The sequence below is a fragment of the Luethyella okanaganae genome (assembly GCF_042660285.1).
GTDB lineage: Bacteria > Actinomycetota > Actinomycetes > Actinomycetales > Microbacteriaceae > Luethyella > Luethyella okanaganae.
This window is the reverse complement of record NZ_JBHSTP010000001.1, coordinates 1,493,885-1,551,555: the sequence shown is the minus strand read 5'-3', so window position 1 is coordinate 1,551,555 and position 57,671 is coordinate 1,493,885. Positions and strand designations below refer to the sequence as shown.

Here is a 57,671-nt window from a genome sequence, read left to right as displayed (position 1 = left end):
GGGGTGCCCGCAGTGACGGTGAACAGGCTCTGCGGTTCCGCCGTCGAGGCGGTCATCCAGGGGAGCCGGGCCATCGAGACCGGCGACGCCGACATCGTCCTCGCGGGCGGCGTGGAGTCGATGTCCCGTGCGCCGTACGTCGTCCAGAAGGCCGAGCGGCCGTATCCGGCCGGCAACCAGACGATGTGGAACACCGCAATCGGGTGGCGCATGACCAACCTGCTGCTGCGCAAAGACTGGACGATCTCCAACGGCGAGAGCGCCGAGAAGCTCGCCTCGATCTATGGCCTTTCACGCGAGGCACAGGACGGGTTCGCGGCGCGCAGCCATAGACTCGCCGCCGCCGCCTGGGTAGCCGGTGTGTACGACGACGAGATCGTGCAGGTCGATGGTCACGCGCTCGAGCGGGACGAGGGCATCCGGGATGATTCGACTGCTGAGGTGCTGGGTGGATTGAAGCCCGCGTTCGCCGCCGACGGCACGGTCACCGCGGGCAACTCTTCGCCGATCAACGACGGCGCGTCGGCGGTGCTCCTCGGGGCGGAAGGCGCGCTGGATATCGAGCCCCTGGCTCGTATCACGGGTCGAGGTGTCTTCGGCAACGACCCGGATATGTTCGGAGTCGCACCCGTCGAGGCCGCGAACCGCGCCCTCGCCCGAGCTGGACGCACATGGGCGGACGTGGATCTGGTCGAGTTGAACGAAGCGTTCGCGTCGCAGAGTCTGGCGTGTCTGCAGCTGTGGCCCGACCTCGATCCCTCGATCGTCAACATCCACGGCGGCGCGATAGCGATCGGCCATCCGCTCGGCGCCTCCGGTGGGCGCATCGTCGGCCATGCCGCGCACGAACTGGCTCGGCGTGGCCGCGGTGTTGCCGTCGCGGCGATCTGCATCGGTGTCGGCCAGGGGCTCGCCGTCGTGCTCGAACGGTGACCTCGAGCAGCTCGACGCCGGAGTCGCACAGTGCTCGGGTGCGGGCCTGGTCGGGTCTCGACAAGCGGTGCTCCCGGCTTGTCGATCCGGATGCGGGGGAGCGGAGCGGTGATGGGTGCGCGATGCGAGCTTCTGGCAGGATGAGTCGATGAGCACCCCCGAGTCAGGTGAGTTCGTCCAGTCGTTTGCGCGTGGGCTCGCGGTGATCCGCGCATTCGACGCGCAGCAGCACGAACTGACCCTGAGCGACGTCGCCCGCCGAGCGGGCATCACTCGTGCAGCCGCCCGCCGCTTCCTGCTGACACTCGAATTCCTCGGCTACGTCCGCTCGGACGGTCGCGTGTTCTCCCTCACTCCGCGTGTTCTCGAGCTCGGCTTCTCCTACCTGTCCGCCCTGTCGCTCCCCGAGATCGCCCAGCCGCACCTCGAACGGCTCTCGCGCGAGGTCGGCGAGAGCGTGTCCGCAGCAGTGCTCGACGACGCAGACGTCGTCTATGTCGCCCGGGTTCCCACGCGGCGAATCATGAGCGTGCGCATCACGATCGGCACACGGTTTCCCGCGTACGCGACGAGCATGGGCCGCGTGCTGCTCGCGGAGTTGCCGGATGCCGTGCTCGAGGCCGTGCTCGCGGCATCCGCGACCGAGCAGCTCACGGAACGGACGCTGACCGACCGCGGGGAACTGCGTGCCGAGCTCGACCAGGTCCGTGCGCAGGGCTGGTCGCTCGTGGACGGCGAGCTCGAGCTGGGCGTGCGTTCCGTCGCGGTGCCGCTTCGTGCACGCGATGGTCGCGTCGTCGCCGCAGTCAACGTCTCGACGAGCGCGACGCGGGACTCCGTAGAGCACCTCATCGGCACCTATCTGCCGGCGTTGCGCGATACGGCGACCGCAATCGAAGCGGACCTCCGCCTCGTGTGATGCGGCATGTGCCCGTGGGCATCGTGCTCTCCAGAGATGCGTGCCTCCGGCGGCTTCGCGGCGCCCAGCACTAAGCGGGCACCCGCGAGAGTCGATCAGTGGTAGCGGCCGCTATAGGCGTTGATCGCCGGCTGGCCGCCGAGGTGGGCGTAGAGCACGTTCGAGTCCTTGGGGAACTCGCCGTCGGAGACGAGGTCGATGAGACCCGCCATCGACTTGCCTTCGTAGACGGGGTCGAGGATGATGCCCTCGAGGCTGCCGGTGAGCCGCATCGCCTCGTCGGTCGACTCGACGGGGATGCCGTAGTAGTCGCCCGCCCAACCATCGAGCACCGTGATCTCGTCGTCGCGCAGCTCACGGCCGAGCCCGATCAGCGACGCCGTGTTACGAGCGATGCGCGCGACCTGGTCGCGGGTCTCGTCGATCTTCGCCGAGGCGTCGATGCCGATCACGCGGCGCGGGCGCCCGCCGAAGTTGTGCTCGAGGTCGGCGAAGCCCGCGATCATGCCCGCGTGCGTCGATCCGGTCACCGAGCAGACCACGATCGTGTCGAAGAACACGCCGAGCTCGACCTCCTGCGCGGCGACCTCGTGCGCCCAGTTCGCGAAACCGAGGCCGCCGAGCGGGTGGTCTGAGGCCCCGGCCGGGATCGCGTAGGGTGTGCCGCCGGCCTCCTCGACATCGGCGATCGTCCGCTTCCACGAATCCTTGAACCCGATGCCGAATCCGGCAGGGGAGAGTCGCACCTCGGCGCCCATCAGCCGCGACAGGAGGATGTTGCCGACGCGGTCGTTCACCGCGTCGGGCCAGTCGACCCAGTGTTCCTGCACGAGCACGGCCTTCATGCCGAGGTGCGCTGCGACGGCCGCGACCTGGCGCGTGTGGTTTGACTGCACGCCGCCGATCGACACGAGCGTGTCGGCGCCCTGTGCAAGCGCGTCGGGCACCAGGTATTCGAGCTTGCGGGTCTTGTTGCCGCCGAAGGCGAGGCCGCTCGAGACGTCCTCGCGCTTCATCCAGATGCGGGCGCCGCCCAGGTGGGTGCTCAGTCGGTCGACGGGGTGCACCGGGCTGGGTCCGAATGTGAGCTGGTGGCGGGGAAAGTCGGCGAGTGCCATGGGTCTCCTCAGTCTGGGATGGTGACGGATGCCTCTAGCGCAAGGCTCTGCGCATCGGCGTTGGGCTCGTCGTCTTCGTCGAGGCGCAGCAGCCGACCGAGCGTCGACCAGTTCTCGCGCGCGGCGACGCCGGCCTCGTCGGGCCTGCCCTCCGCGCAGAGTCGGATGATGAGGTCATGGTCGGCGACCGACCCGCGACCGGCGAGCGAGCCGAACCGTGCGCGCTCGAGCCGGCGCAGCAGAGGCGTGACCTGCTCCAGCAGAACGGGAAGCAACGGGTTCGCGCATGCGCGAACGGCCACGTTGTGGAAGTCGTCGTCCGCTGCGATCGCCGCATCGACGTCGTCGGCCTGCAACGCCCTCGCGAACCGGCCGTTCGTCGCGCGCATCGCGTCGAGGTCGACCTCTGTGAGCTGCGGCACTGCGTCGCGTACGGCGAGTTCGTGCAATGCCGCAGCGATGCGCTGCGCCGCGACGGCGGATCGGGTGTCGAGCGGGGTGACGATCGTCTGCTTCGCACGGTGCGTCTGCGCGAGCCCGGCGATCTCGAGCCGGGCGATCGCTTCGCGGATAGGGGTGCGGCTCACGCCGAGCCACTGCTCGAGTTCGGGAGCGCGCAGGCGCTCGCCGGGTGTGAGCTCGCCGCTGACGATCGCGTCGCGCAGTTCGCTGTAGGCGTAGTCCCGTAGCGAACTCGGACGTTCGACGCGAGAGTGCTTCAGCGGCATGCAATATATTGCAGCGGATGCATCGGGCGATGTCAAGTCCAGGCGCAGGGAGAGGCTGCGGCATTCGTCCGTGTGGCTCGGGTGCGCCGGCCACGGTGCTCGACGGCGCGGTAGGAGGTGCGGCCGGCTCTAGCTCGAGGGTATGACGACGCAGGAGATGACCTCGTCGAGGGTCTCACGGGCGTCTTGGACGGTCAGCTGCGTTTCGGGTGTGAGGAGTTCGAGGCAGAGGCCATCGACGAGCGCGAGGAGAAGGACGACATGCTGGGATCGTCGCGTCCGGTCGGTGTGAAGGGTCGAGAGCCAGCGGTCTACTCGAGTGCGGGCACGTTGGTTGAAAGCCGTCAACAGTCGAGCTCCTGCATCTGTGCGGTCTCGGCCGAGGGCTGAGGTGTAGAGGGCGAGCCATCCTTCGAGTTCCGAGATGCGGCCATCCTCAGCGGGAAGGAACTGGCGCATGCACTCCGCTAGTCTCCGAGCCGGACTGGTGGTGCCGTCGTCGATGTTGAGGTCGTCCAGCTGTGCGTCGAAGATGCGGTCGAGGACCTCGCTGTAGAGGTCCTTCTGCGAAGGGAAGTAGTGCCGCAGGGTGCCGACACCCACGCCGGCCTTCTGTGCGACAGCGCGCACGCTAAGCGCTGCCGTTCCCGATTGGGCAGCGATTTGCGCGGCCGCTGCCACGATCTGCTCTCGCCGGTTGCTCATGCTCACCATCTCGATCATCGGTATAGCACGACGTACTAGTACAGTGTGCTACTATGGGACTCCCGTTTAGCACAGCGTACTAGTAGAGGGAGGCTCCGGTGGTAGGTGGTGAGACCGAGGCGGTCGTGGCGTATCTGATCGACATGGTCGTGCGCGCGCCGCATCTTTACATCTTCACGCTCCTGTACTGGATGCTGATCGCCGCGGTGCTGGTCACTCGCTACATCCTGAAACGGCATCGGGTCAGTGAAGTGTTGATGATGCTGGTGGTCGCACTCGGGTTCGTCGCCGTCGTGATGGCGTTCGTCGATGTCGCCGTGCGTGGACGGGAGCTGATCCAGATCTCACTGGTGCTGTACCTTGTGGTCCCCATCGGCATCGGCCGGTTTCTGATCAGGAAATGGGATCGGCGTCCGGTCGCCGTCTGGCGGGGCCTCCTCCTGCGGGAGACCAGCTACCTAACGGGGTTCGTGGTCTTCGTCATTCTGAGCGCGGTGGACGGGGACCTGTGGTGGTTCACCAGACCCGTGGTCGACCGCAGCAGCATCCTCACTGTGATCGAGGACACGAACTGGTTGCATCTCATGGCCACCGTCTTCGGTGCGATGGCCGTCGTCGAGGTGGCGGTCCTCGCCGTCAAAGCGCTCACCCGTCGCACCGCCGAATAGCAGTGCGGTCTCGTCACTCGCTCACTTCACGGTCGCATAGTGGTTCGCGGTCTCCGCGACGCGGTTGTTGTAGTCAGCGCTCGGGTTATAGGCGGCAATGGCGGTGATCCAGTTCTGGGCGACGGCGAGGTCGCCGCCGGCCTCGCAGAGGTAGGAGGCGGCGGTGAGAGCAGCGTCGTCGATCTGATTGACGTCGGTCTCGCCGTCTCCGTTGCCGTCTCGCGCGTGTGCCGCCCAGCTCGACGGAATGAACTGCATGGGGCCGACCGCCCGGTCCCAGCTCGTGTCACCGTCGAGCCGCCCGTCGTCGGTATCAGAGACCTCCGCGACGCCTCGGCCGTCGAGCGGGATCCCGATGATGACAGGGGCTGTGATCCCATCAGGGGCGATCCGGGCACCGTGCATGGTGCCGTGCTCGGTCTCGACACTGCCGATGGCGGCGAGGGTGTTCCAGCCGAGCCCGCAGGATGGGCGAGTCCTGGCGGTCTCGATTGCGGCTCCCGCGTAGGCGGCGAGGGCGCGCTCGGGGATGTTCGCGGCTTTGGCGATTCGGGTCACCCATGCTGGGTCTGCCAGTTCGGACACGGGGGTCTTGCTTTGGGTGCGGGCTGCGCTCGTGGTGGACGCGGCGACGGTCGGGATCGGCCGGGTGCTTGCGTTGAACGGCGCGCTGCTCGTCGCGAGGCCGGTCGGCGCTTGCATACCGGTCGGACTCAGGGCCGCGGCGACGAGGGCTCCGGCGCCGAGCGCGGCCAGCAGTATGGTCGCAACGGGCAGCGGCCAGCGGCGCTTGCTCGTCGACCTGACAGGGACCCGTTCGTCGACGACGTCGAGCGTTGGCAGGATCGCGGTGTCGAAGGCGTCGCGTATGGAGCGCCGGGTCGGGTTGGTCGGGCCGGTCATGGGCGGACCCCGCTGCTCACGGGTCGACGGTCCGGCCCGGTGACATCGTCGGCACCCTCAACCGTCGGGGAGGTGCCGGCGACCGTCGCGATGACGGCGAACCCGCCTCGTCGTGCGACGGAGCGTCTGGCCTTCGCTACGAGGCCTTGATGGGGTCCGAAGAACCATGCGATGAGGAACGTGGCGGTGAGGATGAGGACGATGGTGCCGCCTGTGGGCAGGTCGTAGGACCACGACAGGTAGAGGCCGGCGAGGGCCGAGAGCCCGCCGATAACGGGAGCGAGGAGCATCATGATCCCCAGTCGGTCGGTGAGCAGGCGGGCGGTCGCGGCAGGCGTGATGAGCAGGGCGAGCACGAGGATGTTCCCGATGGTCTGCACCGAGATGACGACGGCAAGGGTGACGAGGACATAGAGCACGAGGTCGAGCCAGAACACCCCGACTCCGAGGGCTCGTGCGCTCTCGCGGTCGAGCGAGATGGCGACGAACTCCTTGTGCAGCAGGAAGGTCGCCGTGAGCACGATCAGGCCGGTGACGCCGACGACGTAGAGGTCGGATTCGGGGATGCCGGTGATCGAACCGAACAGGAACTGCTGCAGGGAGCCCGCATAGCCAGGCGCCTGAGAGATGATGACGATGCCCAGAGCGAAGGCGGCGACGAAGAAGATGCCGATGATGGAGTCCTCTTTGAGCCGCCTGTTCTGTGAGAACACCGCGATGAGCGCCGCGGTGAGGATGCCGGCAATGGTGCCGCCGAGCACGAGATTGCCTCCGACGACGAACGCCACGGCCAGACCGGGGAACACCGCGTGGGCGACGGCCTCCCCGATGAACGCCATGCCCCGCAGCACCACGTAGCAGCCGATGACGCCGCAGACGATCGAGGACATCACGGCGACAGCGAGGGCTTTGGGCAGGAAGGCGAGGTCGGGGTTGAACAGATCGGTGAGGAAGTCGAGAGGAGACATGGGTCACGCGGCTTTCAGGATGCGCAGCAGGGCACTGTCGGGTCCGACGCCGAAGGTCGCCATCCACACGGACGGGTCAACGGCGAGCTGAGACGGGATGCCTGCGGCAATCACGGTGCGGTTCAGCAGCGCGATCCGATCACAGGTGTAGAGGGCGCTGGCAAGATCATGGGTCGTCATCAGCACCGCCCGGCCCTCGCGGGCCAGCTCGGTGAACAGCTCCGAGAGCAACTCTTGGGTGGGCATGTCTAAGCCGGTGAACGGTTCGTCCAGCAGCAGGACCGCCGGTTCCAGGGCCAACGCGCGGGCGACGAGTACCCGTTGGCGTTGCCCGCCGGACAGTTGCCCGACCGGACGGTCGGCGAGTTCGGTCATCCGCACCCGTTCCAGGGCGTCGGCCACCGCCTGCCAGTCGGCCTCGCCGGGACGCTTCAGCAGCCCGAGGCGGCCGGTGAGCCCGGTCATCACGACGTTGGCGACCGAGATCGGGAACTCCCAGGCGAATTCGTGGCGTTGCGGCACGTACCCGATCGGGGTGCTGCCGGGACGGGCGGTGCGCCCGTCCACGAGCACCAGGCCGGTCGCTGGGCGCAGCAGCCCGAGGATGGTGCGCAGCAAGGTCGTCTTCCCGGCCCCGTTCGGGCCGATCAACCCTACGAGCTCCCCCCGGTCCACAACCAGGCTCGTGCTCTCGAGCACGAGTCGGCCGCCGAGCTCGACCGAGACATCGTCCACCGTGAGCACGCCCGGCGCGATCGTGCCCGTCATGGCCGGTCCTCGGCCTCGGTGCCGGAGGCGGGAGTCGGTGTGCGAGCGGCGAGCACGCGCCGTTTGGCACGGTTGCCGCGCACGATGACGACGATGAACCCGGCGATCAGGCCAGAGGCGACCAGAACGATCAGGCCGATCAGGACCGGCACGAGCGGGCCACTGGCCGGCGCGGACGCTGCCGCACTGCCGGAGGGTGCCGGGTCGTCCCCGGTCGGCGGTGCAGGGCTGGAGGCGTTCGGGCTCGCTCCGCTCCAGGTAGCGGCGAGAGCATCCTTCGGGGAGGTGGCGGTGCCGACGGCGAAGCGGATGACCTGCGTGTCGGACGCGGTGGACCCGTCCACGAGGTCGGCGGAGGCTTTCAGCTGGAGGAGGTAGACGCCGGGCCTGGTGAAGACCCAGTTCGCGTGGGTGTGCGTGTTCACATCCACCCACGCCGGCTGCGCCTCGGTCACACGCGAGTCGTACAACACCTGGGGTTCGCCGAAGGAGCCGGACTGGAGGTAGACGGTGACGACGCCCGGACCCTGCACACCGGTCATGGACAGCGTCATCCCGCGGTCGATGGTTCCCAGTACCTCGGGGTCCTGGGTATTCCAGCCCAGCCACACCACTTCGGGGTTCTGCGTCTGCGGGACCACCCACACCGGTGAACCGGGATCGACGCCGAGGAAGGCATAGGCGGGATCGTCGGGCACGGTCAGCTTCGATTCGTCGAAGACGTGCAGCACGGTCTCGTCCGGGTAGCGCCAGACGCTGGTCGCGTTTGCGTCGGCGCGGGCGACGTCGTCGTGGATGAGGAACCGCCACGTCCCGTTGTCGTACTTGGGTCCCATGTCCACGTGTCCGGCGTCCAGGACGCGTTGACCGTGCACGATCGCCAGCTCGTCCAGGGTCTGATTGAGGTTCGGGTCGTCGCCGTCTACAGCCCACGCTGGCGTGGCGACCGTGGCGGCGGCAAGCACGATCGTGCCGGCAAGCGCGATCGTGCCGGCAAGCGCGATCGTGCCGGCAAGCTGAGTGCGGATTGCCCACCCGGTTCTGGAGCTTGTTCTTCGGCTGAGGCTATGCATTGGTGGGTGTTCTTTCTGTCGTTCGGTCGTGGTGGCGGTGCCGGTCAGGGGGTCAGGGGGTCAGGCAGTCGCTCAAGGAGTCGGCGTTGAACCGCATCATCTGCACGTAGTCGGTGACCTCGCCGTCGAAGGTGTCGCCGTAGATCGGGCACACGGCGACGTCCTGTTCGTGGGCGATCTCGGTGAGGGTGGAGGCACGGGTGGTGAGGTTCGGTTCTAGGAAGACTGCGGGCACACCGAGGGTGCGGATGGTCTCGGTGAGTTTCCTGCGGTCGGCCAGCGACGGTTCGGTGGCTGGGTTCGGGGTGACGAACCCGGCGATCTGCACGTGGTAGGCGTCCGCGAGGTAGCCGAAGGCGTCGTGGGTGGTGACGAGGTACCGCCTGGCCTCCGGGATGCCGGCGATCGTGTCGCGTACGTACGCATCGAGCTTGTCGAGCTCGGCCAGGTAAGCGTCCGCGTTGACCCGGTACTCCCGTGCCCCGGCAGGGTCGGCGCCGATGAGGGTGTCGCGGATCAGGTTCACGTAGGCCATGGCGTTGCGCACGTTCTGCCACAGGTGCGGGTCGATTTCGCCGTGCACATGCTTGCCCAGCACCGCCTGCGCGAGCTGGTACACCCGTTCACCCGCGCGGCCGAGGAAGGTGAACTGGCTGCCCGCGGGGATCTCGGCCAGTGCCTTGCTCGGTACCTCGATCACCACCTCATTCGCTTGGTACCGCTGCTGGGCGTGCTCGCCACCGCCGGCCGGATCGTACATCACGTCGAGCTCACCGGCTTCCAGGTTCGCCGTCAGATCGGCGTGGCCCTCGTTCAGCACCACGGCGTCCGGGATGCCCGCCTCTGCCGGGTTGACCCCGACAGCGAAGGTGAAGGTCGCCTCTTCCAGGTCGACCGGGCGGGAGGTAGCGTCCACCTGTACCCGGGCTTGGAGAGCGACCGTGTAGATGCCGGGCGCGGTGAACGCCCAAGACAGGTGCGTGTGTGCGTCAACCGGGAGGGTCATCGTGTCGTTCTTGTACCCGTCAGCTGGGTTGAAGCCGTCGGAGGAATCGAAATACACGTCCGTATCGCCGAACGTTCCGGTCAGATAGGCATACACCTTGCCCGGTCCCGTCACGTTGGTGGCGGAGAGCAGCACGTCTGAGGTACGGGATGCCCCGTACTGGGCGCCGTCGCCATGGGCGCGCAAGCCCAGCCAGACAGTGTCGAGGTTCACGTTCTCCACGAGCGGGATGATCTCGGCCGCGTACTTGACGGCTTCCTCGGCGAGGGACACGTTCACCGCGGAGCCGCGCAGGTTGGAGTCCAGGGTCTTGATGACGTTGTGTTCCTCCAGCAGGGCGTAGTTGCTGAACGCGATATCCGCGTAGACCACGTTGCGGGCATCCCGTAGGGACGGTTCGTAGCTGTGCGGGTCGCCGCCGTCCGGCACCAGGGAGGCGACCCGGACGCGGTCTCCTCCGACGTGTTCGACCAGGTCGCGCAGCAGTCCGGTGGTGGTCACCACCTGGAGCCGGTCGCTGTCGGCAGCCAGCGCCGGCTTGGTCGCGCACCCTGACAACAGGATCGCCCCGGTCAGGAGGAGGCCCATCGCCGGAAGCAGACGGTGGCGGCAACGACGGTTCACGGGTCGACTTCGTCGATGCGACGTACCAGGGCTGTGCCGGGAAATCCGCGCTCGGCGCGAAGGCCCACCTGCGAAAGCTCTGCGTTCAGCGTGGCCAGCGGCAATGCCTCCCAGTCCCCGGCGAAGCGCTCCGACCGTAGCACCTGGTCGCCGTCGAGCACTGTGTACTCGCTCACGTAGCGGTGAGTCTCGGATGACGGCAGGTAGCGGGCGATGTAGCGATAGTCGCCGATCCGCCGCTCTTGCACCAGCTCCGCTTCCGGCTCGGCCGGGTCGCGTCCTGGCTCGATCGTGATGATCCCGCACGCTCGCGGCCTCAGTATTTTGGCGAGGTGCCGGAAGGTGGCCTCGCGGTCGTCAGCGGAGAGGTGACCGAGCATGTGCGCGCACACGAACCCCGCGAACGGTGCCTTCATCGTCTCGAGCGCGTCGGGGAGTCTGCCGGCGATGATGCTCACCCGGCTGGCCAGTGCCGGATCGTCGGCGATGCGCGCGGTGAGGACCGCCCGCATTACGTGGGAGGGCTCGACGGCGACGATCCGCGCCGCCGTGCAGGCGGCGAGAATGCGGGAGCCGATCCCGGTTCCCGCGCCGAGGTCGAGAATCCGCTCCGAGACGCCGACTCTGGAAAAGGCATCGGCCAAGGCGGGGCGTATCCGGTTCCACGGCCCGTCCATGAACAGGTCGTGGAACTCGGCCAGCTCCTCGTAGTGATCCCTCACGATCGGACCTCTCGGTCTAGCCCGACCTCCCGCGGTCGGCGTCGCCACCACAACACCCCAGCACCGGCCGCACCTGCCAGCAGCAGCATGCCGAGGATCGACAGCAGCAGGGGTACAGGGTCGCCCTGTGAGAGCGCGGTGAATGGATCGGTGAAACCGGTGTCCCTGGTAGTCGACTGTCCGGGCAGCACCTTGCGGGCGGCGTCGGCCGCTTCGGCCGCAGCCTGTTCGGCTGCCTGAAGTGGGGCCGCTCGGTCGCCGTCCCGCAGCACGGCGTTGGAGACGGTGCCGCAGCCGGATCCCGATCGCGCGGCGGAGGCAGGATCGACGTTCCCGACCGCGATGGTCAGTGTCTCGGTGTCGCTGCTGCGCTGCCCGTTGGCCAGTGTGAGGGTTTGAGTCATCTCCAGTCGGTAGATGCCCTCAGCGCTGAATGCCCAGTTGGCATGCGCGTGCACGCCGAGCGGGATGCTGTAACTGGACCCGCCACCGTTCAGCATCATCGACTGCACCCCGCCGAACACACCCGATTGGTACACCTTCACGCTGCCTGGCCCGTTCACCGAATTCAGCGTCCAGGACACCTCACTGCGAGCGTTGCCGGCGTTCAGCGCCTCACTGTTCCAGCCCAGCCAGATCAGCTCCGGGTTCTGCGTCTGCGGCACCTGCCAAACGCTCGACCCGGCCGGCCCCACTGCTCCATACCCGGAGGGCAGGGTGATCCCGCTGGAGGGTTTCAGCCAGAGGATGACACCATCCGGCTCCCGGTAGACTTTCGTGCCGGAGGAGTCGTCCCCGACGAGGGACTCCAGCTTCCCGTCGACGATCCGTGACGCGTAGTCGACGTGCCCGGAGGAGAGTATGGTCGCCCCGGCCACGCACTGGGTCGCGGCCACGTTCCGCGGCGACGTCTGATCCGGCGGTGTCGGTGTGGGTCCTGGCGGGGTTCTCGGGGCGGCGACGACACTGAGGCCGTCCCATCCGATCAACCCACCGGCTTGCTCCTTCACTGCGATCTGATGGGCGCCGAGTGCCGCGTCAGCGGGCAGACGCACCTGGATGGCACCGGAGGAGCCCACCTGGCTCCAGCCGAGCCAGGTCGGCGACGAGTAGAACCAGGGAGACACCCACCGTCCCGCATAAGCCTTCCCGAGTTGCACGGTCACCAGTTGCCCGGCGGTGAACCCGTTCTCCCCGCCGAGCACCTGCACGGAACCGGCCGCCGCATCGGTGAGCTGATCCACCGGAGTAGGCGTGCTGTCGACAGTGGCCGGCTTCCCCGGCGCTTCCGTGAAGCACTGGCCGGGATCGACACTCTTGACTTCGACACGACCCACAGCAACCGCGAGTGTGAACGCGTCTGTGACCGCCTGCCCGGAACTCAATGTCGTGGCCCGCTCGAAGGCGAGGCAGTAGACGCCTTCAGCGGAGAACGCCCACGAACCATGCGCATGGGTGTGCTTGGGCACGGTGGTGGTGTCCGCAGCGGTGACGCCGTCGCGGGTGTTGAACAGTAGCTTCGGTTTCCCGGTGATGCCGCTCTGGAACAGGGCGAACTCTCCCGGCCCGGCAGCATCGGTGAGCGTCCACCGGAACGCGTCACGGGTTGCCGTGTCGGCGATCGACTCGGTCGACCAGCCCGGCCAGAGCAGCCGGTCGTCCTGTGTCTCGGGCAGGATCCAACTCGCGGACCCGGCAGCACCGAGGAACGCGAACTCCGGCAGGTCGGGCACGGTCGCCTTCGCGGACGGAGCCACTTGCAGCACGGTCTTGGCCGGATCACGCCAAACCGGCTCGTCCGAAACGGTCGTGTCCTTGATCCTGGTATCCAGGCTCTCCCCTGACAGGACCGAGGCAACATCGACGTGTCCCCGATTCAGGATGGTCGCCCCGGAATCGGTCAGAGCCCCGTTCGGGACGTCCCACACGACCGGGCCCGGGTCCACCGGGTCCGGTCCACCCGGGTCGGTTCCGCTGCCGCCTCGGGCACAGGGGGTCACCGTGTCCGTCGGGACGCCGACCGCGTAGGTCAGTGTCTTCGTCGTCGAGACGGTGTTGCCTGTGGTCATGGTCGCCGACCAGGTGATCGGGACGCAGTAGATTCCGGGTGCCTGGAATACGGGGGTGTTGTCTCCCAGGAACTGCGGCCAGAGCGCGTAACTGCGCGATTGGCCATCCCGGGTGCCGAAGGAGCTATCCCTGTAGGAGTTTGCCCTGTAATACTCGTAGCTGATCGCTCCGGGCCCGTCGACCTCGCCCACCCGCACGCTGAGATCACCCTGTGTCGTCCCTGCCGGTATGGACAGGCCGGACTGCAGGAATCTGCTACTCCTGTTGCGCCAGGCGTCTCCGTTGTCGGCGAATCCGCCGATCACCAAGGCTTCCGGGTCGTGCCTGCTTCTCGCGGCCGGCCGGCCGAGCCGCTCGGTGGCGACATCGAGTTGCCCGTCGCTGATGAACGGGGTGAAGGCGATGCGATCATCCGCACCCACCACATAGGGGTTGGCGTCGATCGTGTGCGGGTCGATCGGGGCGCGGGGGACGGCAGGACCGTCCGGGTTGGTGCGCGCGCAGGGTTGCACGGTGTGCAGATCGACGGAGTTGCCGATCGCGACGGTGAGCTGATCGCGGACCACCGCGTCGGCACCGGTGCTGGTGTCGCGGGCGCGGATCTCGAAGTTCAGGCAGTACACGCCCTCCTTCGTGAACGCCCAGTCTAGATGCTGGTGGCTGTTCGGCCCCTCGAAGGTGGCCGGCAGATTCGCGGAACTGACTCGGTAGGCCGGCATCGCGAAGGCGCCGCCCTCGGGACCGGAGTAGCCGACGAGCGTCCACGCAGTCTTGCGGTCTCTCCACGGTTGCAGTGGCAGACCCTCAACGGTCAGCCCCACCCACGGTGTGGAGTCAATGAATGCCGGGTCGGCAGAGAGCCCGTAATACGGGGTGCCGGGCGCGCCGATGAGACTGTAGTCCGGGCCATCCGGCCGGTTCTCCGGCACGGTGAAGGCGATATCCCGGCCACGGCCGACCCACACCGAGTCTCTGACCGAGGGAAACTCGGCCGGGTTGTGCACGCTGCCGGTGTGCAGTTGCAGGGTGCCGTCGACGAAGACCGGGCCGATGTCCAGGTGCCCCTTATGGAACCAGGTGACGGTTGGGTCGAGGTCTTTGTAGAGATCCTCTCTGGGATCGGTCGACCCGTCCCCGCCGGTGCCCTGTGCGCAAGGGGTGATGGCACTCGGATCGACGCCGACCGCGAACGTCAACGTCGAGTACCCGATCGTGGGAACTGTGCTGCCCGTAAAGGTCCCGCGGGATTCCACTGTCATGCAGTACCGGCCTGGTGCCGTGAACGCGAGCCCCAGTGCACTGTAGGGAGTGGCGAAGGGGGAATAGCCACCGTCGACCCCCGGTGCCCCGATCGAGTCGTTGCGTCCATCGGGACGGGAGTCCCATTGCGCGGCAACCGATCCAGATGCGATCCTGTCGTCGCTGTCAGTCTCGTAGCTGGCGGTGTATCCGCCATCGGGCGTCTCGCTGGCCACGAGCTTGAGCGTGTAGGCGCCGTCGACGAGTTCTTCGGCATTCGTGTCATCCGCCCAGGGCGCGAGCGCCAGCGGAAGTCTCGGGTCGGTGACCGGGGCGTATGTCATCGCGCCCGCCGTGCGCCACAGCCGGGTCCCCGGTGCGGCGACCTTGCTCCAGAGCTGACGGTGCACTTCGTCCATATTGCTCGCCGGCCAGGCCTCATCCCGGGTCGGAACCGAGAATACGGTGGCGGCGGGCGTGTAGCTGGTGGTGCGCCCGCCTGCCACCCGGTTCAGGTCCAGGGCAATGGAGCCGTCGTCGGTGGGCTTGGGAGAAAGGTGCACGAGGCCGGCGTCGATGACGCTGGTGCCCTCGTCCGTGGTCGGCGTCGGGGCCGGGTCATAGGGGGCGGTCGCGGCCGGTTGCGGGCAGGGCTCGACCGTGGCCACGTCGAGGCCGACGGCGAAGGTCAGGGCGGCTTGGTCGTGGGCGATCTGCCCGGTCTTGGCGTCGAGCATCTCGCTGTCGACGGTGACGCAGTACCTGCCCGGCGCCGTGAACGCGAACCCCAGCGGCTCGGCCTCGCCGGGCGCGTTTGCATCGGGCTGCAGCGTCACCCGGGCCGACGCGGCCCCGAGCTGTCCGGAATGCCAACGCCGATACGGTTGCCCGCCATCGGTGCGGAAGGTGGTGAAGGCGCCACCGTCGGGAACGAGAGCATCCGCGACACTCATGAACAACTCGCTGCCGCGATCGGCGGACACACCGTGCGCGTCGGTACGGAGGAGAAGCTTGTTCGCGGCGCCCGAATCGGCCTGCCCCTGGGTGCGCCACACCGGCCCGTGCGAGGGGATCAGCAGATCCCAGTTCCGGTACTCCGAACTTCCGGCATCAAGACCGGTGCCGGGCCATGGCTCCGACTCCGGCACCGAGAGCACCACCCCGGCCGGATCGAACGATGCTCCGTCCCCGCCGACCAGTCGTAGCAGCAGGTTATCTACCGCCCACTGATTCGACACGTTCACCGTGCCGGCCTCCAGTACTGTCACCTCCGGCGCCGAAACCGGCGCGGAAACCGGCGCGGCAGGCGGGGCCGGAGGGGGCGCCGGTTCGCCGGTCGCATTCGACGAGTCGCTTTCCGGGGTGGCCGCACTGGCATCGTCGGCTGGATCCTCACGAGGGCCCGCGGGTGCCGGTTCGGCTGCGACCTGGAAGCGGTAGCGGGTCTCCGCAGCCTCGGCCGTCACAGTGGGCTGGCCGGGCAGAGAGTAGGACACCGTGGCCCGGATCGAGAGCTCGTAGTCGCCCGGCACCGTGAAACTCCAGTCCAGGGCGATGTTCTCAGGTCCAGCTTCGAGCACCCGCGATGCCGGCTCTGATGGTCCCCAGAGCCGGGCCGGCTTCGCATCGGCAACGGCAGCGTGCACCGCCCCGCCGTCCGGGGTCACGGCCGACACGATCTCCAGCCGGGAACCGAGCACCGAGGCGTCTGAAGGCAAGCCACTGGTATCCACCGCGAGCATCGACCGGGCCGCGCCCCCTGACGCCACCGTGAACACTGGGTCCGTCGGGTCCGTCGTCCCACTCGATGCCGTCGTGAGGGTCGTCGTCTCGGGGGTCACGAGGATCCTGGGCAGGACGGCGCCGTCGAGCGCGGTCGTCGTCTCGGCGGAAGCGGGTGCAGCCGTCCCACCCACAAGGGCGAGAACGACCGCCACGGTGACAACGAGCCTCGCTGGTCTCGACACGGCGGATTGGAGCCTCATAGCATCCATGCTTTCCAGGGACAAGAACTCGTCCCGCTCGGGTGTGACGCATCATCCAGACTGATAATGATACGCATTATCAATAATGTATCGGAGTGACCCGGTTGTGACAAAGCCGGGCCTGTCCGCACGAGCCGGACCCCGCTGGGGGTTAGAACGTGAACAGTATGGTGTTTGTCTTACCGGTGGACCTGAGTCCGGGGCCGGTGACCTTCACCCCGATCTGCGCTTGCCTGGCGGACGATCGCCGCCGCCCCGGCGACAATCGAGCCTGCAATGGTGCGCCGACCAGTGGCGCGCTGTGTAGTGCTGATATTCGCGTGCAGTTTCTCACTTCTGTGGTCCGCTTCCCGGCAATCGCCCACGATGGGCGCAATAGCAAGCTGCGGTGCGCGTCTGAGGTCGACTCAACGACGAGATCCGCGGCAATCGGCGTACGACTGCCTACCTGGCTCGCTCTCTGCGCCCGCCTCGAAACCCTTAGTGAGCCGATGAGCGGGGGTGCCTAGCTGCGGACCATGCTCACGACATGCCTGTGCGCTCTTTCGATCGAAACCCGATCCCGGCAACGCGGGGTCCGCCTCCTGAAAGGCGGGCCCCGCTGCTGGAGCTAGAACGTGAACAGCACGGTGTTCGTCTTGCCCGAAGACCCAAGCCCCGCGCCGGTGACCTTGACGCCGATCTGCGCCTGCGACGCCGAACTCGTGAAAGACCAGGTGAAGTGCTCATGCACATCCGTGGTCGTTCCGGCCGGAAGGGTCAGGGTGTGGGTGTAGTCGCCGGTCGCGGTGTTGATGTAGACAACCGCGGGGTTCGTCGGATTAGTGACCTTGACGCTGGTCCCCGCCGGGACGCCCGTCAGCTGGATCGTGTAGGTCCGATTAACGCTCGGCGAGGCGAAGCCGGCGTCGATACGGATGCCGCCGCCGCCCACCGGGGTCGTCGATGTCGCGTCGTTGCCGTCGATGACCTTCCCCGAGCCGACCGCGAACCAGCCGGCCGGTGCGTCCACATCACGGTAGTCGCCGATGGCGTGATCGTAGTTGACGACCTCGAGCGGCAACTTGTCCACCGCGACCAGGTCCCATTCCCCGGTCTGCGCGCCGGTGACGATGGTCGCCGCGTTGGCGACCCCCGCGCCGGACAGCGCAAGTGCGATCGCCGCCGCCCCGGCGGCAATCGAGCCTGCAATGGTGCGCCGACCAGTGGCGCGCTGTGTAGTGGTGATACTCATGTGACTCCTCATTTCGACATTGTGTTTGAGCGCTCACCGACGATCACACGACAGCATCCAGTCGCTATGCATATCGGCGAGCTCGACTCGGCGACGCGAACCGCCGCCACGGGAGGGGTATTCGCCCACCCGATCCACTCTCTAAGCTCACCTCGAGGCCCTGCGTGGGTCGGTGAGCAGGCCCACTTTTATTGATAACCATTCTCAATAACACTGTACCGCTATATGCTATCGATCGCTACCCATGGTGCAAGACGACGCGTCATACGCTAGGCATCGTGATCGGAGAGCATGGGGGCACAGAGTGCGGGACAGCGTGGACGAGTCGCCGACGCTCGACCGTGTGTCATTCGAGCTCGAGTTCAGCGACGACTTCCCCGGTCCATCGCTCGATGCGACACGCTGGGTGAGATCACTATCTGCCGCACCGGACCAGACCCGAACGGTCGGCTGCGTGTTACGACTTCGACCATCACGGACCGCGGTTTCGGATCGATGTCGATCAGCCCAACTGGCGTGACGAGGACGGTGGCATGCGGGTGTCGCACGTCGGCGAAGACCGGGATGGCGGAGAGTATCCGAAGACGGCCTTCGTCCAAAGCGTGCACGGCTACCGACCTCGCCCATCCGGGCGAGCAGCCGCACGCTGATCGAGTCCGAATGCGACTCGAGGGCCGACCCACGCGCACCCCTCTGTCGATCGTGAGACGCTCTGCGCAACGGGCGGCGTTCGGCCACGAGCTCCATCGTCCCGTGCCCTGTGGCGTCCGAGATGAGTATCTTTGCGATCCGCTTGCGCTCGATCGCGTCGTCGGGCCTCATACTAAGGGGAGAGCATCAGCGCGATGGCGGGTGGCGTGAGAAGATTGCGATCTTCCACCTGGGGAGGAGGAACGTCCCATGTTCATGTTCGAGCACGAACTGAGGATCTTGTTGTCGGCGATTCGGGGCGGCGGATCGGCCCATGTTTCTGCTCAGGGCGGTCTCGGCAGCACGACGCTTCTCCGTGCTCTGCATGCCCAGCTGGAAAGCGAGGGATACACCGTGATGGCGGCGTTCTGCGCTCCGTATACCTCCACGATCAATCACTTCCCCTTCCACCAGGCGAACATGAGCCCTGGGGCTCAGAACGTCTCCACTCTGATCGATGCGGTCTCCGCGGAATTGGCGGGGAAACAGCTGCGGGCCATCGTCATCGATGCCATCGAGTACATCGATCAGGGCAGCCTGAGCGTGCTGCAGGCGGCAGCCCAGCGCACGGACACCCCGGTGGTGTTCAGCCGTTCGAGAAGCCTGGGGTCGTTGATTCGGGCCGGGGTACGCTATTCCCGTTACCCCGGGCAGCGGGTGGAACTGCGTCCGCTCGACTTCGTCGGAGTCGCGTCTCTCGTGCAAGACCGGCTCGGGCATCTTCCCGATTCTGAGGTCATCTCGCGGGTCTTCGCCAAGTCTGGTGGCATCACCGGACTGGCCCTGGCGATTGTCGACGGGGCGCGGACGAGCGGACTCATCGAACTCGTGGACGACCGCTGGGTGATGACCGGTCGCAACCTCTGGAACTCTTCGATCGATGCCTGGCTTGAGGCGAGGCTCTCCTTGCTGAGAGTCGACGAGCTCGATGCGCTCGAGCACCTCGCCCTCGCTCATGCGAACCCGCAGCACGGGATATGCACGAAACTCGATCAGGCCACCCTGAAAGATCTGGAGGGTCGAGGTTTCCTGTCCGTGATCACGCGGGCCGGCGATCGCACCCTAGCGCTGCATCCACCGGCACTCACCGACTACTTCCGCTCGTCGGAGGGTAGCGGTATCGCGAGACTCACCCTCGAGGACGATGCCGTCGACGGCCTGGAGACCGTGCTGTCGTCCGAGGACGACATCGCGCTCTCCGTCCGAACGTTCCGGGATCGTCTCGAGCGGGTCGTCCTCGACGGAGCACGCGCCTGGGAGGCGGAGCTCAGCGTCCAGACCGCCCTTCCGTACCTCCAGAGCTTGTTCCATGCGTCACGCACAGACCGGAGCATTCGTGCGATCTTCGAGCGCACACCTCTTTCGACGGCGGCGTCCGCCGAGGAGGCGTTCGACTTCCTCTTCCTCCGGCTGCTCTGGGCGGGCGGCCTGAACGCGGCCAATCCCCATGATCCTCTGCCCTTCGAAGGTCTCGTGGAGCTGTACCCTGCCTGGCGAGACACGGTAGACATCTTCAGCGAGGTGATGCTTCTCGGGCCAGAACCGGTCGCTCACCGATTCGACAGCGAATCGATCGTGACGATTCCCGGCGGCGCGCTCTGTGTCGCGACATTCGCGTACGCGAACCTGGTTGCTGGCGACTTTGCCATCGCGAAGCACTGGGTGGAGCGCATTCCCGAGTCTTCGATGCTCGTCGTGCAACGTTTTCGCGGATTCGTCGAATCGCTCGTGGAGATCGCAGCGGGCGACAGCCGCCGCGCGCTCGAATCGAGCAATGCGGCGCTCGCCACAGCGCAGGACCAGCTCGATCACTGCGGTGTCCTGCTGCATTCGTACGTCGTCGTGCTCTCCCTGCTCGGGCAAGCCCGATGGCACGAGGCTGCTGAGGTCGTGGACAGGGTTCTGGCGTTCGGTCCATCCAGCGGAATCAATCGCGGCCTGTATCGGACGTTCCTCTACATGGGTTCCTTCATCAATCTGCGATTCGACCAGCCACGTCTGGCTCACCTCTTCGACGTCGAGGCGCAGAGTCTCATCGTGCGTGACGAGACGCTTCCGGGAATGCAGGGGGACTTCGGGGTCATCATCCGCCAGCTCATCGACGGTGATCCGGCCGGCGGGATGCAGTCGTTGCGCACCCTCGTGACCCGACTGATTCAGCAAGGCAATCTCTTCGCAGCACTCATGACGCTGCGCATCGGTTTGTCCGTGTGGCCGGAGAAGAGCACCATCGCGCTCTTCGAAGAGGTCTCCGCCCGGGTGCATGGCCGAGCGCCTCGTCGCTTCCTGGAGCTGGTGAAGGCATCGTTCGACGACCCCAACAAGCTCATCGACCTGTCGAGCGCCTTCCCCGTCGACCAGAACACGCCGCTGGCGGCACTCGTGCTCGCGGCGCGCGCCCGGATGGAACGCGGCACGACCTCGGTGCTGTCCGAAGCGATCGATGTGGCAGTGCAGAACATCCAAAGGCTTCTCGTGTGGCGCGACGAAGACGCGCACAAACGTGTGACTCCCAAGGTGGGCAACTCCGTCCCGCTGTCGGAGCGGGAGACCGAAATCGCTCTTCTCGCACTCAATAACTCCAACGCGGTCATCGCCTCCCGGCTCAGCCTGAGTGTGCGAACGGTCGAGAATCACATCCACAATGCTTTGAAGAAGACAGGAGCCACCACGAGACAGGAGTTGTTCCGGGCACTGAACTCCTGAGTCTTGCGTTCGCGAGAGCCGATGGTCGTCGAATCGTGCGCGTCTTCGCCCGTGTGCCTCGGGTTCGGCATCGGGCGCGAGACCATTCCACCCGGGCACACTGGCACCGGCTCGCCTAATCTCGAAATCGGTGTACTCAGTTGCGTACACATCTTCACGGATAGAGGCACTCAACAGTCTTTCTGCGGGCTTTCCTGGGATAGGCCGATCCACGGCCAAACCTGAAGGAGTGAAATATGTCAAACACCACCATCGAGACCCAGCCCGATGAGGACCGTCGCAAGGGGCGCAAACGCGCTTTTATCGCGCTCGGATCGCTCCTCGCGGTCGGAACGCTCGCAACGAGCGCATTTTTCACCGACTTCGCCCTTCTCGATCTCAATGGCAGCGGGGGTTTCGGCGACCAGAGCAGCCTCTACAACATCCAGGTCTCCTCGGGGCAGGAGAAAAAGGTCGGCGATGTGAAGTCGTGGATCGAGGCGAACCCGGACTCAGCAGCCATCGCCAATATTCCCGGCGCCTCCAGCCTGCTGCCCGGCGGATCCGTCGTCGTGACGATCCCGGTGCAGAACACCTCCACGAAGTGGGGATCGACCCTCAGCGTAAAGTTCAAGAACACGACCGTGGTTGACGGTGTCACTGCCGCACAGAAGGCACGTAACGAGGCATACATGGGACTCATCACCCTCGATATCGCCGTGGTCGACGATGCGTCGAAAACCCCGGACGCCACCGCCTGGACGAAGAAGGCACTGACTGTTCCGATCACGACCGGTGAGACGAGCACTGTCGATCTGGGCAACCTCGCCGCCAACAATGGCGGCAAGGTGATCTATGTGAAGGTCAACCTCAACAATGGGACCACCCAAGACAAAACGGATGCAGCCAATGGCGGGACGGCTTCGCTTCAGGCGGTCGTCAGCGGCACCTCCGTCGCCCCCTGACCTTGCAGGAGACGTCTGAGCGTTCCGGCAAGCCGCCGCACCGCACCGGCCGCAAGCGGGTGCTCCTTTCGGCGGCACTGGTCATCGCCGTCGGAACGACCAGCACTGCGGCCTCGATCTGGATCGGCCACGACACGACGGTCATCTTCGCGGCACAGGGATCGGACGCGTTTTCGATATCGATCGCTGCATCCCCTGAAGCCGATTGGCGGCCTGCGGAATCGGACTGGCAGCCGCAGCCCGTCGGGTCGGATCGGCGGACCGGATCGGATCATGAGGTGATCCTGCCTCTGACCGAGGATGGCCAGTCATTCGATCTGCAGGCCGGTACCAGCAAGACCGTGTATGTCTTCGTGCGAAACTCCAGCCCGGAGCTGACAGGTGACCTCGACCTGATGGTACAGCCGCCCGCGCAGAGCACGGTGAGCGACGGTCTCTTCGACCAGCTCGCGTTCAACGCGGCTCTGGACTCGGGGCAGGTCGTGCTCGACGGGCACGGCCGGTCGACCGGCTCGCTCGGCACCCTGACGTCTGGGGAGGTCCGGCGTCTGACGCTGACCGTCACTCTTCCTCTTGGAACCCACAGCGAGTACCTTGATCGCACGACCGGCGTGACGCTGCGTTTCGACGCGGCGAACCGCTGACTCACGACATCCACTAGAACAAGCAAAGGAGGGGTGCATGTCCAGCCGAATCCCTTCGCACCGCCGTCGACGGCCGCTCTTCGCGGTCGTCGCGGTGGGTGCGATCGCACTGGCCGCACTTCCGGTGGCAGCAACCTGGGCGGCGTTCACCGACGGTGTCACCGCATCCAGCAGCCAAAGCGGTGCGGTCGACGTGGCACAGGACGCCGTCGGTGCGCAGCAGTACGCTGATCGCACCACGCCGCGGATCGTCGCAGGCGGAACCCCGGGCAGTGTCGCGCCGATCGCGTACCTCTCTACAGCACCGTCGAGTGACCCAGGCGTCGCTACAGCCGCGTTCGCGGTCGATGTCTATCTCACCTCGTCATCCAGGGATGTGGCGCTCAGCGCCACGTTCTACGACCCTTCCGGCTCGGCGGCAGCGTTCGGCTGGCTGGTGTTCGGTGTCTATGTCGGTGACAAGAGTGTGCTGCCCGGTGGGGTCCCGCTCAGTGCGGAGGGCATCGCGGCGCTCGGCGGCGGAACGGGGGTAGCGCTGCCGGTCCCGGCGGTTGACGAGGCCGTGACGGTCACCGTCAAGGCCTGGCTCGCGCCCGGCGCTCCGCCCGCCGCCTTCGGTGTCTCGGTCGAGCCGGGTGTAGCCGTGACCGCCGAGACCGTCGGCGGGCGCACGGTCACCGCAAAGGAGACCATCGGATGAACCGTTCCCACCTGTCTCGCTTGGCGGGTTTGGTTGCCGCCGTGATCGGTGCGTCGATCGCGATCACCGCGATCGTACCCGCGAGCGCGGTCACGTCGAACGAGTCGCGTGTGCAACTGCGCGTCCCGGCACCGGGTCATTCCGTGTCATGGGAGGTGACGAGCCCCGCAGACACCCACGCCCGGCGCATTGTCCTCTCGCTCGCCGATTCCTCCGGAGCGGCTCTCCAAGGTGCGGACTCCCTGCGCTTCATACTGCGGGATTCCCATGGCATCACGTTCTTCAACGGCGGAACGGTTGAGCAACTCCGCGCCGAGCGTTTCGATCTCGGCGAATTTTCCGCCGGCGAAGAACTGCGCGTCGAGGCACGAGCCGTCCTCCCCGAAACCGCCGGCAACGAATACCGCACGGCGCAGGCGAGTCTGGCTTTCCGCGTCGACGCGGAGCAGAATGAACAAGGCGGCATCCTCGCCTTCACGGGCCTCGACGTCTCCGGAATGCTCGCGCTCGCCCTGAGCTTCATCGTCGGCGCGATCCTGCTCCTGCTCGTAGGACGTCGACGGAACATCGAGAAAGAGGGTGAGCACAATGCGGCATCGTAAACCTCCCCGCCCTCGTCGGCGCTTCTCTCGCGCCGTCACCCTGACCGCGCTCGTCGCCATCTGCACGGGCGTCCTGGTTGCGACGGCCGTTACGAGCTGGGCCATGTTCACAGACAGCGCCAGGGTCGACACCACCTTTGCCGGCGCGTTCACCGTTGGCCTGCGCGACTCCACGAACACCGTGCGCCAGGCGAGTGACAAGACCGTGCGCTACACCTTCACAGACACGGGAGACCTGGTGCCCGGGAACACCGTCGTGCTCACACTCGCCCCGTTCAACGACTCGCGTGCGACAAAGGGGCAACTCGGGCTCACGCTCTCGGGAGCCGGGTCGCTCGCCCCCTACCTTCGCTACAGCGTGGCGATGGACGATCGTGGGACGGTCACGAAGCTTCTGGGGGATCCGGACGACCCGAGCAAGGGCATCTCATCGCCTGCTGGCGGCCTCAGCGCAGACCTCGGCGCGGTGGATGCCGCGGGGAAGGTGCTGAAGAATGGCGATGCCTGGCCGTCCTCTGCCGATGCCAGCCTCCGCACTCTGACGATCTCGGTCCACCTCGCCGACGACGCGGCGCTCCGTGGCCTGTCGTCCGGCACGGCGGCCGTCACCATCCACATCACCGGAAAGAGCGTCAGCCAATGACGAGACACAGCGACCACCGTGCCCTTCTCGCACTCGTCGGCGCCGTGGCCGCCTGCGCCATCGGGGCCGCAACCGTGCTCACCGCCGCAGGTTTCATGGACTCGACCTTCGCCGGGGCGAAACTCTCGACCGAGACCGCCTCGCTGACCATCGCGCCCGTGCCCTACGATCAGACGTTCGGTTCGGTCCTCTACCTGAACGAGGCAGGCGAGGTATACCTCGGCGGAAATCGGGCCGCGGGCGACGGCGCCGGCTCGATCGCCACTGCCGCAAGCGCTGCTCCGACGAAAGTGGCCTTCCCTTCGGATGTGCGCATCGTCAACGCGATCGGCAGCACCAACGATTTCGACCGCAACAGCCGCACCTTCACCTCGTACATGGCATTGGACAGTCACGGGAAGGTGTGGACCTGGGGCAAGCCGTGGAACACCACGGACTACCTTGGGCGCGGTAAGGTCAGCGACCAGCAGGCGGCGACGCCCGGCGTGGTCTCCCAAACTCAGGACGGCGGCGCTCTTCCAGCGATCGTCAGCATCCGGCGAATCGAGAATCAGTTCATCGCTCTCGACAATGACGGCACGATGTGGGCGTGGGGTCTGGGCAACGAGAACCTGCCCATCGTCGGCCCTGACAAGAAGAGCTACGCCTACCCGATCAAAGCGAACTCCACGACGGCGAAACACGGATACAACGTTCGGTGCGATTCCGGTCCAGACGCGTTGGGCACCGTGAAATGGCGCTCGATCTGGAGCGGTACCAATGTCGACGGCGCCGTCGCCCAGAACGGCTTGATCTACACCTGGGGCCTGGACAACGCCGATGCTCTCACCGGCGCAGGATCGAACGACACCTGCCCGACGATCAGCGAGGGCCTGAACCGGGCCTTGTTCCAGAAGTACCCGACCCTCTACCTGACCGCGTCGAGCGCGAGCTATGACGAGCAGGTGCTGACCACGGAGGAGGCGCGGCATCAGAGATACCTCGACATCGTCACGGCGATGAAGGATAAGACTCTAAAGGCTTGTGCTGGAGTGAGCACCGGCATCGTCATCGACGATTCGGGATGTCCGGTCCGCCAGCTCGTGTTCTCGGCGCGACAGGCCAGCATGCTCACGAGCGATCAAGAGCTATACACCGTTCACCTCCTGTCCGGGTGGTCCATCAATGAGCTCCTCCCGATGCTGGGCCGCCCCGCGGACACCGACGCTCGGAACATCGCGAACTATGCCTTCGCCCCGAGAAAGGTCGTCTTTGACAGCAGTGCGAAGGTGCGCAGCATAGGGGCGGGGATCGGCCATTTCACTGTGATACTGACGGATGGCAGTGTGTGGGGCTGGGGTATCAACACGCGGTGTCAAGCGCTGGGTGTGCATACCGGAGTGAAGTCCGGAGAATCGTGTTCTACGTGGCAAGACGACATCGTGAAGACGCCGACGCGCATCGACGGCCTGTCCGGTCTCGAAGCAGCCTCCCTCTCATCTGCCGCGTGCTCCACCTGGGTCACAAGCACGACAGGGGCCGTCTACGCCTGGGGCGGTGGGACCCTCAGCGGACGCGACTTCTGGCGCTGCGACGACAACGGCGCGCTCGGCTACAAGATCTACGACTACTCGACAACGGCGCCGAATTCGCCGTTCTCGAACCCGGTGGCCGACGTGTCCACAAAAACACGCAAGATCTTCTCAGGAGGAAAATAAGATGACCATCGGCCTTCCCGCTGAACCGGGCACACGCCGTGAGGCGGTCTCACGCCCACGTTTCTCTCTCCTCCGCATGCTTCGTTCCGGGATCCTGTGGCTCGCCGCCGCACTCGGCATCGCCAGTATCGTGTTGTTCGCGATCTGCATGATCTTCCAGCTGCGTCCGCAGATCGTCGTCTCAGGGTCCATGGAGCCGACCATTCCGGTCGGGTCGATGATCCTCGCCACGGAGGTCTCCGCGGCCGAGATCGCTCCCGGTGACGTCGTCACCGTGGATCGCCCGGGAGGCCGGGGACTGGTCAGTCACCGTGTCGTGTCGATCGAGTCTCAGAACGGCGGGTACAGCATCGTCCTCAAGGGGGATGCGAACGAGACCGCCGACCCAGAGCCCTATCTTGTCTCGACGGTCGGGAAGCTTGTGGTGTCTCTTCCGGTCGTCGGATATGTCGCAGCGGCGCTCAAGACTCCGATCGGGATCGGATCTGTCGTCGCTCTCCTCATACTCGTCTTCGTCCTCGGTTTCGTGGGGCGATCAGGAGCCGGGTCGTCGCGCAGGGGCCGCACCGCGAACTGACACGCGTGTCGCGACGGCCAGGTTCAACACCGATGACAGCTGTGGCCCCGCTCACCTGTGACGAGGTTTGCGCACCGGCCGATCGCCGCCATCGTCGTGCCGAGCCGAACGAGGTGCCCCGCCACGGTCGGGGCGGAGCTCGATGAGCCGGCCGCCGATGCGAGTGTTCTCCAGCCTGGCGAGCACCTCGCTCGAGAGATCCGCTGGCAGATCGACGAGCGAGAAGTCCGGGCGAATCTGAATGGCTCCGAAGTCTTCTCGACTCAGGCCGCCCTCGTTGGCGAGAGCTCCGACGATCTGTCGCGGCTCCACCTTTTGACGCTTGCCGACCGCGATGCGGTAGGTCGCGAGGGGTGCTCGGTTGGTGCGCGGACGTCGCTCGGGGCGCTCGCCCCTCTGGGCGCGGTCGCCGCGCTCTCCCCGATCGTCGCGCCCGTAGCGGTCTCCTCGGCTCGACCGGTCACCTCTATCGCTCCGGTCATCGCGCTCGAAACGCCTCTCCCGCGCTTCCTCGGGCGAGAGCAGCAGCGGGGTCTCTCCCTGTGCGACCACCGCAAGGGCCGCGGCCACATCGGCTTCCGGCACGTCATGGTGTTCGACGAAGTGCGCGATGATGTCGCGGAACTGGTTGATGCGATCGGTCTGGTCGAGAGCCGCCGTGATCGCATCGTCGAAGCGGGAGAGGCGCGTGGCATTCACATCCTCGGCGCTCGGGAGCTGCATCTGCGTCAGCGGTTGACGGGTGGCCTTCTCGATGGCTTTCAGGAGATGCCGTTCTCGAGGCGTGACGAAGCTGATCGCGTCGCCGGTGCGTCCGGCACGTCCGGTACGGCCGATTCGATGAACATACGATTCGGTGTCGATGGGAAGATCGTAGTTGAAGACGTGACTGATGCGCTCGACATCGAGACCTCTCGCCGCGACATCCGTCGCCACCAGGATATCGAGCTTGCCCGCCTTGAGCTGGTTGACGGTCCGTTCGCGCTGCACCTGGGCCACGTCGCCGTTGATCGCCATCGCAGAGTAGCCGCGCGCTCGCAGCTTCTCTGCGAGCGTCTCCGTCTCGTTCTTGGTGCGCACGAAGACGATCATTCCCTCGAAGTTCTCTACTTCGAGGATGCGGGTGAGAGCGTCGACCTTCTGCGGATACGAGACCGTCAGATAGCGCTGCGTGATGGTGGCCGATGTCGTGGTCTTGCTCGTGATCGTGATCTCTTCCGGATCATGCAGGTATTTCGCCGAGATCCGCCGGATCTGAGCGGGCATGGTGGCGGAGAACAGCGCGACCTGCTTGTCATCCGGGGTGTCGGCGAGAATCGTCTCGACATCCTCCGCGAAGCCCATTTTGAGCATCTCATCGGCCTCGTCGAGCACGAGGTATTTGAGCTCGGACAGATCGAGCGTGCCCTTGTCGAGATGATCCATGATGCGACCCGGCGTGCCGACGACGATGTGCACACCGCGCCGCAACGCGGAGAGCTGAACGCCGTAGCCTTGGCCGCCGTAGACGGGCAAGATGTGCACGCCGCGCAGGTGGGCGGCATATTTCTCGAACGCCTCGCAGACCTGCAACGCGAGTTCCCGTGTCGGCGCGAGAACGAGCGCCTGTGGGGCCTTCTGCGACAGGTCGAGGCGCGAGAGGATCGGCAACGCGAACGCGGCCGTCTTTCCGGTGCCGGTCTGGGCGAGACCGACAACATCGCGGCCGGCGAGAAGCGGAGGGATGGTCGCGGCCTGGATCGCCGACGGGGTCTCGTAGCCGACATCTTTGAGCACTCTGAGCACCGCGTCGTCGAGTCCGAGCTCGGAGAAGGTCAACGCAGTGCGGGCAGCGCCCGGCTCGCTCTCAGAAGACGTCATGCTACCAACGGTAGTACTTGTGGCGACCGCGCAGATGCGACGGGGAACGAATTCGGCAGGAGCGGTCTCCCTCTGCGGTTCCACGGCTACACGCTGTACCTGGGATTTAATTAGGATAGGCTTACCTACATTAACTTTGCTTTGTGTAACGTCTCCGCACGCCGTGGGGAGCATCGATGGAGGGAAACCCGTGCCAGATATTCTCACGGCCGCCACTGCCGATCAGTACGCGACGACGCTCAGCAGCGTCGTGACCCGACTCGCAGAGCGGATCGCCACCACGACCCAACCCTGTTCCGGCGCCTCGCGGGTCGAACTCCAGGCGCTCGTGGACTCCACCGATCTCGACGGGCCTGGCCTTGGAACCCATCTCGCCCTCCACGAGATCGACAAGATCTTCGTCGACCACGCGGTCTGGTTCCACCACCCGGCTTACCTTGCGCACCTGAACTGTCCCGTCGCGATTCCCGCTGTCGCCGCGGAAGCCGTGGTCGCCGCCGTCAACGCGTCACTCGACACCTACGACCAGTCGACTGTCGGAACGCTTATGGAGCGCCGCCTCATCGAGTGGACCGCCGGGCGCATCGGGTTCCAAGACGGCGACGGCGTCTTCACCTCGGGCGGCACGCTCTCGAACCTGCAGGCGCTCCTGCTCGCCAGGGAGGCCGCGACCTCGGCCGCGCACGACGAACTCGGGCTCTCTCGTTCCGAGGCGCTCGCCCGGCTCTCCGTCGTCGCCACCACGGCCAGCCACTTCAGCGTGCAGAAGTCCGCATTGCTGCTCGGGCTCTCCGTCGACGCAGTCGAGCTCGTGCCGACGGATGAGCGCGGGCGGATGCATCCGCCCGCGCTCGAGGCGACCCTGCGTGCGCTCGCCGCCGCGGGGCGCATCCCGATGTGCGTCGTCGCGACGGCGGGTACGACCGATCGCGGCTGTATCGACCCGCTCTCACGTATCGCCGAGGAGTGCGATCGCGCCGGTGTCTGGCTGCACGTCGACGCCGCCTATGGCTGCGGACTCCTCGTCTCTCCGACGCGGCGCGAACTGCTGGCCGGCATCGAACGGGCGCGCTCGGTGACCGTAGACTTTCACAAGAGCTTCTTCCAGCCCGTTTCGTCGAGTGCGCTCGTCGTGCGCGATCGGCGCGATCTCGCCGTCGTCGCCTGGCACGCCGACTACCTGAACCCGCTTGAGAACGAAGAGCCCAACCAGGTCGACAAGTCGTTGCAGACCACGCGTCGATTCGACGCGCTGAAACTCTGGGCGACGATCCGTGCGATGGGCGTGCGTGGTCTCGGCGAGCAGTTCGACCGGGTTCTCGACCTCGCTGCCGTGGTGCATGCCACCCTCGCGGAGGCCGACGACATAGAGCTCGTCGCCGAAACGGAGCTCAGCACCGTGCTGTTCCGCTATCGACCGGAGGGGATGGCCGACGAGGAGGCCGACCGGCTCGTGCCGCTCATCCGCCGTGTGCTGTTCGAGTCGGGGCGCGCCCAGGTCGCCAAGACCATGATCGACGGGCGGCCATGCCTGAAGCTCACGCTCCTGAACCCCGAGACGAAGGTGAGTGACGTGCTCGACGTTGTCGGGCTCGTGCGTGCAGCCGGCGACGGTCTGCGCGACGGCGAGCGCCTCACCGATCTCGAGGAGGTCACCCTGTGAGCGCGACATCCGGCCGTGTTCACGACCTCGTTGGGGTCGGCATCGGTCCATTCAACCTCGGTCTCGCCTGCCTCGCGGATCCGCTTGACCTCGATGCGGTGTTCCTCGACTCGGCCGACGCGTTCCGTTGGCACCAAGGCATGATGATCGAGGGGGCGACGATCCAGGTGCCGTTTCTCGCCGATCTCGTCACGATGGCCGATCCGACCTCGCCGTTCTCGTTCCTGAACTACCTGAAGGAGTGTGGTCGTCTCTACCCGTTCTACATCCGCGAGAGCTTCTATCCGCTCCGAGCCGAGTACGATGCCTACTGCCGATGGGCGAGTGAACGGCTCGATACGCTGCGGTGGGGACGGCGGGTCACGGGCATCGTCTACGAGGCGTACGACGACTGTTACCTCGTGCACGCCGTCGACGTAGACGACGGCAGTGTAGAGGTCTACCGTGCGCGCCACATCGTGCTCGGCACCGGGACGGAGCCGAGCGTCCCGCCACCTCTGGCAGGCTTGCCGGGACCGATCGTGCACAGCGCCGACTATCTGCACCGCCGCAGTGAGATCGTCGGAGCCGAGTCGATCGCCCTCATCGGCAGCGGGCAGTCCGCTGCGGAGATCTATCGCGACCTGCTCGAATCCGTCGACGAGCACGAGTATCGCCTCGACTGGATCACGCGGTCACCACGATTCTTCCCGATGGAGTACGCGAAGCTCACGCTCGAGATGACCTCGCCAGAGTACACAGACCACTTCCACGGCCTCCCGCTCGCACTGCGCGAGCGACTCGGCCGCGATCAGCGTGGGCTCTACAAGGGCATCAGCGGCGACCTCATCGATGAGATCTACGACACGCTGTATCGCAAGAGCGCGGCACGGCCGGTCTCTACCACCTTGTTGACCGACACCGAACTCGTCGCAGCCGAATGGCGGGCGGACGTCTCGGAGTTCGCTCTACGGCTCCGTCACGCCCAGCTCGGCGAGGAGTATGACTGGGGCGCCGAGGTCGTCGTCCTCGCAACCGGCTACACGCCGCGCGTGCCGGTATTCCTCGATCCCGTGCGGGATCGCGTCGACTGGGATCCACTCGGCCGCCTCGCCGTGGCCCGCGACTACTCCATCGACGGGGGACGGATGTTCGTGCAGAACGCCGAGGAGCACACGCACGGCCTGACCGCGCCCGATCTCGGGTTCGGAGCCTGGCGCAACTCGAGCATCCTCGCCTCGATCGTGGGGACGGAGGTGTATCCGATCGAACGGCGGATCGCATTTCAGCAGTTCGGGGTTCCGCAGGGCGCCCGTGAGGTGGTGAGGGCCCGATGAGCGTGCTCGCCACCGCCACCGTCTATCGTCTGGACACCGGTGCTGGGCGGTTCTCGATCGAACCCGTCGACCCCGATCACGATGCCGAGCTCGTGCAGGAGTGGCTCTCCGACGCCCGGTCGGCGTTCTGGCAGATGGGCGGGTTCTCGGTTGCGGACGTGCGCGACTACCTCCGAGGTGTGGCCGACGACCCCCATCAGGCCGCCTGGCTCGGCCGCCGCGACGGCGAACCGACATTCCTCGTCGAGACATACGACCCGGCACGGGTTCTTCTCGTCGACGTGCACGACGCAAGATCAGGCGATGTCGGCATGCACCTGCTCGTCGCACCGCCTCGCGGTGAGCGGGTGCATGGCCTGACCTCGGCGGTGATGGCGACCGTCGTTCGCTTTGTGTTCGACGGGCTGGGCGCCAAGCGAATCGTCGTCGAACCAGATGTGCGCAACGAGGCGGTCGCCCGGAAAAACGCCGAGGTCGGTTTCCGTGTGCTCCGCAAGATCGAACTGGGGGGCAAACAAGCGAGCCTCGCGGTGCTCGATCACAGAGCGTTCGACGGCTCGGCCGTCGGTGCCGTCATGGATATGGTCTCCCTGCATGGGAGTCCGGAGCCGGGGTCGCATCTTCGCCCGGAGCCGATGGCGATGGCGCAGCGGCATCTTGTCGCCAAGGCGATCGCCGAGTTCACCCACGAACGCCTGCTCGCGCCCGTCGTCGACGGCGACGGCTACCGTGTCGACACCGTCGGATCGAGCTACCGCTTCTCCGCGAGCCGACATGCCCTCGAGCATTGGGCCATCGACGAGACCTCGCTGACTCGAAACATCGACGACCGGGCTGCCGAGCCCGACGCGCAGGTGCTCATCATGGAACTGCAGGCCGAGCTGGGCATTCCCGACGCTCTGGTGGCCGTCTATCTGGAAGAGATCGCGTCGACTCTGGCGAGCGGCGCATTCAAGGCCGCCCGCGGGGGACCGTCGGCGACCGAGCTTGCGCGTTCTGACTTCCAGACGATCGAGGCCGGGATGACCGAGGGCCACCCGGGCTTCGTCGCCAACAATGGTCGCATCGGGTTCGGGCTCGACGAGTTTGCGGCCTACGCACCCGAGAGCGGCGCTTCCATTCGGCTGGTATGGCTCGGAGTGCGCCGAAGGCTCAGCCACCTGTCGCTCAGCACCGGGCTCTCCGAGAACGAGCTGTATACAGCCGAACTCGACCCGGAACTGCTCGGCGCGTTCGCTGATCGGTTGCGAGGGCTCGGCCTCGACCCCGAGGACTATCGGTACCTGCCGGTGCATCCCTGGCAGTGGCAGCACCGCATCGCCATCACCTTCGCCGTGGATGTCGCGCGGCACGACCTCGTGTACCTCGGCGAGGGTCCCGACGACTACCGGGCGCAGCAGTCCATTCGCACGTTCTTCAACCACACGCGTCCCGACCGTTCCTACGTGAAGACAGCGCTCGCAATCCAGAACATGGGGTTCCTCCGCGGGCTCTCGCCCTCGTACATGCGGGCGACGCCTGCCATCAACGACTGGGTCGCAAACCTCGTCGCCTCCGACGACACTCTCCGCGCGGCCCGATTCGAGGTGCTGCGCGAGCACGCGGCGATCGGGTACACGGGCGACGTCTACCACCGGGTGCCGTCATCGGCGCACCGCAAGATGGTGGCGGCGCTCTGGCGTGAGAGCCCCGTTCCGAGGCTTCAGGCCGGTGAGCGACTCGCCACGATGGCGGTGCTGCTCCATCGCGACGCCGACGGGGCTTCGGTTGCGACGGCGCTCGTGCGCTCGTCCGGGATTCCCGCGGAAGACTGGGTGCGCGCCTACCTCGAGGCCTACCTCCGTCCTGTCGTGCACTGCCTGCTCGCGCATGACCTCGCCTTCATGCCGCACGGCGAGAACGTGATCCTCGTGCTCGACGAGGACGTCCCTCGCAGGGTGTTCATGAAGGACATCGGAGAGGAGGTCGCGCTGCTCGCGGATCGTGCGTTGCCCGAGGCGGTGGCGCGCATCTGCCAGCCGGTCGACGATCGCGAGAAGGCCCTCGCGGTGTTCACCGACGTGTTCGACGGGGTGCTGCGTCACCTGGGTGCGATCCTCGACGGCGACGGAACCCTCCGCGAGGAGACGTTTTGGCGTCTCGTGGGGAACTGCGTCGAGCGGCATGCCGCCGAGCACCCTGACCTCGAATCGGCGGTGGACCTGCGGGCCGCGCGATTCGCGCATTCCTGCCTCAACCGTCTGCAGCTGCGTAACACCCTTCAGATGGTTGACCTCGCGAACCAATCGACGTCGCTCCTGTACGCCGGCACACTGGCAAACCCGATCTCGCGCGAAGCGTTCCCGCGGCTCGACGATGTCTGAGCCGGCTCGTGTGGATCTGTTCCGGGACTCGCTCGGCGTCCCGCATCTCCGTGCCGAAGACGAACTGCGGCTCGTCGAGGCACAGGGTCGTATCACGGCGATCGACAGAGGCTGGCAGATCGAGGTCGACCGCTGGCGCGCCGAGGGGCGGCTCGCAGAGCATCTCGGCCGCGTGGGCACCGAATGGGACCGATTCGCCCGGCGCATCCGGCTCGCCGACACGGCCAAGCGTGCATACGACGCGCTCGAACCGGCCGACCGGGGATGGGTGGACGCCTATGTGCACGGGGTGAACGACGGGCTCGAGCTCGGCCGGCGCGTCCCCGAGTTCCAGGCACTCGCATCGCTGGCCGGCTCGAATCCGGTGCCGACGCCGTGGCCGGGCTGGGCGCCGCTCGGAGTCTTCCTCGTCGCGCACGTGCTCTTCTCGACCTTTCCGCATCTGCTCTGGCGTGCGCACGTCGCGCGCGCTCTGGGAGACGAGCACGTCGACCGCTTTGCGCCGGAGTCGGCCGCCGCCGCCGCCGGGGCGGGCAGCAACGCCTGGGCACTGCATGGCAGTCGCACCACGAGCGGGTCTCCGCTGCTCGCCGGCGATCCACACCGACTCATCGAACTGCCCGGTGTCTATCAGCAGGTGCGGCTCGCCTGTGACGACTTCGATGTCGTGGGCCTCGCCCTTCCCGGTGTGCCGGGCATCCCGCATTTCGGCCATGCCGGCGACGCGGCCTGGGGCATCACCAACGCCCTCGCACACAGCGCAGAAGTCTTTCAGGAGCGGCTCCGTACGGGCGACGGGGGGATCGAGGCACTCGGCCCTGAGGGGTGGGAGCCGACGAGTACGTGGATCGAATCCATCCGGGTGAGGGGTGCGGCGGACGAGACGGTGCGCGTCGTCGAGACAGAACGCGGACCTGTCGTCGTCGACGGGCCGGGCGGATGCTTCAGCCTGCGGCTGCCTGCACGGGTCGAAGCCGACCTGGGCTTCGCGGCGCTCCGTCGGCTGCTCCGGGTACGCTCGGCCGCAGACGTCGCCTCGGCCTTCCTGGGCTGGGTCGACCCGGTCAACCGCGTGCTCGCCGCTGACCGCGCCGGCGAGGTGCTGCGGTTCACCGCGGGTCGCGTTGCCGACCGTGAGCGGGCGAAGCGTCGTATGCCGTTGCCCGCATGGTCCACGGCGGCAACCCGGTGGAGGGAGCTTCCCCCGCCTGAGGTGGTGCGCTCCATGGCCGTTGACGCGAACGAGCGCCCGGATCGCCCGGATCACGACCTCGGATTCGCCTACGCCCATCCGTCTCGCGCCGATCGGATCCGGATGCTCTTGTCGGAGCGGCCCGATATGGCTGCACCCGACATGCTGCGAATCCATGCCGACACATTCGATGCGCGAGCAGGAGGACTGCTCGCGCGGCTCGACGAGGCGATCGGCGACGGGTCGTACTGCTCAGACGCGGCTGCCGCCCTCGCGACCCGGCTTCGCCGCTGGGACCGTGGCATGGACGCGGGGAGCCGGGACGCAGCGATGTTCTCGGCCTGGCGTTCCGCGCTCGTTCGGCGCCTCGCGGCTCATCCGGCGTTGACCGCATTGTATGCCCCGCATGGCATGGGATCGATCTTCGACCCGTGGTTCTCGGTTCCGGGCCGGGTCGGGGACGTGCTCGAGTCTTTGCTGGATGCAGCCGACCTCGGGATCGACGGACCGGTCGAACTCGTCGGCGCACTCGAGGACGTCGCGGGGGCGGCATCCGATCCTGCCATCTCCTGGGGGGATATCCATCGCCTCCACACTCTCCACGCGCTCGACGACGTTCCCGGCGCCGACGCGCCGACCGTGACCGCCGTCCCACTCGGCGGTGATAGCGACTGCGTGCGCTGCACCGCTTCTGTTCCCGGCGTCGCCGATGTCGCGTTCCGCGGGTCGGTCGCTCGCTGGGTCTGGGACCTCGCGGATCGTCGCTCGAGCCGGTGGAATGTGCCATTCGGCGCATCCGGCGATCCCGGCTCCGCCCATTTCGACGACCAACTCGGCGCGTGGGCGAAGGCGCGGACCGTGCGCGTGGAGACGGACTGGGCGCAACTCGAGCGAAAGGAGTGGCCGTGCGCAGGCTGACGACCGGTGCACCCGGTGACGTGGTCCACCGGGTCCACGACAAGGTTCTCGGCGAACTCGTGTTGAGCGTGCTCGACGTGGACTCCGAGGCGGAGCTCGATACGGTCCACGACTGGGTGACGAAGCCGCGCGCCCGGTTCTGGGGACTCGGCGAGCTCTCGAAGGAAGAGCTCCGTGAGCTCTACCGCCACGTCGACTCCCTGCCGAGTCACCATGCGTTCCTGCTCCGTCGAGACGGGCACCCGATCGCGCTCGTGCAGAGCTACGAACCCGAGTACGATCCCGTGGGCGAGCTCTATGAGGTACACGACGGCGACGTCGGCGTGCACTTCTTTCTCGGTGATCGTGGCGCGCCGGTCGCTGGCCTCACTGCTCGGGTCGTGCGTCTCATCGGTGACTTCGTGTTCGCCCAGCCGGGCGCTCAACGCATCGTGGTCGAGCCCGACATCGACAACGACGAGGCGATCGCGTTGATGACCCGCATCGGGTTCACACTCGGTCCGATCATCGATCTCGGGCATAAGCGGGCCCGCCTCGCGTTCGTCGACCGCCCCGGTGGTGATGCTGCGGCGGGAGAGTGGTCGTAGGGATCTGCTCCGCGGAGCGAGAGCTCGCTGGGGTATGCATCGGCACAGTGTCGCTGCTCATGTCGAGGGGAATCGTCGGCGTGGAAAGCCACTGAGCGGGCAAATCATCCGCCTGGATTCGGATGATATCCCCAGCAAAAGACGGTGACCTACTCAGAAAGCCTTAGCATACTGGCACCTTCCGCCCGCGAGGTCCCCCGCCCGTGGGTATGTCGAACAAGAATCGCTTGAGCAAGCATGTCTGAGCGATTCACCCGGTGAAAGTCATGCATGACCCATTAAATCCCCCTGCCCCCATGTCCACAAGCACCACCCAAGCGGTCCGTAGCGATGCGGCCGGTACCGATACCGGCAACACCCGCGTTCAAAACACTCGACGTCGTCGAAATCGCAAGCGACTTTTCGTGGCGAGTGCCATCGCCGCCGCCGGAACCCTTGTCGGAACCGGTTTCGTCCTTCAATCGACGGCCGCCGCGAACGAGCGCGTCGCAGCGACCACGGCCCTCGCCCGAAGCACCGGCCCGCAGACCGAGCAGCTGGATGTCTACGACGGCATCGTCGGCGCCCACGCCGTCCGCGCGGCGAAGACCACCATCGACGGCGCCAACGTCGTCGTAACGGCGGCGCAGGGCAAGGCGGATGCCACGGCGCTCACGGCGTCCGTCTCCGCTCTCGGTCACTACACGCTGCTCGCGCCCGACCGTGTCTTCGAACTCGTCGACAAGACCCAGGTCCAGGCCCAGGTCGTGCAGGCCGCGACGGCCGAGACCGACAGAATCGCCGCCGAGCAGGCGGCCGCGGCTGCGGAGGCTGCTGCGGCAGCCGAGGCAGCGGCAGCCAAGGCAGCGGCAACCAAGGCAGCCCAGGCGGCAACCTCGCCGAAGCCTGGGTCGCCGTCTGGATCGCGTCCGTCCGCGCCATCCGACCCGAGCGGAGCCCAGGCGACCGCCCGCGACATCATGTCCTCGCAGTACGGCTGGGGAGAAGACCAGTTCGGTTGCCTCGTCGCTCTCTGGAACCGGGAGTCTGGCTGGAACGTGAACGCCAACAATGCGTCGAGCGGCGCCTACGGAATCCCGCAGGCCCTTCCGGGCAGCAAGATGGGCTCTGCCGGCTCGGACTGGCAGACCAATCCGGCGACCCAGATCCGCTGGGGGCTCGGCTACATCTCCGGCCGCTACGGCAGCCCCTGCGGCGCCTGGGGGGCGTCTGAGTCGCAGGGCTGGTACTGAACCAGCATCACCTCACGATCGACGGGGGTGGCCGGGGCATCGCGCTCCGCCGCCCCCGTCGTCTCTTCGAGGGGTGTCTCGCCCACAGAGCCGCCCTCTGCGCAGGGTGGCATCGGACACATGCGACGCCGTGTGCGGTTCGTCTCCGCCGTCGGCGAGAGTTGTCGTCATCGGATGTTCCTTTCCACGGTGCGTCACGACGCAGGGCCTCGCAGACGCCGTATGGGAGCTCGTCGCCGTTCGCGGAGGCCACGAGCTCTCATGATGGCGCGGAGCGGCATTCCGATGCCCTTCGCCGCAACGACCCGACCCGGCGCGGCGGCGGGGGCCGGGGTATTGGCAATCGGACGGTTCTGCCGTAGGACTGGGAGAGTAGGACTGGGAGAGCGGTATCCGTGAGGCCGTACGCGGTCGGCGACATCTTCGCCGCATCCTCCGGACGAATGAAAGGACGAGCACATGGGATTCATCGCCGTCGGCCAGGAGAACTCCACGGACATCGAACTCTATTACGAGGATCACGGCACCGGACAGCCTGTGGTGCTCATCCACGGCTATCCGCTCGACGGCCACTCCTGGGAGCGCCAGACGAAGGCCCTGCTCGAGGCCGGCTACCGTGTCGTCGTCTACGACCGGCGCGGTTTCGGCCGATCGAGCAAGACCACCGTCGGATACGATTACGACACCTTCGCCGCCGATCTCCATGCCGTGCTGACCACGCTCGAGCTCAGCGACGTCGTGCTCGTCGGCTTCTCGATGGGAACGGGCGAACTCGCCCGTTATGTCGGCCGCTACGGTCCGGAACGCGTGGCGAGACTCGCCTTCCTCGCCTCCCTCGAACCGTTTCTACTCAAGACCGACGACAATCCCTCAGGCGTTCCGCGGGAGGTCTTCGACGGCATCGCCGCCGCCGCGGCGGCCGATCGCTTCGCCTGGTTCACGGACTTCTTCCAGAACTTCTACAACCTCGCCGACACGCTCGGAACGCGCATCAGCGAGGAGGCGGTGCGTAACAGTTGGAACGTGGCGGCCGGCAGTGCCCCCGTCGCCGCATACGCCGTCGTGCCCACCTGGATCACCGACTTCCGCACGGATGTGGAGGCGGTTCGCGCCTCGGGTGTGCCGAGCCTGATCCTGCACGGTACATCCGACAATATCCTGCCCGTCGACGCGACCGCGCGCCCGTTCCATGCCCTGCTGCCGGACGCCGTCTACGTGGAGGTCGAGGGTGCGCCGCACGGTCTGCTCTGGACGCACGCTGAGGAGGTCAACGCAGCCCTGCTCGACTTCCTGGCCTGACCGCGCCCTTGACGGCTCCGCCATACGGGACTTCGACTAACACCGCGCCTCGAGATCGTGACGGCGGGATGGCGGTGCCACGCGGGAAGGCCGCACCTGGGCGCTCCGAGGCGTCGTCGACGGGATGGCGCCGTCACGCCTCGATCGCGGGCGAAGCGCGGGGCAAGCCGTGCGCCTCACGATGCAGGCGCTCCATGTTCTCGTCGAGTTCGCTCGCGGTGCGGGCGGCCTGGGTGAGCCCGTCGAGCAGTTCGGCCGGCACCTGCCGATCGTATTTGTAGTAGATCTTGTGCTCGAGACTGGCCCAGAAGTCCATGGCGATGGTGCGGATCTGTACCTCGACGGTCACCGGAACCGCGCCGGTCGAGAGGAAGACGGGCACCTCGACGATCGCATGCAGACTTTTGTATCCGTTCGGCTTCGGATTGCCGATGTAATCCTTCACCTGTACCACGCTGACGTCTTTCTGTGCGGCGAGCAGGTTGAAGATCCGGTAGGCGTCCGAGACGAAGCTGCAGGTGACACGCACACCGGCGATGTCGGTGATGGTCTCGGAGATCGCTTCGAAAGACGGCTCGACGCCCTTGCGCTCGACTTTCTCCATCACACTGTCGATGGTCTTGAGGCGGCTCGATACGTGTTCGATGGGGTTGTAGTCGTGGGCCTGACTGAACTCCTCGCGCAGAATCGACAGTTTGGTGATGACCTCGTCCATGCCGAACTTGTAGCGCATCATGAATCGCTCGGTCTCGTCGCGCAGCGCACGCATCTCCGCGAGCGTCTGCCCGTCAACGGCCTCGAGCGTGCGACGGGCTCGGGAGGTGAGCATCGATGCGGGAAGGCGAACCTCCCCGGTCGTAGTGTCCGTCATCTCGTCGCGCGCATCGGATGTCTCCACGGGGGTCACGTTAGCGAAGGCGACTCCACACTCCCTGAGACTTCCCCGATCCTAGCGGCGGGGGCGCCACCCGATGGCAGGGTGATATGCCGTGCGATTGTGTCGAGCAATCGGGCGTCGTGGTCGAGGCCGAGCTGACTCGGGACGGTCAGGAGAAGGGTGTCCGCGGCGCGCACGGCCGTGGGCGAGGCCGCCGTCGAGGTAGCCGACCTGGTCGGAGCTGTCGGCCGCGGCGATGGCCGCTCGGAAGAGCTCGGTGTGGGAGCGGGCGAGGTCGGCATCCGTCTCGCCGTCGGCGGGAAGTACCCGATCGCCCCGGAACCGCGTAGCGTCGGCTCGGGTGAGCGACGGCTCACACCACGCTGCCGTCGGCCGTCGGCGATCAGATCGGTCGCAGCAGCCTCCTCCGCCATGTAGAGCGGGTTCCCGTAGTTGAACCTCGCTTCTAAGGGTGCTGAACCCCGCCGTTCTCATCGACCACCTCCACGGCTATCGAATGGTGCAAGCTCGCACCGCTGCGATCAGGTCTTCCACCGCTGCCAGCACCTCCGGCTGCACGTCAAGGTGATAGATTCGCTGCGTTCCGTTGCGGGTGACGCTCACAATACCTGCATCGAGGAGTATGCGCAGGTGACGCGAGACCGTGGACTGCGGTAGGTTGACGGCCTGCTGGAGCTCACCCACCGTGGCTGCGCCCTCGCATTCGATGAGCGCCGCTGTAATCTGACCTCGGCTTGGTTCCCCGAGTGCGCGGAAGATCGGCACCGCCGCATCTAGTGCATCGACCACCATTTCTCGCCCCCAAGTTGTTTGCGCAACTCCTCGAGCTCGATTGTAGCGAGGCCATGACTACGGCCACTGGTGATCCAGTCCGTCAGCATCCGCACCGTCTGCATACGATGTCCGCCGAAGTGCGCACTCAGGTAGTCGGTGAGGTTCATCGGCGCGAGGCGGGGGAATCCCCAGAGTGCCGCTCGAACAGCAGCGGGAAGCACTCGACGTGGAGTGGGCAGATCGTAGTCGGCAGCGACCGCGCTCCTAGCTTCATCAGCGGCCCGTGCCAGGCGTCGCGAGAGCGGTGCGGCCCGTGCAAGGTCGTAACCGACCGAGTGGAGGCCGGCAACGATCGGCATTGTGGTGGCCGCTTGCAGTAGGGCGATTGCGACCGAAGCCTCAGGTAGGGCCCTATCGAAGGTCCCTCGAAGAATCGGGGATGCCGAACCGGCCACGGTGAACAGCGACCCGGTGCGCCAATACGAAACGGGTCCTGTGCCCCAGGCCAGAAACCCAGGCACTACTATTCCCCAGGGGCGTTCGCCCGCGAGTTTGGCGAGTACGGCGACTTCCGAGGGCACTTGAGAGACGGCCATCACCACGCCTGCATCTACTCGCGTAAGCAGATCCCGCATCCCCGGGGCATCCGGTGCAGCCGTGCTCACCACCGCGTCCCAGCCCATTGGCACCGATGGGAGAGACATAAGCTCCACTCGGCGCGAGGTAATCCCTCGACTACCCGCTCGCACCCGTCGCGACTGCACCGTGCGATACTCGCCCTCCGGCTCCCGTACCGCAAGCGCAAGCTGCACGTGCGGCTCGAACGAGGTGGCGAGCACGGTAGCTACGGGGCCCTGCCCCACAATGAGGATGCGCATGACGCTAATAATATCCGTACATACGGATAAACAGATGTATTGCTGCACCTGCGGTAGCGGTTCCAGTGTCATGAATCCGATGTGCCAACGCATGTCGATCACGCCGGTGCCCAGTTCGATCCTGCGCGTCCGTGCGGCGATCGCTGCGAGCAGCGGAAACGGAGAGGCGAGCTGCGGGGCGAAGCGGTGCGTGCGCACGAAAGCGCCGTCATCGCCGAGTTCCTCGGCGGCGACCGCAAGCTCTACCGTTTGCATGTGGGCCCGATGCGGTGCGGGCCCGTGATCAGGAAACGGGCTGCCAGTGACCGAATGAGCGAAATCCGATGCGTTTCTCGAATGCAACGGCGCTGGGCTCGACGTGGGCATTCCCGTCGGCGTCGTCCGGCACCCCAGCGCAGCTTGGGCGCCGATTCGATCGTGTGGGGCGAGACCGAACGGGGCGAAGGCGTGCGACAGGTCCAGGACGGCTCGTCTCTCTGGTTCGACCATCGCGCGGTCGAACTCGACGGCCTGACCGTGCATGGCTTATCGGCTCCCATCGGTGGGATGCTCGAGTTCGAGGATGCGGGTGCGTCGACCTATCCGAAACCGGACCCTCGATTTCGACGGGCTTGTGGACGTCTCCCGAGCGCGGAACTCCCGGGTTGTGCCAAGGGAGCGGGCGTATTCTGCCATTGTGAACATCCGAGAGATCCCTCTGACCACGATCGAGGGTGCGACCACAACGCTCGCCGAGTACGCCGACCGCGTCGTTCTCGTCGTCAATGTCGCCTCGAAGTGCGGGCTGACCCCGCAGTACGCCAAGCTCGAGGCGTTGCGGGAGCAGTACGGCCCCCGTGGGCTCGCCGTGCTCGGATTCCCATGCAACCAGTTCGCCGGGCAGGAGCCGGGCGACGCCGAGAAGATCCAGGAGTTCTGCTCGGTGAACTATGGTGTGACCTTCCCGCTGTTCGACAAGATCAAGGTGAACGGGCGCAAGAGGCATCCACTCTATGCAGAGCTCGCGAAGGTTCCGGATGCGGCGGGCAAGGCCGGCCGCATCCGATGGAACTTCGAGAAGTTCGTGATCGCCCCGGACGCGACCATCAGCCGCTTCCGCTCGACGACAGAACCGGACGCCCCTGAGATCCTGCGCGCGATCGAGTCGGCGCTGCCGGTGCGGTCGGACTGATCTCGCGTCGCGCCGACGAGGCGCCGCTCTAGACGTTCCGTGGAATAGCCCAGCAGTCGCCTCGGTTCCATGCATATGCATGAAAATGACTCGAGAGCGGAGAAGACCATGGCGCGGACGATAGAGCTCGGCATCGACACCTTCGGAGATGTGACCCAGGATGGCGATGGACGGCCTCTGCCGCAGGCGCGCGTGCTGCGCGACCTGGTGGAACAGGGCGTGCTTGCCGATAAGGTCGGGCTCGATTTCATGGGGATAGGCGAGCACCACCGCGAAGACTTCGCAGTATCCGCGCCGGAGGTCGTGCTCGCAGCGATAGCGGGCAAGACCGAGCGCATCCGTCTGGGTTCGGCTGTGACTGTCCTGAGCTCCGACGACCCGGTGCGGGTCTACCAGCGTTTCGCCACGCTCGACGGCATATCGAACGGCCGCGCGGAGGTCATCCTCGGGCGGGGCTCCTTCACTGAGTCGTTCCCACTGTTCGGGTACAGGCTCGACCAGTACGAGGAGCTCTTCGAAGAGAAGCTTGGCCTTTTCGCAGAGCTGCTCACACAGCGGCCCGTGACCTGGACGGGGCGCACTCGTGAGTCGCTGACCGCGCAATCGGTGTACCCGCTCGTCGAATCCGGCACTCTGCGCACCTGGATCGGTGTCGGCGGCAGTCCGGAATCCGTCGTGCGTGCGGCCGGCTACGGCCTGCCGCTCATGCTCGCGATCATCGGCGGCAGCCCCGCCAGGTTCGCCCCATTCGTCGAGCTGTACCACCGTGCCCTCGAGCAGTATGGCAAGGCCTGGCAACCGGTCGGCGTGCACTCGCCCGGCTATGTCGCCGAGACCGACGAGCAGGCGCGCGAGGGGCTCTGGCCGTATTATTCCGCGATGGTGACCAAGATCGGACGCGAGCGTGGCTGGCCGCCGATCACCCGTGAGCGCTACGAGCAGGAAGCCGGCCCGGACGGCGCCCTCTTCGTCGGCGCTCCGGAGACGGTGGCTCGGAAGATCGCAGCCGCCGTGAACGCTCTCGGGGCGGATCGTTTCGACCTCAAGTACAGCAACGGAGCGATGCCGCACGAGCAACTGTTGTCGAGCATCGAGCTCTACGGAACGGTTGTCGCGCCGCGTGTGCGCGAGCTTCTCGGCGGCTGAGGAGCAGAGGGCATCACGACCGCGGAGAGGAAGACACCATGTCGTACCGTCTCACGGGCACCTGCCTGTCGTTCGGCGGCGTTCGGCAGCGGCGGCATCGAATAAAGTCGAACGTACCCACTCGTGAAGGAAGTCAGTGAACCAGCAGTTCGATGCCCACCGTCAGCAATGGATCGGACGAGAGAAACGCGCCGAGAACATGATCCCCGTCATCGGTTCGCTCTATCGGGAGCACGGCGTCGTGACGTCGATCCATGGTCGGCGGCTCATCAACCAGTCGGCGATCGGAATCCTCAAGGCGCACAAGTTCGCCCGTCAGGTGAACGACGAGGAACTTCTCCTCGAGGACACCGCACGCGTCCTCGACGCGCTGCGTGTGATCAAGCCCGGCCCGGCCTCTCTCGATCTTGCGCGCCTCGTCACCCGTTTCCGTGAAGCAGGCGAAGGACGAGAGCTCGAGGACTTCCTACGGTCAGAGCTCTCCGCGGTGCTGAGGGCGGACGGAGCGCCGCACGGAGCCGGCACGGATGTCGTCCTCTACGGTTTCGGCCGCATCGGGCGGCTGCTCGCCCGCATCCTCATCGCTCACGCCGGGCACGGCGAGGGTCTGCGTCTGCGTGCGATCGTCGTGCGCAGGGGATCCGCGAACGACCTCGTCAAGCGTGCGAGTCTGCTACGTCGCGACTCCGTGCACGGCTCCTTCGACGGCACGATCACGGTCGATGAGAAGAGCGATACGATCCTCGCCAACGGCACCCTCATCCAGGTGATCTACTCGAACGACCCCTCGTCGATCGACTACACCGACTACGGGATCCGGAACGCGATCGTCGTCGACAACACAGGCCGCTGGCGCGATGAACACGGCCTCTCACAGCATCTCGCTTGCCCAGGGGTCTCGCGTGTGCTGTTGACCGCGCCGGGCAATGGCTCGCTCAAGAACATCGTCCATGGCATCAATCACGATGCGATCGAGCCCGACGACACCATCCTCTCGGCCGCATCGTGCACGACGAACGCCATCACGCCCGTGCTCAAGGCCATCAACGACGGCTACGGTATCGTCCGTGGCCACGTCGAGACCGTGCATTCCTTCACGAACGATCAGAACCTCATCGACAACTTCCACGCCGGCGACCGGCGGGGCCGCTCCGCCGCTCTCAACATGGTGATCACCGAGACCGGCGCAGCGAAGGCGGTGGCGAAGGCTCTTCCGGCGCTCGAAGGCAAACTCACCGGCAGTGCGATCCGGGTTCCGACACCCGACGTCTCGCTCGCGATCCTCAACCTCACCCTCGAGAAGAGCGTCGGCAAGGACGAGATCAATACCTACTTGCGCGAGCTCTCGCTCAACTCGAGTCTGCGCCAGCAGATCGACTTCGTCGACTCGCCGGAGGTGGTCTCGACCGATTTCGTCGGATCGCACCGCGCGGGCATCGTCGACGGGCTCGCGACGATCGCCGGAGGCGGGAACCTCGTGCTCTACGTCTGGTATGACAACGAGTTCGGCTATAGCTGCCAGGTCATTCGGGTACTCGAGGTGATGGCCGGAACCCACCCTGTCGTGGTTCCGAGCAGAGTCGAGGCCTAGGCTCCGCCTCTCGTAGGCCAGTTGCGCGAGACTGCGTGAATCGTCCGCATAGCGGCTCATACCGACGATTCACGCAGTCTCGCGGGGGAACCCGCGGGGAACTCGCGGGGGGAATGGGATGGGGAGAAGGGCTCAGCGTCCGCGCAGGCGTTCGATCTCGCGGCGATCGCGCTTCGTGGGGCGGCCGGTGCCGCGGTCGCGCAGGGGCAAGAGCAGAGCCTCGGTCCTGGGAGGTGGTGGTGGAGTCTTGTCGACGAGGCACTCAGCGGCGAGCTCGGCTCCGACTCGTTTGGAGACGATGCGGCTGACCACGACGATGCGTTCCATACCCGAGATCCGCACGCGTACCTCGTCTCCGACACGCACGGCCTGGGCGGCTTTGACCCGATCTCCGTTGAGGCGTATATGACCGGCGCGGCATGCCGCCGTCGCGAGAGAGCGCGTTTTGAACAGACGCACGGCCCACAGCCAGCTGTCGACGCGTGCGGTGCTTGCCGGATCCATGCTTCGACTCTAGATTCTCGCGCCCGGTCGTGCACCGTCGTCGAGACGGCGGGCGACGCCGACTAGCCTTGAACCCGGAGGCGTGAATGAACCTGGAACCGCTCTTTGTGAGACTGGACCGCATCGCTGGCGGCCGGGCGGCCGGGCGGACCATCCCCGAGGACATGCGATGGCATCCGAGCACACGGCGTGCATTCGTCTGGATCGCCTGGCTGCTCGCCGCCGAGATCGTGCTGGGCGTCGCCGCGGTCGTCGCAGCCATCGTGCTTGCGGCGAGCGGAACGGTCGTCCCCTTCGCCGCATGGATGCGTGCCCTCGTCGTGCTTGCGATGACGGCGACCCTGTTCTACTTCGCGTGGCGTGCGCAGCGGGGCTTCTATTGGGCCTATTCCCGTCTCCGCCTGTTCAGCAAGATCTTTCCCGTCGTGACGCTCGTGATGGCCGCGATTCCAGGACTCTACCCCCTCTGGATGGTGACAGAGCAGATCGTCTTCAGCCTCATCCTCATCGGAGTCTCGGACGTTCTCGACTCCGAGCACATGCGCGCCGCATTCCCGAAGCCGCCGAAAGGGCACGGACGACGCGACACAGCCGCGGTCGGAACATGAGCGGGGCCGGCGGTGACGCCTGGGTCCTCGGCCCTGACGGCGACAAGTATTGGGGACGTTTCGGAGCGGCTGGCCTGCTCGTGCACGACCGGGGGCGTGGCGTGCTCCTGCAGCATCGCGCTGTGTGGAGCCACCACGGCGATACCTGGGGTCTTCCCGGCGGGGCGCGTCATGCGGGGGAGAGCGCCACCGAGGGAGCGGTCCGCGAGGCTCATGAGGAGGCGGGGGTCCCCGTCGACCGGATAGCCGTGCGGTCGAGTTCGACGCTCGACCTCGGCTTCTGGTCGTACACGACCGTCGTAGCCGAGACGGTGCTCCCGTTCGAACCGGTGATCAGCGATCCCGAGAGCATCGAATTGCGCTGGGTGCCCGTCACGGAGGTCGAATCGTTGCCGCTGCATCCCGGCTTCGCGGCGAGCTGGCCCATCCTGCGACGACGTCTGGGCGGGGAGTTCGGCCTCGGGCTGGCCGCGCTCGGACGTCCCGACTACATCAATCTCGGCCACGGGGGCGATTTCGTGGACGGCGCGAGCGTCGTGGAACTGAGAGGACGTACTCATGGCATGCTCGACGCGGCGTGGGCCGGAGGCATCCGCTACATCGATGCGGCTCGTTCCTACGGCTTGGCGGAGCGGTTTCTCGGAGAGTGGATCGCCCTGCATCCCGAACGTCGAGCGCAGCTCACGATCGGCTCGAAGTGGGGCTATGAGTACGTCGCGGACTGGCGGCGCGACGCGACTGTTCACGAGATCAAGAACCACTCGCTCGCGGCCTTCTCTCGGCAGTGGCCGGAGACCCTGGAGGCACTCGGAACCGCTCCGGACATCTATCTCGTGCACAGCCTCACCGAGGAGAGCGGAGCACTCGACGATGCAGCCCTGCTCGAACGCCTCGCCGAGCTCGCTGCGAGCGGGGTTCGTGTCGGGCTGTCGACGAGCGGTCCCGGCCAGGCGCGCGTGCTCGAACAGGTTCTCGCGCTGGGCGATGCGGCGCCGTTCAGCGCGGTTCAGACGACCTGGAACCTGCTCGAGCAGTCCGCGGGGGAGGCGTTGAAGGCCGCACATGCCTCGGGATGGACGGTGGTGGTCAAAGAGGGCGTCGCAAACGGACGCCTGACCGAGCGGGGCCTCGCCGACGGGTCGCTGCCGGAGCTTGCCGAAGCCGCAGAGCGGTCGGGCCGGAGTCCTGACACGATCGCACTGTCGGCCGTGCGTCATCAGCTCTGGGCGGATGTCGTGCTGAGTGGAGCGACCACCGCCGCGCAGCTCGCGAGCAACCTGTCCACCGTGCCGACGCCGCAGGACGACCTCCTCGCGCGGATGCGGGAACGCTCCGAGAGCTACTGGGCTGAACGTTCCGCGCTCTCGTGGAACTAGCGTGCGCGACTCCGCACCGAGACTCCTGAAGTTCGGTGGACCCTGCGACGACGCCACGCGTGCGTCTCGCTAGACTCGGCTCTGTGACAGGGGAACGTGACGGAGACGGCGCGAGTTCGCGCATCTGGACGATTCCCAACCTGCTCAGTCTCCTGCGTCTCGCGCTCGTTCCCGTGTTCCTCATGCTCATCGTGCAGGGCGAGGATGCCTGGGCACTCGCTGTGCTCATCGTCTCGAGCCTCACCGATTTCCTCGACGGATATCTCGCCCGCGCTCTGAGGCAGGAGAGTCGACTCGGGCAACTGCTCGACCCCGCCGCCGATCGGCTCTACATCTTCGCCGCTCTCATCGGTCTGGCTTGGCGCGAGCTGGTGCCCTGGTGGATCGTAGCGGTCATCGTGGCGCGGGATGTCATGTTGCTCGTGCTCGGCGTCATCCTCGCCAACCATGGCTTCGGACCTCTTCCCGTTCATCAGCTGGGCAAGATCGCGACCTTCGCGCTCTTCCTCGGCCTCCCCATCATCATGCTCGGACTGGCCTTTCCCGCGATCGCGTGGATCAGCGAACCGATCGGATGGGCGATCGCTCTCTGGGGCGCCTTCCTCTACTGGTGGGCCGGCATCATCTATGCGATCGAGACCTTGCGCGTAATACGGATTCCGCGACTGGAACCGGGCACTCAATCCGATACGCTGGAACGATAGGGAGGTATGTGGTGGCTGATTCCGAGCAGAAGGACCCGACCGGTCAGAATCCTGCGCTTGGCGACGACCTCGGCAACACCGACACGACGCTGTCGTTCAGCCAGGAGCACGCGACGCAGTTGGCCGCCATCGACAGCGATGTGACGGTCGAGGAGCAGGACGCGATCACGGCCTTGCCTTCCGGTTCGGCACTGCTGGTCGTGCGTCGCGGGCCGAATTCCGGGGCCAGGTTCCTGCTCGACACCGATGTGACCACGGTCGGTCGGCATCCTGACGCTGAGATCTTCCTCGATGACGTGACTGTTTCACGCCGGCATGCCGAGTTCCTGCGGCACGGCACCGCTTTCGAGGTGAAGGATCTGGGTTCCCTCAATGGAACGTATTTCGACGGCGTGCGCATCGAGACGGCGCTGCTCAGCGATGGAGCCGAGGTGCAGGTCGGCAAGTTCCGTTTGACGTTCTATGCTTCGAGGGTCGACCTCGCCCCGCTGGCGAGCAGCTAGTGTCCGGCTCTGCAGCCCGGGCAAGGGTGCCGGGGTCGGCGCCACTTCTCAGCATCGGGCAGGTTCTCGCGCGTCTCACACCTGAATTCCCCGAACTCACGCCGTCGAAGCTCCGCTTCCTCGAGGAGCAGGGACTCGTCTCACCGGCGCGGACGGAGTCCGGGTATCGCAAGTTCTGTGCGGCCGATCTGGAGAGGCTGCACCTCATCCTGTCGATGCAGAGGGACCACTACCTTCCGCTCAAGATCATCCGCGGTTACCTCGACGAGTTGGATGCTGGACTCACGCCGGTTTTGCCTGGTGGGGTGACCCCTGGACCGTCGATGCTGTCGAGCGCGCGGCGATTCGGCCGCGATGAGCTCTTGCGTGAGGCCGGAGCGTCGGCCATGCTCCTCAACGACGCCATCTCGGCCTCCCTCATTCTGCCGGCCGAGGTCTACACCGAGGACACCGTGAACGTGCTGCGGGCCCTCGCCGAACTGCAGCGGTGCGGCATCGAGCCACGCCATCTGCGCGGCTTTCGTAATGCCGCTGAGCGGGAGCTCGGACTCATCGAGACGGCGCTCGTTCCGATCGCGCGTCGCAAAGACGCCTCGAGCCGGGCGAAGGCGGCGGAATTCGCCCTCGAGATCGCGGGTCAACTCGAGGTGGTGCGGGGAAGCCTGATCCGTTCGGCGCTGACGCGCCTCGCCCCGTAGTCGGAGATGAACCCTCCTGCCGTTGGCGCGACACGCCAGACCGTTCGACCCGATGTGATTGCCCGGCGGCCTGGGCCTCGGTACCGTGGAGTCAGCGACGTGCGAACGTCGCGCACAATCTTTGAGAGGCGATCGCATGAGTGAACTCATTCGAAGCGATGGGGACCGCTACGACCTCGGACTGCTCTTCACCGACGGTCTGCCCGAGATGGACGACTCGTCAGGGTACCGTGGCGCCGTAGCGGCCCGAGCCGCTGGAATCAGCTATCGCCAGCTCGACTACTGGGCTCGCACAGAGCTCGTCGAGCCTACCGTGCGTGGCGCGGCGGGGTCCGGCTCGCAGCGTCTCTACGGCTTCCGCGACATCCTCGTGCTCAAGCTCGTCAAGCGCCTTCTCGACACCGGTATCTCTCTTCAACAGATCCGTACAGCCGTGAACCAGCTTCGTGAGGCGGGTGTCAACGATCTCGCCCAGACCACGCTCATGAGTGACGGCGCGAGCGTCTATCTCTGCACGTCCGATGATGAGGTCATCGACCTCGTCAGCAGAGGCCAGGGGGTCTTCGGCATCGCCGTCGGCAAGGTGCTGCGCGAGGTCGAGTCCAGCCTCGTCGAACTCGACACACAGACGGTCGACCCGATGGACGAGCTCGCCGCTCGGCGCGCCACCCGTAAGATCTCCTGAGGCGTTCCCTCGCGGGTCCCCGATCCGTTGTGTTCGCGCCGGTCGAAGGTTCTCGCCAGGTCGGGCTCGCCCGAGGCGGCCTCCCCCTACTGCGCCTGCTGTTCGGCGTACTCGGCAAGGCGGGCGGTCCGCAGCACCCGGTCGAGTAGTTGGTCGAAGTAGCGCGCCATCTCCTGAGCGCTGTCGCCGGGCCAGATGTGCAGTGGCTGTGCGGCTCCCTGCGCCTGCTGCAGTGAGGTGCGTTCTGGGAGCTGCGGACTGAGCACGAGCGGACCGAACATGTCACGGAGTTCCTTGATGCGGAACTGGTGTTCGAGCGACTGAACACGGGCCCGATTGACGATGATGCCGAGTGGCTGGAGTCGCGGCGAGAGGCCGCGACGGATCTCCTCGATCGCCCGGAGAGCCCGGTCGGCCGCCGCTACGGAGAACAGGCCGGGCTCGGTGACGACGGTCACCCTGTCGCTCGCCGCCCATGCGGTGCGAGTAAGCGCGTTGAGCGATGGAGCGCAGTCGATGAGGACGAGTTCGTAATCTTTCTCAACATTCGCGAGCGCTTCTTCGAGCTTCCAGATGTCGCGGATGCTGGGGTGCGGTCCGTCGAAGTTGATCGCGGACGGGCTGCCGATCATGACATCGATGGTGCTGCCCGGCCTGCCCCTGGTCCACCCGCTCGGGGCGATCGCGGAACGCACGATCTTCTCCTTGGGAGAGGCGAGGACGTCGGCGACGTTGAGGTGTCCGGCAACTGTGATGTCCATGCCCGTCGAGACGTCTGACTGCGGATCGAGATCCACCACGAGAGTGCGGATGCCGCGCGCGAAAGACGCCGATGCAAGACCGAGAGTCACCGTGGTCTTGCCGACGCCTCCCTTCAGGGAGCTGACGGAGAGAACGTGCACAAGTAGATACGTTACCTTTACTAGTCTTAGAGAACCTAACCGTTAGCTGTACGCCGCTCGCGCTCGAAAGGTCTGCATGTTCAAGAAGATCCTTGTCGCCAATCGCGGTGAGATCGCTATTCGGGCGTTTCGCGCCGCCGTCGAGGTCGGGGCTAAGACGGTTGCGGTCTTCCCCCACGAGGATCGCAATTCCCTGCATCGCTTGAAAGCAGACGAGGCCTATCAGATCGGAGAGCCAGGGCATCCCGTCCGGGCCTATCTCGATGTCAAGGAGATCATCCGCGTCGCTCTCGACAGCGGCGCGGACGCCATCTATCCCGGCTACGGCTTCCTCTCTGAGAATCCTGAGCTCGCTGAGGCGGCCCGAGCAGCCGGCATCGCCTTTATCGGCCCGCCCAAGGAAGTGCTCGAGATGGCCGGCAATAAGGTCACCGCCAAGGAGCACGCGATCGCGGCGGGGGTTCCCGTGCTCAAGTCGACGCCGCCCTCGTGCGACGTCGACCTCCTCGTCTCCCAAGCCGATGAGATCGGATTCCCCATCTTCGCCAAGGCCGTCGCGGGCGGTGGCGGTCGTGGCATGCGCCGCGTCGCCAGCAAGGGCGAGCTCCGCGCCTCGCTCGAGGAGGCCATGCGCGAGGCCGACAGCGCTTTCGGCGATCCGACCATGTTCCTCGAGCAAGCCGTGCTGCGTCCGCGCCACATCGAGGTGCAGATCCTCGCCGATGCCGATGGCGGCACCGTCCACCTGTTCGAACGCGACTGCTCGGTGCAGCGTCGTCATCAGAAGGTCATCGAGATCGCCCCCGCTCCGAACCTGAGCGACGAGATCCGCGAACGCCTCTACGCCGACGCCGTCGCGTTCGCGCGGTCGATCGGCTATGTCAACGCGGGAACCGTCGAGTTCCTGCTCGACACGGCGGGGGAGCGCGCCGGCCAGCACTTCTTCATCGAGATGAACCCGCGCATCCAGGTCGAACACACCGTCACGGAGGAGGTGACGGATGTCGATCTCGTGCAGGCGCAGATCCGCATCGCAGCGGGGGAGAGCCTCGGCGACCTCGGGCTCAGCCAAGACAACATCAGACTGCGTGGTGCCGCCCTGCAGTGTCGCATCACCACCGAGGACCCGACGGCGGGTTTCCGGCCGGACACCGGCAAGATCACCACCTATCGCTCACCGGGCGGGGCGGGGATCCGTCTCGACGGCGGAACCATCAACCCGGGTGCGCAGATCAGCCCGCACTTCGACTCGATGCTCACCAAGCTCACGTGTCGTGGTCGCGACTATGCGACAGCCGTCGCGCGTTCGAAGCGAGCCCTTGCCGAGTTCCGCATCCGTGGCGTCTCCACCAACATCCCGTTCCTGCAGGCCGTGCTGGAAGATCCCGCTTTCGTAGCGGGTGACCTGAGCACCTCCTTCATCGATGAGCGACCCGAGTTGCTGCGCGGACGGGTCTCCAAGGACCGCGGAACCAAGATCCTCAACTGGCTGGCCGACGTCACCGTCAACCAGCCGAACGGTCAGCCGATCACCACGGTCAACCCCGTCGACAAACTCCCGGTGGTCAACCTCTCCCAGCCGGCGCCGTCCGGCTCTCGGCAGCGGCTTCTCGAGCTTGGCCCGACCGGATTCGCGGCGGCACTGCGCGCCCAGACCGCGCTCGCGGTGACGGACACGACCTTCCGCGACGCCCACCAGTCGCTGCTCGCGACGCGAGTGCGCACTCGTGACCTCGTCGCCGTCGCCCCCTACGTCGCCCGGTTGACGCCGGAACTACTCTCGGTCGAGGCGTGGGGAGGCGCGACCTACGACGTGGCCCTCCGCTTCCTCGGCGAGGACCCGTGGGAGCGTTTGGCGTCTCTGCGTGAGGCACTGCCCAACATCAACCTCCAGATGCTGCTCCGCGGGCGCAACACGGTCGGCTACACCCCGTACCCCTCCGAGGTGACGGATGCCTTCGTGCGCGAGGCCGCCGCCACGGGTGTCGACATCTTCCGCATCTTCGATGCCCTCAACGACGTCTCCCAGATGCGCCCGGCGATCGAATCGGTGCTCGCGACCGGTCACGCCATCGCCGAGGTCGCCGTCTGCTACACCGGCGACCTGCTCGATCCGGCCGAGGATCTCTATACCCTCGACTACTACCTGCGTCTCGCGGAACAGATCGTCGAATCCGGTGCACACGTGCTCGCCATCAAGGACATGGCGGGTCTGTTGCGCCCGAGCGCGGCGGAGAAGCTCGTCGGTGCGTTCCGTGAACGCTTCGACCTCCCGGTGCACGTGCACACGCACGACACACCCGGCGGTCAGCTCGCGACTCTGCTCGCCGCCGCCCGAGCCGGCGCCGATGCGGTCGACGTCGCCAGCGCCCCGATGGCCGGAACGACGAGCCAGCCGTCCGCATCCTCCCTCGTCGCCGCTCTCGCGCACACCGAACGCGACACCGGCATCTCGCTCTCCGCGATCTCGGACCTCGAACCGTACTGGGAGGCCGTGCGTCAGGTCTACCGCCCCTTCGAGTCCGGTCTCGCCGGTCCGACCGGACGCGTCTACACGCACGAGATCCCCGGCGGTCAGCTGTCGAACCTGCGTCAGCAGGCGATCGCCCTCGGTCTGGCGAACGACTTCGAGCTCGTCGAAGACATGTACGCCGCCGCGAACAAGATCCTCGGGCGTGTGCCCAAGGTGACCCCGTCGTCGAAAGTCGTCGGCGACCTGGCGCTGCACCTCGCGGCCGTTCACGCCGACCCGATCGACTTCGCCGCGAATCCCGAGAAGTACGACATACCCGATTCGGTGGTCGGATTCATGGCCGGCGAACTCGGCGAGCTGCCCGGCGGCTGGCCGGAGCCGTTTCGCACCAAGGTCCTCGCGGGCAAGACGGTGCGCATCGGCGTGACCGAGCTGACCGTGGAGGAGCGCGACGCGCTGGAGGCCGACAGCGCCAGTCGTCGCGCCACTCTCAACCGCTTGCTCTTCCCGGCACCGACGCGCCAGTTCGAGCAGATCCGGGAGCTCTTCGGAGACCTGTCGACCGTCGACACCGTCGACTACCTCTACGGGCTCAAACCCGGCAGCGAGCACGTCGTCGAGATCGGCAAGGGCGTGCGCTTGTACGCCGGGCTCGAGGCGATCGGCGAGGCGGACGACAAGGGCATGCGCACCGTCATGACGATCCTCAACGGTCAGCTTCGCCCCGTCTTCGTGCGGGATCGCAGCATCGCCGTCGAGTCGAAGGCCGCGGAGAAGGCGGACGCCTCGCAGCCCGGCCAGATCGCCGCGCCGTTCTCGGGTGTCGTGACCCTGCATCTCGAGGTCGGTGCCGAGGTGGGTGCCGGGCAATCCGTGGCGTCGATCGAGGCCATGAAGATGGAGGCGGCCATCACCTCGCCGGTCTCCGGTGTCGTAGAGCGTCTCGCCATCCCCAAGACACAGCAAGTCGACGCGGGCGATCTGCTCGTAGTGGTCCGCCCACGCTAAGCTTGGTCGCTGATTCCGAGGGGATGAACATGACCGTGCCAGACACGCACGACGACGACGGCTCGCAGCTTCTTGCACGCGACCCCGGCGCCGCAGACGAGTACCATGGCGAGCTTCCGCCGCGCACGAACGGCAGCCTCGCGTCGACGCTTCCTGAAAGCTTGAGCATCCAGGTCGACCTGCCACCGGCTCCCCGTCGGGAGATTCCCGCGGACGAGATCGCGGTCGCCATCGACGATATCGCCGTCAACCCGGGGCTCGTCGAGACCGCGGAGCCCTCGACGACGTCGATCGAGGTCATCACTCCGTCGGTGCGCCGCACGAGTGAGCACTCCCCGCTCACCGTGGCATCGGGTTCGCCCTATGACGCGCTTCTCGGGGCGGATGCCGCCGCGCAGCAATCCCGTCGGGAGCGCCTGCGCTCCGAGAACCTCGAGGTCGCGCACGCTCCCGTCTTCGAGGAGCACACCGATCGACTGCTCCGTTCGAATGCCCCCGAGGCGGCGGCGATGCTCACCGCCGACCGACTGCTCGAGGTCAATCGCAAGACCCGTCCGGCTCCGCACGGCGGTTGGAGCCGTTTCGTCTACACCGTGACCTTCCACGGCGTGAACCTGGGTGACTCCGCCAAGGTGCGTGCCGAGAAGGAGATGGATGCCCGCATCCAGAAGCAGTTCCAGGGTGGAACCCGCTTCGTTCCCGTGCTCACTCGCAAGGGCGGGGTCGGTAAGACGACCGTGACGGCGCTCCTGGGTATGGCCCTCGCCGACGCGCGCGAGGATCGCATCATCGCGGTAGACGCGAACCCCGACCGAGGGACGCTCTCGGAGCGCGTCAACAAGCAGACGCGAGCCACCGTGCGCGACGTCGTGACCAAAGCGCACTCGATCGGCGGCTTCACCGACTTCTCCGCGCTCGTCTCGCGCGACGAGACACGCCTCGACATTCTCGCCTCAGACACCGACCCGATGCTCTCGGAGGCGTTCGACGAAGACGACTACAACGTCGTGGCCGATTTGGCCGCACGCTTCTACTCGATCGTGCTCACGGATTGCGGAACGGGAATCGTGCACTCGGTCATGCGTGCGACCCTGCAGCGCGCCGATTCGATCGTGATCGTCTCCGGCGGCAGTGTCGACGAGGCGCGGCTCGCCTCTGAGACCCTCACGTGGCTCGAGGCGAACGGTTACGGCGATCTCGTGCGCAACGCCGTCGTGGCACTGAACACAGCGACCCAGGGCACCAACCTCGTGAAGCTCGAGGAGATCGAGTCGCACTTCCAGTCGCGCGTGCGTGAGATCGTGCGGATCCCGTACGACCCGCAGCTTGCCGCGGGATCGGTCGTGCACTACAAGGACCTCAAGCCGCTCACCCGGCACTCGGCACGCATACTCGCCGCACTCGTCGTCGAGGGACTCCCGGCCGAGCGCGGGGTGTAGCAGGGCATGACGGAACGCGTCATCCGGGTCTTCGGCGATCCCGTCCTCAAGACCGTCTCCGAGCCGATCGGAACGATCGACGAGCATGTGCGAGGTCTTGTTCAGGATCTGATCGACAGTGTCAAGCCGCCGGGCAGGGCCGGCGTCGCAGCGTCGCAGATCGGCGTGAATCTGCGGGCATTCAGCTACAACGTCGATGGCGAGATCGGCTACATCATCAATCCCGTGATCGTCGAGCTCTCCGGTGAGCCGGAACTCGTCGGCGAAGGCTGCCTGTCGGTACCTGGCCTCTGGTATCCGACGATGCGCCATCCCTTCGCACGTGTCACCGGCATCGATCTCGACGGCAAGCTCATCGAGCTCTCGGGCCATGGGCTCATGGCGCAGGCGCTTCAGCACGAGACCGACCATCTCGACGGCCTGCTCTACCTCGACCGGCTCGACAAGGAGAGTCGTCGCGCGGCGATGAAGGAGCTCCGCGAGTCGGACTGGTTCTAGCGGATCGCGACTCGACGGCTGTCGGCCGTCGATCGAGCTTCGGCTGTCGTTGGGTGGACTGCCTGTTGCGGGGCGATCTGCCCGCCACAGGGAGAGTCTGCCCGCAGCCGATTGGGCTCGCTCACCGTTGATCGAGCCTGTCGACTCACCGTAACGGGGCGGGCGGAGGGGATCCGCTACGCCGAGATGCTGTGTCCCTCGGTCGCCGCGGCGCCCGAGTACATCTCCTCGATGACATCGGCGAAATCCTGGAGGATGACGTTGCGTTTGATGCTGAGCTTGGGGGTGAGGTGACCGCTCGCCTCTGTAAGCTCCGTCGCGAGCACACGGAACTTGCGGATGGACTCGGCGCGCGAGACCATCTCGTTTGCCGCATCGACCGCGCGCTGCACCTCAGCGAGCACGTGCGGGTTGACGCAGGCCTCCTCGAGAGTCATGGCGGCATCCTCGCCGTTGTTGTTCAGCCACACCGGGAGCATCTCAGGGTCGAGGGTCACGAGAGCCGAGATGAACGGCCTC

49 protein-coding genes (2 of these 49 running past the window's edge) are annotated in these 57,671 nt (G+C 66.3%); 31 read left to right on the top strand and 18 right to left on the bottom strand.

From position 1 onward, the window contains the following. Together ACFQB0_RS07290 and ACFQB0_RS07285 are read left to right on the top strand one after the other, a co-directional pair. Positions 1-933: the 3' portion of a thiolase family protein gene (locus tag ACFQB0_RS07290; RefSeq protein WP_386729388.1), read on the top strand. It extends 234 nt beyond the left edge of the window; 933 of the gene's 1,167 nt are visible here — the last part of the coding sequence; its start codon lies beyond the left edge, outside the window; its stop codon occupies positions 931-933. A gap of 148 nt (positions 934-1,081) precedes the next feature. Next, on the top strand, positions 1,082-1,852 hold the full coding sequence (locus ACFQB0_RS07285) for an IclR family transcriptional regulator domain-containing protein (RefSeq protein WP_386729386.1): 771 nt from the start codon (positions 1,082-1,084) through the stop codon (positions 1,850-1,852). A gap of 95 nt (positions 1,853-1,947) precedes the next feature. Here the strand turns inward: ACFQB0_RS07285 and ACFQB0_RS07280 are convergent, their stop codons facing one another. The 3 genes from ACFQB0_RS07280 to ACFQB0_RS07270 all read right to left on the bottom strand — a co-directional run bounded on the left by ACFQB0_RS07280 (position 1,948) and on the right by ACFQB0_RS07270 (position 4,403). Continuing rightward, complete coding sequence (locus tag ACFQB0_RS07280; RefSeq protein ID WP_386729383.1) at positions 1,948-2,970, bottom strand: 1-aminocyclopropane-1-carboxylate deaminase; 1,023 nt, start codon at positions 2,968-2,970, stop codon at positions 1,948-1,950. Positions 2,971-2,978: 8 nt separating this feature from the next. Next, entirely contained in the window at positions 2,979-3,698 is a 720-nt protein-coding gene (locus tag ACFQB0_RS07275; RefSeq protein WP_386729380.1) for a GntR family transcriptional regulator, read from the bottom strand. Between the two features lie 129 nt (positions 3,699-3,827). Beyond that, positions 3,828-4,403 carry a TetR/AcrR family transcriptional regulator gene (locus tag ACFQB0_RS07270; RefSeq protein WP_386729379.1) on the bottom strand — a complete coding sequence of 192 codons (576 nt, stop codon included), beginning with the start codon at positions 4,401-4,403 and terminating at the stop codon, positions 3,828-3,830. A gap of 98 nt (positions 4,404-4,501) precedes the next feature. Between ACFQB0_RS07270 and ACFQB0_RS07265 the strand changes: the two genes are divergently transcribed. Further along, the gene (locus ACFQB0_RS07265) at positions 4,502-5,071 is read left to right on the top strand and encodes a hypothetical protein (protein ID WP_386729377.1); all 570 of its coding nucleotides are present in this window, start codon (positions 4,502-4,504) and stop codon (positions 5,069-5,071) included. A gap of 21 nt (positions 5,072-5,092) precedes the next feature. On the opposite strand, the gene ACFQB0_RS07260 is transcribed toward ACFQB0_RS07265, so the two are convergent. The 8 genes from ACFQB0_RS07260 to ACFQB0_RS07225 form a co-directional block, all read right to left on the bottom strand. Beyond that, positions 5,093-5,974, bottom strand: a complete 882-nt coding sequence (locus ACFQB0_RS07260; RefSeq protein ID WP_386729374.1) for a lytic transglycosylase domain-containing protein — start codon at positions 5,972-5,974, stop codon at positions 5,093-5,095. Beyond that, positions 5,971-6,942, bottom strand: coding sequence for an anchored repeat-type ABC transporter permease subunit (locus ACFQB0_RS07255; RefSeq protein WP_386729371.1), 972 nt, complete (start codon positions 6,940-6,942; stop codon positions 5,971-5,973). The genes ACFQB0_RS07260 and ACFQB0_RS07255 overlap by 4 nt, the downstream gene beginning before the upstream one ends. 3 nt (positions 6,943-6,945) lie before the next feature. Further along, complete coding sequence (locus ACFQB0_RS07250; protein ID WP_386729368.1) at positions 6,946-7,710, bottom strand: anchored repeat-type ABC transporter ATP-binding subunit; 765 nt, start codon at positions 7,708-7,710, stop codon at positions 6,946-6,948. After that, positions 7,707-8,783 (bottom strand): choice-of-anchor M domain-containing protein, encoded by a 1,077-nt coding sequence (locus ACFQB0_RS07245; protein WP_386729366.1) that lies wholly within the window; start codon positions 8,781-8,783, stop codon positions 7,707-7,709. The genes ACFQB0_RS07250 and ACFQB0_RS07245 overlap by 4 nt, the downstream gene beginning before the upstream one ends. Positions 8,784-8,835: 52 nt before the next feature. After that, positions 8,836-10,377, bottom strand: coding sequence for an anchored repeat ABC transporter, substrate-binding protein (locus ACFQB0_RS07240; protein WP_386729364.1), 1,542 nt, complete (start codon positions 10,375-10,377; stop codon positions 8,836-8,838). A 32-nt stretch (positions 10,378-10,409) separates the two neighbouring features. Continuing rightward, a complete protein-coding gene (locus ACFQB0_RS07235) occupies positions 10,410-11,135 on the bottom strand; it encodes a class I SAM-dependent methyltransferase (protein WP_386729361.1) in 726 nt (241 codons plus the stop codon). Continuing rightward, positions 11,132-16,429, bottom strand: coding sequence for a TIGR03773 family transporter-associated surface protein (locus tag ACFQB0_RS07230; RefSeq protein ID WP_386729359.1), 5,298 nt, complete (start codon positions 16,427-16,429; stop codon positions 11,132-11,134). The genes ACFQB0_RS07235 and ACFQB0_RS07230 overlap by 4 nt, the downstream gene beginning before the upstream one ends. A 610-nt stretch (positions 16,430-17,039) precedes the next feature. Further along, positions 17,040-17,663 carry a hypothetical protein gene (locus ACFQB0_RS07225; RefSeq protein ID WP_386729356.1) on the bottom strand — a complete coding sequence of 208 codons (624 nt, stop codon included), beginning with the start codon at positions 17,661-17,663 and terminating at the stop codon, positions 17,040-17,042. A gap of 900 nt (positions 17,664-18,563) precedes the next feature. Between ACFQB0_RS07225 and ACFQB0_RS07220 the strand changes: the two genes are divergently transcribed. The 8 genes from ACFQB0_RS07220 (at position 18,564) to ACFQB0_RS07185 (ending at position 26,866) form a co-directional block, all read left to right on the top strand. Next, positions 18,564-21,059 (top strand): LuxR C-terminal-related transcriptional regulator, encoded by a 2,496-nt coding sequence (locus tag ACFQB0_RS07220; protein WP_386729353.1) that lies wholly within the window; start codon positions 18,564-18,566, stop codon positions 21,057-21,059. A gap of 236 nt (positions 21,060-21,295) precedes the next feature. Beyond that, positions 21,296-22,003 carry a hypothetical protein gene (locus ACFQB0_RS07215; protein WP_386729351.1) on the top strand — a complete coding sequence of 236 codons (708 nt, stop codon included), beginning with the start codon at positions 21,296-21,298 and terminating at the stop codon, positions 22,001-22,003. A 2-nt stretch (positions 22,004-22,005) separates the two neighbouring features. Then, positions 22,006-22,647 carry a hypothetical protein gene (locus ACFQB0_RS07210; protein WP_386729348.1) on the top strand — a complete coding sequence of 214 codons (642 nt, stop codon included), beginning with the start codon at positions 22,006-22,008 and terminating at the stop codon, positions 22,645-22,647. Positions 22,648-22,684: 37 nt separating this feature from the next. Further along, positions 22,685-23,347: a hypothetical protein gene (locus tag ACFQB0_RS07205; protein WP_386729345.1), complete on the top strand. Its 663-nt coding sequence runs from the start codon at positions 22,685-22,687 to the stop codon at positions 23,345-23,347. After that, a complete protein-coding gene (locus tag ACFQB0_RS07200) occupies positions 23,344-23,949 on the top strand; it encodes a hypothetical protein (RefSeq protein ID WP_386729343.1) in 606 nt (201 codons plus the stop codon). Before ACFQB0_RS07205 ends, ACFQB0_RS07200 begins: the two co-directional genes overlap by 4 nt. Next, complete coding sequence (locus tag ACFQB0_RS07195) at positions 23,936-24,592, top strand: hypothetical protein (protein WP_386729340.1); 657 nt, start codon at positions 23,936-23,938, stop codon at positions 24,590-24,592. The genes ACFQB0_RS07200 and ACFQB0_RS07195 overlap by 14 nt, the downstream gene beginning before the upstream one ends. After that, on the top strand, positions 24,589-26,289 hold the full coding sequence (locus tag ACFQB0_RS07190) for a hypothetical protein (RefSeq protein ID WP_386729337.1): 1,701 nt from the start codon (positions 24,589-24,591) through the stop codon (positions 26,287-26,289). Before ACFQB0_RS07195 ends, ACFQB0_RS07190 begins: the two co-directional genes overlap by 4 nt. A gap of 1 nt (position 26,290) precedes the next feature. After that, entirely contained in the window at positions 26,291-26,866 is a 576-nt protein-coding gene (locus tag ACFQB0_RS07185; RefSeq protein WP_386729335.1) for a signal peptidase I, read from the top strand. Between the two features lie 51 nt (positions 26,867-26,917). Here the strand turns inward: ACFQB0_RS07185 and ACFQB0_RS07180 are convergent, their stop codons facing one another. Continuing rightward, entirely contained in the window at positions 26,918-28,726 is a 1,809-nt protein-coding gene (locus ACFQB0_RS07180; RefSeq protein WP_386729332.1) for a DEAD/DEAH box helicase, read from the bottom strand. A gap of 190 nt (positions 28,727-28,916) precedes the next feature. On the opposite strand from ACFQB0_RS07180, the gene ACFQB0_RS07175 reads away from it, so the two are divergent. The 7 genes from ACFQB0_RS07175 (at position 28,917) to ACFQB0_RS07145 (ending at position 39,296) form a co-directional block, all read left to right on the top strand. Then, positions 28,917-30,389: a pyridoxal phosphate-dependent decarboxylase family protein gene (locus tag ACFQB0_RS07175; RefSeq protein WP_386729330.1), complete on the top strand. Its 1,473-nt coding sequence runs from the start codon at positions 28,917-28,919 to the stop codon at positions 30,387-30,389. Next, entirely contained in the window at positions 30,386-31,705 is a 1,320-nt protein-coding gene (locus ACFQB0_RS07170) for a lysine N(6)-hydroxylase/L-ornithine N(5)-oxygenase family protein (RefSeq protein WP_386729329.1), read from the top strand. The genes ACFQB0_RS07175 and ACFQB0_RS07170 overlap by 4 nt, the downstream gene beginning before the upstream one ends. Continuing rightward, positions 31,702-34,068: a GNAT family N-acetyltransferase gene (locus ACFQB0_RS07165; protein ID WP_386729326.1), complete on the top strand. Its 2,367-nt coding sequence runs from the start codon at positions 31,702-31,704 to the stop codon at positions 34,066-34,068. The genes ACFQB0_RS07170 and ACFQB0_RS07165 overlap by 4 nt, the downstream gene beginning before the upstream one ends. Then, complete coding sequence (locus ACFQB0_RS07160; RefSeq protein WP_386729324.1) at positions 34,061-36,178, top strand: penicillin acylase family protein; 2,118 nt, start codon at positions 34,061-34,063, stop codon at positions 36,176-36,178. Before ACFQB0_RS07165 ends, ACFQB0_RS07160 begins: the two co-directional genes overlap by 8 nt. Beyond that, on the top strand, positions 36,166-36,765 hold the full coding sequence (locus ACFQB0_RS07155) for a GNAT family N-acetyltransferase (protein WP_386729323.1): 600 nt from the start codon (positions 36,166-36,168) through the stop codon (positions 36,763-36,765). Before ACFQB0_RS07160 ends, ACFQB0_RS07155 begins: the two co-directional genes overlap by 13 nt. Positions 36,766-37,169: 404 nt before the next feature. Continuing rightward, entirely contained in the window at positions 37,170-37,997 is an 828-nt protein-coding gene (locus ACFQB0_RS07150) for an aggregation-promoting factor C-terminal-like domain-containing protein (protein WP_386729322.1), read from the top strand. 459 nt (positions 37,998-38,456) lie between these two features. Beyond that, a complete protein-coding gene (locus tag ACFQB0_RS07145; protein ID WP_386729319.1) occupies positions 38,457-39,296 on the top strand; it encodes an alpha/beta fold hydrolase in 840 nt (279 codons plus the stop codon). 133 nt (positions 39,297-39,429) lie between these two features. Here ACFQB0_RS07145 and ACFQB0_RS07140 read toward each other — a convergent pair whose 3' ends face one another. After that, the gene (locus tag ACFQB0_RS07140; protein WP_386729704.1) at positions 39,430-40,125 is read right to left on the bottom strand and encodes a GTP pyrophosphokinase; all 696 of its coding nucleotides are present in this window, start codon (positions 40,123-40,125) and stop codon (positions 39,430-39,432) included. A 228-nt stretch (positions 40,126-40,353) separates the two neighbouring features. Between ACFQB0_RS07140 and ACFQB0_RS07135 the strand changes: the two genes are divergently transcribed. Further along, on the top strand, positions 40,354-40,611 hold the full coding sequence (locus ACFQB0_RS07135; protein WP_386729316.1) for a hypothetical protein: 258 nt from the start codon (positions 40,354-40,356) through the stop codon (positions 40,609-40,611). 72 nt (positions 40,612-40,683) lie between these two features. Here ACFQB0_RS07135 and ACFQB0_RS07130 read toward each other — a convergent pair whose 3' ends face one another. Together ACFQB0_RS07130 and ACFQB0_RS07125 are read right to left on the bottom strand one after the other, a co-directional pair. Further along, positions 40,684-40,986, bottom strand: a complete 303-nt coding sequence (locus ACFQB0_RS07130) for an ArsR/SmtB family transcription factor (protein WP_386729313.1) — start codon at positions 40,984-40,986, stop codon at positions 40,684-40,686. Beyond that, complete coding sequence (locus ACFQB0_RS07125) at positions 40,968-42,101, bottom strand: LLM class flavin-dependent oxidoreductase (protein ID WP_386729310.1); 1,134 nt, start codon at positions 42,099-42,101, stop codon at positions 40,968-40,970. The genes ACFQB0_RS07130 and ACFQB0_RS07125 overlap by 19 nt, the downstream gene beginning before the upstream one ends. Before the next feature lie 421 nt (positions 42,102-42,522). On the opposite strand from ACFQB0_RS07125, the gene ACFQB0_RS07120 reads away from it, so the two are divergent. From ACFQB0_RS07120 to ACFQB0_RS07110, 3 genes are all read left to right on the top strand, one after another. Continuing rightward, positions 42,523-43,017 carry a glutathione peroxidase gene (locus ACFQB0_RS07120; RefSeq protein ID WP_386729306.1) on the top strand — a complete coding sequence of 165 codons (495 nt, stop codon included), beginning with the start codon at positions 42,523-42,525 and terminating at the stop codon, positions 43,015-43,017. 108 nt (positions 43,018-43,125) lie between these two features. After that, positions 43,126-44,163, top strand: coding sequence for an LLM class flavin-dependent oxidoreductase (locus tag ACFQB0_RS07115; protein ID WP_386729303.1), 1,038 nt, complete (start codon positions 43,126-43,128; stop codon positions 44,161-44,163). Between the two features lie 136 nt (positions 44,164-44,299). Next, on the top strand, positions 44,300-45,754 hold the full coding sequence (locus ACFQB0_RS07110) for a glyceraldehyde-3-phosphate dehydrogenase (protein ID WP_386729299.1): 1,455 nt from the start codon (positions 44,300-44,302) through the stop codon (positions 45,752-45,754). 132 nt (positions 45,755-45,886) lie between these two features. Here ACFQB0_RS07110 and ACFQB0_RS07105 read toward each other — a convergent pair whose 3' ends face one another. Continuing rightward, on the bottom strand, positions 45,887-46,258 hold the full coding sequence (locus ACFQB0_RS07105) for an RNA-binding S4 domain-containing protein (protein ID WP_386729296.1): 372 nt from the start codon (positions 46,256-46,258) through the stop codon (positions 45,887-45,889). 86 nt (positions 46,259-46,344) lie between these two features. On the opposite strand from ACFQB0_RS07105, the gene ACFQB0_RS07100 reads away from it, so the two are divergent. From ACFQB0_RS07100 to ACFQB0_RS07075, 6 genes are all read left to right on the top strand, one after another. Continuing rightward, positions 46,345-46,866 carry a hypothetical protein gene (locus ACFQB0_RS07100; protein ID WP_386729293.1) on the top strand — a complete coding sequence of 174 codons (522 nt, stop codon included), beginning with the start codon at positions 46,345-46,347 and terminating at the stop codon, positions 46,864-46,866. Beyond that, the gene (locus ACFQB0_RS07095) at positions 46,863-48,242 is read left to right on the top strand and encodes an aldo/keto reductase (RefSeq protein WP_386729291.1); all 1,380 of its coding nucleotides are present in this window, start codon (positions 46,863-46,865) and stop codon (positions 48,240-48,242) included. Before ACFQB0_RS07100 ends, ACFQB0_RS07095 begins: the two co-directional genes overlap by 4 nt. Positions 48,243-48,325: 83 nt before the next feature. Continuing rightward, the gene (locus tag ACFQB0_RS07090; protein WP_386729288.1) at positions 48,326-48,946 is read left to right on the top strand and encodes a CDP-alcohol phosphatidyltransferase family protein; all 621 of its coding nucleotides are present in this window, start codon (positions 48,326-48,328) and stop codon (positions 48,944-48,946) included. Between the two features lie 11 nt (positions 48,947-48,957). Continuing rightward, positions 48,958-49,449, top strand: a complete 492-nt coding sequence (locus ACFQB0_RS07085; protein ID WP_386729286.1) for an FHA domain-containing protein — start codon at positions 48,958-48,960, stop codon at positions 49,447-49,449. Further along, positions 49,449-50,147, top strand: a complete 699-nt coding sequence (gene ftsR, locus ACFQB0_RS07080) for a transcriptional regulator FtsR (RefSeq protein WP_386729283.1) — start codon at positions 49,449-49,451, stop codon at positions 50,145-50,147. Before ACFQB0_RS07085 ends, ftsR begins: the two co-directional genes overlap by 1 nt. A gap of 136 nt (positions 50,148-50,283) precedes the next feature. Then, complete coding sequence (locus ACFQB0_RS07075) at positions 50,284-50,832, top strand: MerR family transcriptional regulator (RefSeq protein WP_386729281.1); 549 nt, start codon at positions 50,284-50,286, stop codon at positions 50,830-50,832. 86 nt (positions 50,833-50,918) lie between these two features. On the opposite strand, the gene ACFQB0_RS07070 is transcribed toward ACFQB0_RS07075, so the two are convergent. Beyond that, positions 50,919-51,734 carry a ParA family protein gene (locus tag ACFQB0_RS07070; protein WP_386729278.1) on the bottom strand — a complete coding sequence of 272 codons (816 nt, stop codon included), beginning with the start codon at positions 51,732-51,734 and terminating at the stop codon, positions 50,919-50,921. Between the two features lie 76 nt (positions 51,735-51,810). Here ACFQB0_RS07070 and ACFQB0_RS07065 point away from each other — a divergent pair, with 76 nt between their 5' ends. From ACFQB0_RS07065 to def, 3 genes are read left to right on the top strand one after another with little or no spacing between them, the layout of a single operon-like run. Beyond that, positions 51,811-55,215 (top strand): pyruvate carboxylase, encoded by a 3,405-nt coding sequence (locus ACFQB0_RS07065; protein ID WP_386729276.1) that lies wholly within the window; start codon positions 51,811-51,813, stop codon positions 55,213-55,215. A gap of 29 nt (positions 55,216-55,244) precedes the next feature. Further along, positions 55,245-56,654, top strand: coding sequence for a MinD/ParA family ATP-binding protein (locus ACFQB0_RS07060; protein WP_386729274.1), 1,410 nt, complete (start codon positions 55,245-55,247; stop codon positions 56,652-56,654). Positions 56,655-56,660: 6 nt separating this feature from the next. Then, positions 56,661-57,152, top strand: a complete 492-nt coding sequence (gene def, locus ACFQB0_RS07055) for a peptide deformylase (protein ID WP_386729272.1) — start codon at positions 56,661-56,663, stop codon at positions 57,150-57,152. A 176-nt stretch (positions 57,153-57,328) separates the two neighbouring features. Here the strand turns inward: def and ACFQB0_RS07050 are convergent, their stop codons facing one another. Continuing rightward, on the bottom strand, positions 57,329-57,671 hold the 3' end of the coding sequence (locus ACFQB0_RS07050) for an AMP-dependent synthetase/ligase (protein WP_386729269.1). The gene runs 1,487 nt beyond the window's last position; the window shows 343 of its 1,830 coding nt (coding positions 1,488-1,830); its start codon lies beyond the right edge, outside the window; it ends in the stop codon at positions 57,329-57,331.

Coding starts and splice junctions, on each gene's coding strand:
- ACFQB0_RS07285 (WP_386729386.1), top strand. CDS start 1,082: ATGAGCACCCCCGAGTCAGGTGAGTTCGTCCAGTCGTTTGCGCGTGGG.
- ACFQB0_RS07280 (WP_386729383.1), bottom strand. CDS start 2,970: ATGGCACTCGCCGACTTTCCCCGCCACCAGCTCACATTCGGACCCAGC.
- ACFQB0_RS07275 (WP_386729380.1), bottom strand. CDS start 3,698: ATGCCGCTGAAGCACTCTCGCGTCGAACGTCCGAGTTCGCTACGGGAC.
- ACFQB0_RS07270 (WP_386729379.1), bottom strand. CDS start 4,403: ATGAGCAACCGGCGAGAGCAGATCGTGGCAGCGGCCGCGCAAATCGCT.
- ACFQB0_RS07260 (WP_386729374.1), bottom strand. CDS start 5,974: ATGACCGGCCCGACCAACCCGACCCGGCGCTCCATACGCGACGCCTTC.
- ACFQB0_RS07255 (WP_386729371.1), bottom strand. CDS start 6,942: ATGTCTCCTCTCGACTTCCTCACCGATCTGTTCAACCCCGACCTCGCC.
- ACFQB0_RS07250 (WP_386729368.1), bottom strand. CDS start 7,710: ATGACGGGCACGATCGCGCCGGGCGTGCTCACGGTGGACGATGTCTCG.
- ACFQB0_RS07245 (WP_386729366.1), bottom strand. CDS start 8,783: ATGCATAGCCTCAGCCGAAGAACAAGCTCCAGAACCGGGTGGGCAATC.
- ACFQB0_RS07240 (WP_386729364.1), bottom strand. CDS start 10,377: ATGGGCCTCCTCCTGACCGGGGCGATCCTGTTGTCAGGGTGCGCGACC.
- ACFQB0_RS07230 (WP_386729359.1), bottom strand. CDS start 16,429: ATGAGGCTCCAATCCGCCGTGTCGAGACCAGCGAGGCTCGTTGTCACC.
- ACFQB0_RS07225 (WP_386729356.1), bottom strand. CDS start 17,663: ATGAGTATCACCACTACACAGCGCGCCACTGGTCGGCGCACCATTGCA.
- ACFQB0_RS07220 (WP_386729353.1), top strand. CDS start 18,564: ATGTTCATGTTCGAGCACGAACTGAGGATCTTGTTGTCGGCGATTCGG.
- ACFQB0_RS07215 (WP_386729351.1), top strand. CDS start 21,296: ATGTCAAACACCACCATCGAGACCCAGCCCGATGAGGACCGTCGCAAG.
- ACFQB0_RS07205 (WP_386729345.1), top strand. CDS start 22,685: ATGTCCAGCCGAATCCCTTCGCACCGCCGTCGACGGCCGCTCTTCGCG.
- ACFQB0_RS07200 (WP_386729343.1), top strand. CDS start 23,344: ATGAACCGTTCCCACCTGTCTCGCTTGGCGGGTTTGGTTGCCGCCGTG.
- ACFQB0_RS07195 (WP_386729340.1), top strand. CDS start 23,936: ATGCGGCATCGTAAACCTCCCCGCCCTCGTCGGCGCTTCTCTCGCGCC.
- ACFQB0_RS07190 (WP_386729337.1), top strand. CDS start 24,589: ATGACGAGACACAGCGACCACCGTGCCCTTCTCGCACTCGTCGGCGCC.
- ACFQB0_RS07185 (WP_386729335.1), top strand. CDS start 26,291: ATGACCATCGGCCTTCCCGCTGAACCGGGCACACGCCGTGAGGCGGTC.
- ACFQB0_RS07180 (WP_386729332.1), bottom strand. CDS start 28,726: ATGACGTCTTCTGAGAGCGAGCCGGGCGCTGCCCGCACTGCGTTGACC.
- ACFQB0_RS07165 (WP_386729326.1), top strand. CDS start 31,702: ATGAGCGTGCTCGCCACCGCCACCGTCTATCGTCTGGACACCGGTGCT.
- ACFQB0_RS07160 (WP_386729324.1), top strand. CDS start 34,061: ATGTCTGAGCCGGCTCGTGTGGATCTGTTCCGGGACTCGCTCGGCGTC.
- ACFQB0_RS07145 (WP_386729319.1), top strand. CDS start 38,457: ATGGGATTCATCGCCGTCGGCCAGGAGAACTCCACGGACATCGAACTC.
- ACFQB0_RS07140 (WP_386729704.1), bottom strand. CDS start 40,125: ATGCTCACCTCCCGAGCCCGTCGCACGCTCGAGGCCGTTGACGGGCAG.
- ACFQB0_RS07130 (WP_386729313.1), bottom strand. CDS start 40,986: ATGGTGGTCGATGCACTAGATGCGGCGGTGCCGATCTTCCGCGCACTC.
- ACFQB0_RS07125 (WP_386729310.1), bottom strand. CDS start 42,101: ATGCAAACGGTAGAGCTTGCGGTCGCCGCCGAGGAACTCGGCGATGAC.
- ACFQB0_RS07115 (WP_386729303.1), top strand. CDS start 43,126: ATGGCGCGGACGATAGAGCTCGGCATCGACACCTTCGGAGATGTGACC.
- ACFQB0_RS07105 (WP_386729296.1), bottom strand. CDS start 46,258: ATGGATCCGGCAAGCACCGCACGCGTCGACAGCTGGCTGTGGGCCGTG.
- ACFQB0_RS07100 (WP_386729293.1), top strand. CDS start 46,345: ATGAACCTGGAACCGCTCTTTGTGAGACTGGACCGCATCGCTGGCGGC.
- ACFQB0_RS07095 (WP_386729291.1), top strand. CDS start 46,863: ATGAGCGGGGCCGGCGGTGACGCCTGGGTCCTCGGCCCTGACGGCGAC.
- ACFQB0_RS07075 (WP_386729281.1), top strand. CDS start 50,284: ATGAGTGAACTCATTCGAAGCGATGGGGACCGCTACGACCTCGGACTG.
- ACFQB0_RS07065 (WP_386729276.1), top strand. CDS start 51,811: ATGTTCAAGAAGATCCTTGTCGCCAATCGCGGTGAGATCGCTATTCGG.
- ACFQB0_RS07060 (WP_386729274.1), top strand. CDS start 55,245: ATGACCGTGCCAGACACGCACGACGACGACGGCTCGCAGCTTCTTGCA.
- def (WP_386729272.1), top strand. CDS start 56,661: ATGACGGAACGCGTCATCCGGGTCTTCGGCGATCCCGTCCTCAAGACC.